This is a genomic window from Ilyomonas limi, assembly GCF_005233845.1.
Taxonomy (GTDB): domain Bacteria; phylum Bacteroidota; class Bacteroidia; order Chitinophagales; family Chitinophagaceae; genus Ilyomonas; species Ilyomonas limi.
Map to the genome: position 1 here is coordinate 640,158 of NZ_SZQL01000001.1, position 57,671 is coordinate 697,828.

The following is a 57,671-nucleotide window of genomic DNA, read 5'->3' on the forward strand; positions in this document are numbered from 1 at the left end:
TGAGCCTGCTTCACGAACATTAACAGGCATCGAAATAGTACGAATGATTAAGAAGGAACAAGTAGCCTCTCCTATGGCTACTTATTTCAAAATGTTCTGTTCTCTGGGTGTATAAAATGTAATAGTTAGAACTTAATACAATCTTTTGGGATCCATGCCAACAGATGCAGCAGTGCCATTTTCTATTAAGAGGATTTCTAATTTGTCTAAGATGCAGTCGCATGCTAACAGGAAGCGCGTCCAAAGGTGAATACAAGATCTATTACTATTATCACTGTATTTCATCTTGCGGTTGCAGATTCAGGGCTTCTGTAGCTAACGAAGCAATCGTATCGGAATTCAAAAAGTTTATTCCCAAGGAAGGCGCATTGGAGCTATATAAATTGGTAGTCAAAAACGTTTATAGTAACCGTTTTGCACAAAAGCGAAAAGAGACTAAAGAAATAAGTGAAGATATTAATAAGCTGAATATACGGCTTGGAAAAGCAAGAGAACTGCTAATGAGCAGTGCTATTGAACCTGATGATTACCGGATCATTAAATCAAAAACAGAAAATAGCCTTAAACGTTTAGAAGCAAAATTATTAGATACAAGTAGTGTGGGTTCTCAGGTAAGTATTGATCAACTACTTGATCAGGCTGCAAATACAATTATGCATTTAGATGACATATATACCAACGCAGATATTGAAAGCAAACGGGCAATTATTAGTTCGATATATCCGGAAAAATTGAGTTTTGACGGTAACCAATATCGAACTACTCGAATAAATGAAGCTTTATTATTAATTTTTCAGATTGACAATGAATTATCCATAACTAAAAACCGGAAAGCAGAAGATGCATTCTGTTTTTCCGGTAAGGTAGCCCCGACAAGAATCGAACTTGTATCTAAAGTTTAGGAAACTTCTATTCTATCCATTGAACTACGGGGCCTTGTTTTTCAACAGGCGCAAATGTAATATTTCTTATCTTTCACACTTAAACATTTCTTGTCATGAACAAAATTTGCTCCTTCTTTTGCCTGCTCCTCTGCATTGCATTTACCACTGTTTCTCTTGCCCAGTCGCAAACAACGCCACGTTTCAATCATACTACTATATATGTGGTGGACCTGCAAAAAAGTGCCGATTTTTACCGGAAGGTAATGCAGTTGCAGGAGATTCCCGAACCTTTTCATGACAACCGGCATGTGTGGTTTAAGATAGGCGAACATGCTGAACTGCACGTGGTACAAGGCGCCAAAGCAGTAACGCCGCACGATATCAATATTCACCTCGCTTTTAGTGTGCCATCAGTAGAAGCATTTGCCAAACACCTTGACGTAATGAACGTAAAATATGGCAATTGGGCGCAGAACACCAAAGAACCGCAGCTACGTCCCGATGGTATAAAACAAATCTATTTTCAGGATCCCGAAGGTTATTGGATAGAAGTGAATGATGATAAATTTTAAAATTGAAAGACGCCTATCTTTGCCGCTCTTTAAAAGAAAAGCATGAAGTTTTATAACCTGATTATCAAGTATCGTTTTGTACTGAGTTTAGTGGCGCTGGCGCTTGCTATTCTGGTAAATATCCAAAGTAGTTTTTGGCCGGCGTTTGTTTTATATCTTTTAGCCCTTATCGGGTTGTTCAGTCACTTTTTTATTGGTCCGTTGCGCCTTATACAAGAGCCGATGGAGAAGGGCAATATGGAAGAGGTGGAAAAAATTATCAATTCTATCTGGTTTCCCAACCTGTTGTTCAAGCCCATCCGTTCTACCTATTACACACTCAAGGGCAATATTGCCATGATGAAGCAGGACTTCGACAGTGCCGAAAAACACCTCAAAAAAAGCTCGGAGATTGGTGTCCCCATGCCCGAAGCTGAAGGCGCTAACAAGCTGCAACTCGGTATGATGGCATTGCAAAAAGGTGACTTTAAAAATGGTGAAAGCTACATTCGTGCTGCCATCCGCGCTGGTGTTCCCGACAAGGAAAGCGAAGCTGTGGCTTACCTCAGTATGTGTCAGATATTTATGAACAAACGCGAGTTTCGCGCTGCTAAAGATTTCTTTCGCAAAGCTAAAGCCTGCAAGCCCAAGACCAAGCAGGTAGTAGATCAGATAAAAGAGTTAGAATCTTATATTTCCCGCATTCCGGGGTAGTCTTCACCGCGGAGAAAAGAGATAAGGGAGGTTTCGCAGAGTGTAGTATATCAGTCTCTGCGAAACCTCTTTTTTGTTGCCTGTCTGGGCGAGCGATTGAAAACTTTGAATGATAGTATTATTACTTTAATGCAAGTTGTTGAATGCGGTAAAATAGAAAACTGCTAAGGCGCGAAGGCACAAAGATTCACACTTTTATTTTTCTCTTCGTGCAACTTCGCGTCTTTGTGCCTTCGGGTTCAAAAAGGTTAAAAAACTCACTTCCGCATACCCGCCGTTTTATCCCGCATCGCTTTAAACTCCGAACCTGTTTTCCATTGTGGCCACGTATGCGAAAAAGCTAATTGTTTTCCTACTTCAAACAGCAGTTTCAAATCTGCTATCGCACCTTCCAAATTCATATTTGCATTGTATTCATCCGATGGGCGATGGTAATGCAGATTGGTATATGCTTCTCCCATTTGTTCTCCATACGCCTTTCCTTTGCCTATCACATCCGTTCCGGCGCCTGCATCCAATGCAGGCACGCCCACTTTGGCAAAGTTGAAATGGTCGGAACGGTAATAATATCCCGCTTCGGGATGTGTATCAAAGGAAATATATCTGCTACTTTTTTGGGCAACTTCCTTTAAGACATCTTCCAGCTCATTTTGTCCTGCACCTGTTACGGTAATATCTGCCGTTTTTCCTATAGAGTTTAACACATCCATATTGATGGATGCAACTGTTTGAGCCAGTGGATATACCGGGTTTTGCGCATAATATGCCGAGCCCCACAAGCCTTGCTCTTCGGCAGTTACAGCCAGGAAAACAACGGTCCTTGCCGGCTTTGGTTGCAGGTTTTTATAGGCGCGGACTATCTCCAGCAAGCCCGCCGTACCACTGGCGTTATCCAACGCGCCATTGTAAATAGAGTCGCCTCTTTCATCCGGCGTACCAATGCCGAGGTGATCCCAATGGGCAGTGTAAATAATGTATTCATCCGGATATTTAGAACCTGTAATTTTTGCAATTACATTGTGCGATTGTTTATAAGTAGCCGTTACTTTTATGCTGGTAGATAGCTGTTCGTTCAGTGGCACAGGCTTAAAGCCGCGCTGATTTGCCTGCGCCAATAAAGTAGTGTCTTTGCCTGCAGCATTTAGTAAACGCTTTGCCGCATCTCCTGTTATCCAGCCAATTACATCACAATAGGGTATGTTCTTGCCTCTGGTATCCAGGTGCAGCCTGGCAGTATTCCAACTGTTTTGTACTACACTGAAAGGATAGCTGGCAGCTTTGGTATTATGCACTATCAGGCACCCTTTAGCACCTTGCCTTGCGGCCTCTTCAAACTTGTATGTCCAGCGACCATAATAAGTCATCGTATCACCTTTAAATAAAGTGCTATCCACACCAAAGCCGGGATCGTTTACCAGCACCATTACCACTTTGCCTTTTACATCCAGTCCGGCATAATCATTCCAGTTGTACTCGGGCGCTACTACGCCATAGCCTGCAAAAACCAATTCGTTTTTATCCAGGGTAATCACCGGTTTATCATCCTGGTCTGTCCATATTGCATAGTCATCAAAACCCTTCAACTCAAAGCTGCCTTGCGGCGATTGTACCTGCATGGTTGGGGCGGCTTCGGTAACAATATTCACCATTGGCACATCCTGAAAATAACTCATGCCATTGCCCGGTTCTAAGCCTATGGATTGAAATTTATTTTTTAAATAGTCAATGGTTTTTGTTTCGCCTGCAGTGAATGGCTTGCGCCCCAGAAAGGAATCTGCAGCCAGTACACTTATTTCTTTTCTTAAACTGTCCTGATTAAAAATAGTATTATTATTTGTTTGACTGTTTGCTGTTAAGGATAGAAAGAAAAGAGCCAGTGCGGTAATTAAAAAGGAATGCTTCATAAGTTATGAAATTGAATAAGGTATAAAAGGTAAAGAATAATTGGGTGGTGAAAATAGATCTGAATATTTGAACAGTTATAATACAAACGTTTGATAAAAAGTTTATACAGGTTGATTCCATAGTCATACTCAGCATAACAAAAGTAGCCTGTGATTATTTATGACAGATGCACTAAGCGCTTAGTGAAATAATCTTTTAAGCACTTGAAGTAAAATATTCAGTTATAGATGTAATTACCTCTTGTTTGTTGCATCTTGCTGCTTACAACTTAAAGCTCATAGCGCACGGCTCAAAGCTCGCAGCACTACAACATACTCCTTGCATGTTCCCTTCTATACACACTTGGTTTTTGTTGCTTTACTTTTAAAAACTGGCGGTTAAAATTGGCTACATTATTAAAACCCGAATCAAAGCAGATAGACAGAATATTCATTTCGGTGGTAAGCAATAATTTGCACGCGTAGCCAATGCGTATTTCATTCAAAAAATCAACATACGTTTTGCGCGTGCGCTTTTTAAAATAACTGCAAAATGCATGTGGACTCATGCACGCCACCGCCGCGATTGTTTCCAGGCGTATATCCTCCTTAAAGTTATCCATCGTATATTGAACAATGCGCTCAATACGTTCTTTATCCGAATGGTTCATTACTTTTATTTCCTGAGTGGATACCGGTTTATAATCATCAGTATCTGCCAGCATCGCCAGGCATTCACACAACTTCACAATACGCCAGAAGCCTTTGCTTTCCTGCAACTCCATAACTATCGGACGCAGCCTTACTTTGGTTTGTCCGGTTACCTTCAGGCCATGTTTGGAGTTGTGCAGCAGGTTGTTGATGCGGCTACTTTCAGGTATTTCCAGCATACCATTGCCCCAAAAATTATCTTTAAACTGTATCACCACGGCGCTCGTAATAAGATCGCCGCTTTTTTGAAAGGTATGCGGTACATTGGAACCGATAAAAAATATATCGCCTACTTCAAATTCATCTACACTGTTGCCTATAAAGCTCAAGCCGGCACCCTCCAGAAAAAGGATCAACTCGTACTCTATATGCTGATGCCAGGGTACTTCAAAATGAGGTGTGCGGTGTATACGGCTTACAAAAGAAGCATCTTCACCGGGCGGCAGCTTTTCAATAAATGGCTTCATATACTATTTGAGAGATTATAAGGCTAAAGTATTATTATTCTAATTAAAAAAGTATTACTATTGATTAAAAACTTAGTGTTGCATCAATAGAAACATTTTATCTTGCTGCTTATTTGCAGTGTATTGCTTGTATTTGAGCCACAGTAGCACTGAGAACACAGGGAAGTGCAGAGAATAAAAAGAATACTTTGTACAGCTTATGTTCTTAATGTCTCGTTGATTCAACAGTTTATAATCTCTAAAATTATTCAACACGCCATGCTGTTATTAGGTATTGATGTAGGTACGTCTTCCATAAAAGTGTCGGTAGTAGATGCAGCCACACAGCAATGTATTGTATCGGCGCAATACCCCGATGAAGAAGCGGCGATCATCTCGCTGCAAAGCGGCTGGGCAGAGCAATCGCCCGATGTGTGGTGGCAATATGTAAAGCAGGCAATACAAAATGCCAACAACAGCAATAAGTATAACCCTAAAGATATTGCGGCAATTGGTATTGCTTACCAGATGCATGGGCTGGTAGTGGTAAATAAGCAACAGCAGGTAATTAGAAATTCCATTATCTGGTGCGATAGCCGTGCAGTGGAAGTGGGCAATGAAGCGTACGAAGCCATTGGCGCTGGCATTTGTAATACCTGCCTCCTTAATTCGCCCGGCAATTTCACCGCTTCTAAATTGGGATGGGTGAAGAAGAATGAGCCACAGGTGTACGGGCAGGTTGATAAAATGATGCTGCCGGGCGACTTCATTGCTATGAAACTCACCGGCGAGATCACTACTTCTTCTTCTGCCTTATCCGAAGGGGTGCTATGGGATTTTAGCAAAGATGAGTTGAGCCAGCAGGTAATGAATTATTTTGGCTTCAATAATGAATTAATTCCTGTTATTCAACCACTCTTTTCAACACATGGAACGGTACAGCAAAGTGTAGCAGATGAATTAGGATTAAAAGCGGGCATACCCGTAAGTTATAAAGCCGGCGACCAGCCCAACAATGCTTTATCACTAAATGTGTTGCAGCCCGGCGAAGTAGCAGCAACAGCAGGTACTTCAGGTGTTATTTACGCAGTTACAAATACTTTGCTGGCAGATAAATATTCGAGGGTAAATACTTTCGCGCACGTTAATCATACGACTGATGAAAAACGCCTCGGCGTTTTGTTGTGTATTAATGGAACCGGTATTGCCAATAAGTGGATAAAAATGGTTGCCGGTGAAAACATAGGCTATAGCGAAATGAATAAGCAGGCTGCGCAAGTTGCGCCAGGCAGCGATAGCTTGATGATGCTGCCTTTTGGCAATGGCGCAGAACGTATGCTGCAAAACCAGCAGATAGGCGCGCGCATTTCCAACATAGATTTTAACCGGCATACCAAAGCGCATCTGTATCGCGCGGCACAGGAAGGAATTGCATTTGCATTTCGTTATGGACTGGATATTATGCGCGAAAATGGTTTGGAGCCATCCGTTATTCGTGCGGGCAAAGCCAATATGTTTTTGAGCGAAGTATTTACCAAGGCATTTGTAAACGTAACGAATGTACCTGTGGAGTTGTACAGCAACGATGGCAGCGTAGGTGCCGCATTAGGTGCAGGTATTGGTGCAAACATTTATACAACCTATTGCGAAGCATTCCTAAATTTGAAACCTTTACAGCGTGTGGAGCCGGATAATGCAGCGCAGTATAACCAGTTGTATATGCAATGGAAAGAATGGCTGATGCAGCTTGTAAAATAATAAGTTGCAGCTATCGAAGCCTGGAGAATTCCACAGCTACAAAGCAACATCATTGCGGGCAACAGCGGGATAATCTGTAGGTAGGAGTAAAGTTAAAATAATTCTTCTGTATTGATTAGTTGATTAATGATATGCCTTTATGAGGTTCGATGCAAGTCATTAATTATGATTTACCGCAACTCACAGATTGCTTCGCTGTAGCTCGTGATGAAGATAGGTTCACTTTTAAGGAAAGTATATATTAATAATTACATTATAAATTTTGCACATTATAATCAAAATAATTAAACAACAAAAACCACTTTAACATGGGAGTTTTAACAGGCAATACTGAATTTTTTAAAGGTATTGGTAAAATTAAATACGAAGGGCCAGATACCGACAATCCGCTTGCTTACCGTTGGTACGATGAAAATAAAGTAATAGGCGGCAAAACCATGAAAGAGTACCTGCGCTTTGCAGTAGCTTACTGGCACTCTTTTGTAAATGACGGGTCCGACCCATTTGGTGGAGCTACGCATATTCATCCCTGGAATGAAAAGAGCGATGTAGTAGAAAGAGCAAAGGATAAAATGGATGCTGCATTTGAATTCATTACCAAACTGGGTGTGCCCTACTATTGTTTTCATGATGTGGATGTGGTGGATTACACCAATGATGTAGCAGATAACGAAAGAAGATTGCAGGCTTTGGTAGAGTATGCTAAGCAAAAGCAACAGCAAAGCGGCGTAAAATTGCTGTGGGGCACTGCCAATGTATTCTCTCACAGAAGATACATGAATGGTGCCTCTACCAACCCCGATTTTCATGTGCTGGCACATGCCGCCGGACAAGTGAAAGCAGCTATGGATGCTACCATCGCACTCGGTGGCGAAAATTATGTATTCTGGGGTGGGAGAGAAGGATATATGACTTTGCTCAACACCAATATGAAACGGGAGCAGGAGCACCTTGCACGTTTTTTACATACAGCAAAAGACTATGCACGTAAGCAGGGCTTTAAAGGCACGTTCTTTATTGAGCCAAAGCCAATGGAGCCAACGAAACATCAATACGATTATGATTGTGCAACTGTAATTGGTTTTTTGAATAAATATGGTTTGCAGGATGATTTTAAAATTAATATAGAAGTCAATCATGCTACCCTTGCTGGTCATACCTTCCAGCACGAGCTGCAGGTAGCGGCCGATGCGGGCATGTTAGGCTCTATAGATGCTAACCGCGGTGATTATCAGAATGGCTGGGATACTGATCAGTTTCCAAACAACATTAACGAGCTGGCCGAAGCGATGCTGGTGATCCTGGAGGCAGGTGGCTTTGGCGGGGGTGGTATCAACTTCGATGCAAAAATCCGTCGCAATTCTACCGATCCTGCCGACCTGTTTTATGCACACATCGGTGGCATGGATACCTTTGCAAGAGCACTCATTGTTGCAGATAAAATTTTGCAGCATGGCGAATATAGTAAAATCCGCAATGAACGGTATGCCTCTTACGACAGCGGTAAAGGAAAGGAGTTTGAAGAAGGTAAACTTACCCTCGAAGATCTGCGCAACTACGCTGCCCAAAATGGCGAGCCGGCTGTTACCAGTGGCAGACAGGAATATCTGGAAAATCTCGTTAACCGTTTTATATAGTATAGCATACTTTGTGAATGGAAGACAAACGATGATATTATCAACTACCTGATGTAGTATTTCGGCGGGTGAGCGCACCTGCCGAAATACCAAAAATGTAATTAAAGTTGCCCCCACAATATTACCTATAGGAAAAATAATTTGTTATATATTGCGCCATAGTTAATCCCGGTTATTCCATAACGATTGCTTAAACTTAAAAACTTAATTTAATGAACGAAAACGTTAACAAAAGTGCTCTGTTTAACGGGAGTTGCTTTGCACTCATCACTACCGCTTTTACTTTTTCTATCCGTGCAGGAATTCTCCCTCAGTTAGGTGAGGCATTTCATATTTCTGCCGAACAACTCGGATTTATCAACTCCATGTGGTTTTTAGGATTTCCTATTTCCATGATTCTTGGAGGCTTATTTTATCATACGATTGGCCCCAAAACAATTATGTCAGTTGCCTTTGTGTGCCATACCATAGGTATCTTATTAACCATTTTTGCGGGCGGATATACCACTTTACTCATCTCCACCCTCCTGATAGGTGTTGGTAATGGATGTACAGAAGCTGCCTGTAACCCAATGATTGCAGATATGTATTCAGGGGTGAAAATGCAAAAAATGCTTGGCAGGTTCCATATGTGGTTTCCTGGTGGAATCCTCGTTGGGTCTCTTATTTCTTACTTCATGACCAGCATGGGTTTTGGCTGGCAGGCACAAATGTGGGTAACGATAATACCAACTATCACTTATGCTATTTTATTTTTCGGTAAAACTTTTCCAAAAGCACATGTGGCCGAGGCTACCTCCTTCAAGGAGAATTTTAAAGCCATGCTGAGCCCTGTGTATATATTTCTGTTCTGCTGCATGGCGCTCACTGCTATTACTGAGTTTGGTCCCAGCCAGTGGGTAAGTATTGTGTTGGGTGCCAGCGGGGCAAATGCAATGCTTATTTTAGCATTGACGAATGGTATATCTGCTACCGGTAGGTTTTTCGCTGGTCCGGTGGTTGGGCGCCTGGGACAAACCGGTGTTTTGCTTGCCGGAGCCATCTTAGCAACGATCGGTATTTATTTGTTCAGTAGCGTAACTGGCCCTATGGCTTATGTGGCGGCAATCGTTTATGCACTTGGCATCTGTTACTTCTGGCCGGTAATGATTGGTTCAGTGGCGCATAGAGTACCTCGCAGCAGCGCGCTGGGTATGTCTATCGTAGGTGGGGTAGGCATGTTTTCTACCTCTATCTTCCAACCCATTATTGGTGGGTGGATTGATAGTGCCCGTGCAGAAAACGCAGCTAAGGGACTTACAGGAAATGCATTGGAATTAGCCACCGGTCAAGAGTCTTTGATGAAAATGATGACCTTCCCTGCGATATTGATAGTGCTGTTTATCATATTCTTTGTTTGGCAAAAGAATGCAAAGAGGACTACAGAAAGTGAAATGACGATGGCGGTGCATTAATGATCGTAAGAACTGGCAGTACCACCCGACATAACTGTTTTGTGATATGCTGAAAAGCAATATACAGCATGCTCTTGCTATGGTGTGGAATTGTTAATGACAGTTGTGTAGTTTGGTGTTTATGTCCATACCTGTTCTATAAGAAATAATGATAAATAACAGAAGATAAGCCTGTATTTTTTAGTACATATTTTAAGTAACTGTTCCAAAAGCTGATGTATCTGCATCAGCTTTTGCATTTTATGGTTTCAAAGCCGTGCTTATACATAAGTTGGAATAAAATAATCACATAAACTTCCTGCTCTTCACTTGAAGGCCTAAGCTGACAAGTGTACTTCTCCATCTATCTTCTAAGTTGCTTATCTCATTTTGCAACTGTTATTTCCAACAATAAAACATTTAATGTAATAAGAAAGGCTATAACTTATTGACATTCAGCAGTTTTGCATTTGGCACTCCCATTGAAACCTGTTGGATTAATTAAGGATTTCAAAACAAAGTATTCTGATACTATCCTTAATTATAATTATTTGAAGCAACCAAAATTTACCTTATGAAGTTTACTTTTCCAATTGCAGTGCTGTTTGCCTTAGTACTGCTTATCTGTCTTTTCTTATTTTCAACGCTGCTGTCCATAGTAGCACGAGGGATGCTAAGATTAAAGCTACTTAAGAAAACAGCCCGTCAAAACCGGCTTACGTTTTCAGAATCTTATTAGAGAGCGCTTACGCTAACTGCTGAGGATAAGTATATTAAGCCTTATGCAAAATGTTACTTAAATGCTGAAGCACTTTTATAAGTGAGTTCGCTTACAGATAATACTATCATACGCGCACTCTTATTTACCTTCAATTCCCCATCTAAAGCTGCTAATATCCAGTCCTGCCAAATCCAGTATTCTGTCAACAACGGTAACTGCAACCGCTTCAATAGTTGCGGGTTTGCTATAAAAAGAAGGCGTTGCAGGGCAAATGATACCACCAGCCAATGTTACTTTCTCCATGTTTTGTATATGAATCAGGTTGTAAGGTGTATCGCGCAGCATGAGTATAAGTTTGCGACGCTCTTTTAATATTACATCGGCAGCGCGGGTTATCAGGTCATCACTCACACCAGCCGCAATGCGTCCCAGCGTTCCCATGCTGCAGGGCGCCACTACCATAATATTGTACTTAGCCGAGCCGGAAGCAAACGGAGCATTAAAATCGTATTTATCAAAATACCTTGCGGGATAGCTGTTATAGCTTTCATTACCTAATTCTGTTTTCCAGATTTCTTTGGCATTATTGCTCATTACGATGCTTAATTCCTGCCATTGATGTTGCAATGTTGTTAATTTATCCAATAATAATTTGGCATACAATGCACCGCTGGCACCGGTAATAGCAAGAAGAATTTTGTTGGGCATACGTCAAAGATAGTTGACAGATGTTGGATGACAGTTGATAGACGACAGGTGAGCATAGAAAGTATCTTGCCCTTTTCAGCTAATGCAAAGCCAACTTTAACCTTTTTATTTATTAATAACCGCTCAATCCATAGTTGTCAATCGCCATCCATCATCTGTCAATTCTTAACTATTCTTCCCAATCCCTACCTTTGCCGCTCAATTTTACTATCTACTATAATGAAAGCGGATAAAAATACGATTATTGGTTTTGTGTTATTGGGTATCCTGTTCTTTGTTTATTTCTGGTACACCAACAAACAGCAGGCAGCCCTGCAAGCTGCCGAACAGCGGGCAAAAGATTCCATTGCTGCTGTAAATGCTGCTAAAGTAAAACCTATAGACCCTGCTGTTGCCCGCCTTGATTCTTTGCGCAGGGATTCGCTAAACCGCTTGTCACAAGCCGGCAATTTCGACAGTGCTGCAACCGGCACAGAACAAACCATGGTGGTTGAAAACAACCTCTTGCGCGTGACTTTCAGCAACAAAGGCGGGGAGATAAAGAGCGTATTGCTTAAGAATTTTAAATCGATAGACAGCACACCGGTAGTACTTTCCGGTGGAAAAACCGATGCGCTTGGCTATACTATTAATACCGGTTCCAACAAAAGCACCGAAACAAGCAATTTGTTCTTTTCGCCGGGTACCGTAGTAAAAAATGCCGATGGCAGCCAGACCATTACTTATACATTGAATGCTGCCAGCGGGCAAAGCATTACACACCAATATACCATCAAGCCAGACAATTACATGATTGACTGGAATATTGCTATGAATGGTGCCAACGAATTGCTTACCGGCAATGCGCTTAACCTGCATTGGAATATTTCCATCAATCAGCAACAATACTCCGGCTCGTACGAAAAGGAACAGTCGCGCCTTTGCTTTTACGAAGTAGGAGACGGTTTTGATTACGAACGTGCAATGTCCGATGTGAACCAGAAGTTTGATATTCCTATCGAATGGATGTCTTTTAAGCAGCAGTTTTTTAATACTGCCATTATTGCTAAAGACCAGTTTAAAAGTGGCGAAGCGCGCATGAATACGCAGCCCGACAGCTCGAGGACGCTGTACATGGCTAATGCCAGTCTGCAGCTAAAAGTGCCGGCTGCTACTACTGTAAATGTGCCGCTGCAACTATATTATGGCCCCAATGATTTTTATACGCTTAAAAGCTACGATGAGCACTTAGAGGAAATTGTAGATTTGGGTTCTGGTATTTACTCTTTTGTAAAATACATCAATCGCTGGCTTATTATGCCGGTATTCAATTTCCTCGCAGGTTTCATTCACAATTTCGGTTGGGTGATTGCGTTGCTCACGCTGTTTATCCGCTTAATTACATCGCCACTAACCTACACCAGCTATCTCAGCGGTGCCAAAATGAAAGTGCTGCGTCCCGAACTGGCGGAACTGAAAAAGAAACATGGCGCCGATCAGCAGGCGTATGCTATGGACCAGATGAAAATCTTCCGCGAAGCAGGCGTTAATCCGTTAGGCGGATGTATTCCCGCACTGTTGCAAATCCCTATTTTCTTTGCTTTATACAGTTATTTCAGCAGCAGTATTTTGCTGCGCGGGCAAAGTTTCTTGTGGGCGCACGACCTTTCTACTTACGATGTCATAGCCAAATTGCCTTTCAGCATACCATTTAATTATGGCGACCATGTGAGTCTCTTTACGCTTACCGCCGTTATCACCAATTTTATCATTGCATTTTACAACATGAGCATGACGCCCGACCAGAGCAACCCTGCCATGAAGTATATGCCGTACATCTTCCCGTTTGTGCTCTTGTTTGTTTTCAACCGATTGCCGGCAGCGCTCACCTGGTATTATACCGTATCCAATCTTATTACCTTGGGTATCCAGTTTGTGATTCAAAACTATATAATTAATCACGATAAGATATTAGCCGAAATACAGGAGAAGCGTAAAGCGCCGAAGAAGCAAAGCAAATGGCAGGAGCGTTTTGCACAAACAGTGGAAGCGCAAAAAAAGCTGCAGGAAATGCGTGATAAACAGAACAAAAAATAAGAGCATTCCCAAACTCCTCCCGGAGGAGGGGCTTTGAGGCTGACACCTGTATTTTTAACTCATAAAAATTAATCGAACTTCAAAAATCCTCCCTTTAGGGAGGATTCAGGAGGGTTTTCTTATGCTTATCCAACTCCACAACGCAGGAAAACGCTTTAACAGAGATTGGATATTTCGTAAAGTAAATACTGCTTTTGTAAGTGGGAATGCTTATGCCATCACCGGCCCCAATGGCAGTGGCAAAAGTACTTTGCTACAGGTGATTGCTGCTGCCTTGCAAATCAATGAAGGCGGCATTGAATGGCAGCTACAGAAGCAAAAGGGATTGAAAGGAATCGACGAAGAAGAAGTGCATAGTCACATTGCTATTTGTGCACCTTACCTCGAGGTAATTGAGGAAATGACTGCCACTGAGTTTTTGCAATTTCATGCTTCGTTCAAGCCATTGTTGCCACAGATGCGTATTGCAGAAATCATCAATATTGTTGGCTTGCAAAAAGCCGCCAACAAGCAAATCCGTTTTTATAGCAGCGGCATGAAGCAGCGCATTAAGCTGGCGCAAGCCATTTTTGCCGATGTGCCCATACTGTTATTAGATGAACCTTGTACTAATTTAGATGCTTCGGGTTATGAATTGTATCATCAATTAATAGAAAAATATTGCCGGCACAAACTGATCGTGGTGAGCAGTAATGATATAAATGAATATGATTTTTGCGGAGAAAGATTAAGTATTTTAGATTATAAATAGTAGCTTATTTGCGGAAATAAAACCAATAACGGCAAGCATTAAGGCCGAGAAAAAGCTGAATATCCGTTTAATAATATATGCCTTACGCTCTGCTATTTTAATGTCGAGCCGCGTAATATCTTCATTTTTGAGCAGATGACCATCTCGTTTAGTTGCCAATATTTTAAGCTGTTTTCATTCTTCCCCCGACTCTTGCTGTCCACAAAACTAACCACGCTTTTGCTTCTTTTCCGCCCGGCTTTTGGGCAGTATTTGAAAGAGTTGCATATGGGGTGCAGTAATCACCATATATAAAGTATTCTCTTTTACAAAAAGAACCATTATTTTCAAAGCCCTTGTCTCCCTCAACTTATAAAAAACCCTTCAATAATTGCAGCTAATTGATTTTACTGTAATTTCACGGCTCGTTTTTAGCGGCTGAAAATAACCGATACATTCATTTTGCTAAAACACCCATTCACACAAAAACACGCGAAAAAATACCGATATGGCTGAAGAGATTTTAATGCCCCGCCTGAGCGATACTATGACCGAAGGTGTAATTGCCAGTTGGCACAAAAAAGTAGGCGACCCTGTAAAAAAAGGAGATGTGCTTGCCGAAATAGAAACCGATAAAGCGACTATGGAACTGGAAAGCTATAAAGATGGCACCCTATTGCACATTGGCGCAGGCGATGGCGGCAAACTGCAAGTGAACGATTTGTTGGCAGTGATAGGCAACCCGGGCGAAGATGTAAGTGGTATTGTAGCAAAGCATAGCGGCGGCAACCAGCCCGCACCAGCCAGTGCACAGCCGCCACAGGAAAAGAAAGAAGAAGCAGCACCTGCACCTGCTCCACAACCAGCCCCTGCTGCTAACCAGGCACCTGCAAAAGATTATTCTAAAATGGAAGAAGTTGTGCTGATGCCTCGCCTGAGCGATACAATGACGGAAGGGGTAATAGCAAGCTGGCAAAAAAATGTGGGTGATGACGTAAAGAAGGGCGATATACTTGCCGAAATAGAAACCGATAAAGCCACAATGGAGCTGGAAAGCTATAAAGATGGCAAGCTGTTGTACCAGGGTGCAAAGCAAGGAGAAAAGATTCAGGTAAATGACCTGCTCGCCATTATTGGTAAAGAAGGATTGAATGTACAGGAAATTGTAAACGGCATTAAAGGGGGTACACCGGCTGCTGGTGCAGAAATTGATCCGCAGCGTGCCGGCGCATTCGATAGTTCGCCTAAAACAGAAGCTGATACGAGAAAAGGCGAAGGTGATGTAGCGCCCGCCAATGCACAAGTACAAAATCAGCCTGCACCTGCCTTGCAGGAAACAGGCACGCAGCAACCGGCATCCGGCAGCAACGGTCGCATCTTTGCTTCGCCATTGGCTAAAAAAATGGCACAGGAAAAAGGCATTGATTTAAAGAGTGTAAAAGGCAGTGGCGATAATGGCAGAATCATTAAAAGTGATATTGAAAATTACCAGCCGCAGGCACAACCGGCCGCTCAGTCGCAGCCTGCTGCAGCACAGCCTGCTACTACCGACTTTGAAGAAATACCTGTATCGCAGATGCGCAAAACCATTGCGCGCCGTCTTGCCGAAAGCAAGTTTACAGCACCGCATTTCTACCTTACCATGACTATTGATATGGATGCCGCTATCACCGCACGTACCCGTATCAATGAATTGAGCAAGATAAAAATATCCTTTAATGATATTGTATTGAAAGCAGTAGCGGTGGCGCTCACACAACACCCTAAAGTAAACAGTAGCTGGATGGGCGATAAAATACGTATTAACCATCATGTAAATATTGGCGTAGCTGTAGCTGTAGAAGAAGGCTTACTGGTGCCGGTAGTACGTAATGCAGACGCCAAGCCATTGAGCCAGATATCTAAAGAAGTAAAAGACTTTGCACAAAGGGCAAAAGATAAAAAACTGCAGCCCGCCGACTGGGAGGGCAGTACGTTTACCATCTCCAACTTAGGCATGTTTGGTATAGATGAGTTTACGGCAATTATCAATCCGCCTGACTCCTGTATTTTGGCAATCGGCGGTATCAGTCAGGTGCCGGTGGTAAAGAATGGTGCGGTAGTACCTGGCAACGTTATGAAAGTAACCCTTAGTTGCGACCACCGCGTAGTGGATGGTGCTACCGGCGCCGCCTTCCTGCAAACTGTAAAGAGTTTACTGGAAGAGCCATTGCGGATGCTGGTGTAACATTGAACTGTAGATATATATGATATATATTAAAAAGGGTTGCCGCTCAGAAAGTGGCAACCCTTTTTAATATTTGCTCTTTAGTAAGTACACGAGTTAGGTATTATCTTCTTATACCATTTCAACGTAGATAGTTCGGTTAATCAGTAGTGATAAATTAGCTGCGTAATCTTACTAATCCGCACAACTTCATTTGAAAATGATATTAAAAGCCCTCACATCTCCACCCAGCCTACCACCTCCTTATACTTCACAAAGTAAAAACGATTATAACTGCCTAATACGTTCCCTACTGTATCGCGGGCAATAGTGAGTTTGGCGGCAGCAGCCGTGTCGGGCTGCTCATAGAGTTTATTGCCTTGTGGCAAGGCAACCTTGCGGTAAGAGGTAGTAGCTACATTATCACTACTTACAAAACCTTCGGTGCTATCGGCTGTAATTACTTTGTACCAGTTGGCAGCCGCTGCAGCTATGTGTAGCAGGGAGAAGGCAGGCAGGCTGGTTTTCTCCGCCGAGCGGCTGGTGCCTGCGTACAGGTTTGTTGTTCTGGTGGTATGCGCGTAGCTGTTGACAGCATCTAACGGTGCTGTTGTATTGTAAGGCATTTGCACCGTCGCTTCTACAAAAGGCAGTGGATTAATAGCGCCACCGCTGGTATAAATACCAAAATGCAAGTGCGAAGGTGTAGTGCGGGCGTTACCGGTATTGCCTATCAGCCCAAGCGTGTCGCCCACTTTTACTACCTGCCCTTCGTAGGCTAACTGCGAGTCTAAGTGTGCATAATACAGCACATAATCTTTACCTGAAGGGCGCATAAATACCACTTTTCCACCCAGCTTATTTTCGTTTACACCTGTTATATAGCCATCGGCTGCAGCTATCACCGGCGTACGAAATTTAGCAAATATATCTATGCCTTCGTGGCGGCGTGCGCCTGCATCACGGTTGTCGCCCCATACACTCTCAACTTTGGGGTTTGCCGATTGAGGTACCGGAAAGGCAAGTGTGGGCGTAGTGGTAAGTGTAAATGTATATTCGACACTGCACAAGAGTTCTGGTTGTACGCGCAACAGGTAGCTGCCATCCTGCTCTATTTCGTGAGAAAGCCTGCTGCCGGTTGTATCGGCAGATTGTAAGTATTTGATAGTTTTATTGCTGTTGTATTGCCATAAATCAATGAATATTTTGCAACGTTCTGCTGGCTTTTGCGATAGGGTAATAATAAGTTTTTCGCCACGGCGGCACGTAAATACATAGCCCGCCGCATCGGGGCGCTCGGCTGCAAAATAGCCGGTTTCCTTGTAAGGCAAATTAATACTAAGCGGTGTGCGAATGCCTTTTTCGGCAGCCGTAAACCATTGCATTCCAAGAGCGGTTTCTTTTAATCCGGCGTTGATAAGATTATCTTCATAACGCTCGTGCGGCGTGCGCGTGGCAAAGAAGCCACGGTGGGCAGAAGTGCAGGAGTAAAGACATACAGCAATGATATATATAATAATTGCGAAAGAGCATACACGGCGCATCATAGGTTCACGGCATTTTCATCCCGCATAAAAGCAAATGATAAGCCGAAAAGAAATTGTCTGAACCAGGATTCATGCGATTTCCGGGATTACCCGGATGAAAAGAAATACTATTCCATGTTTCTTCGCGTCTCCATAGTTGTCATTCAAACTCGTATCCAATATCCTTACGGTAATACATACCATCAAACTGAATTGTTTCCAATACCTTTTTTGATTTTTCTACGGCTTCGCTAATGGTATTTCCAAAAGAAGTAATGGCTAATACACGTCCACCATTGGTTATCACTTCATCGCCTTTTTGCTGTGTGCCTGCATGAAATATAATAGTTTCCTTATTGTTATACCTTTCACCAAAATAAATTGGCTTGCCCTTTTTATAATCGCCAGGATAACCACCGCTTACTGCTACTACCGTACAGCAGGCACGCTCATCCGTTTTAATAGTTATATTTTGTAACCGGGAGTAATACATTGCTTCAAATAATTCTACTATATCGTTCTTCAGCCTTGGCATTACTACTTCGGTTTCGGGGTCGCCCATGCGGCAGTTATACTCAATTACAAACGGCTCATCGTTCACATTGATTAAGCCAAAAAAGATAAACCCTTTATACGTCAAACTTTCTTCCTTAATGCCCTTAATAGTAGGCTGAATAATGTGCTGCTCTACTTTTTGCATAAATTCTTCCGTCACAAATGGCACCGGACTTACGCAGCCCATTCCGCCCGTGTTTAATCCCGTATCACCTTCGCCAATGCGCTTGTAATCTTTAGCATGACCAATAATTTTATATTCGCTGCCATCGGTTATTACAAACACGCTTACCTCAACACCGCTCAAAAATTGCTCTATTACTACTTTGGCAGAAGCTTCACCGAATTGCTTATGCACAATCATTTCTTCAAACACCTGTTGTGCTTCTTCCACGGTGTTGCAGATAACTACGCCTTTACCGGCTGCCAAACCATCGGCTTTTAACACAATTGGCAAGCTGTGTCGTTGAATATATTTTTTGCCTAATTCAAAATTGCTTTCATCAAACTCTGCATATGCTGCTGTAGGAATGTGGTGCCGCTGCATAAATTTTTTGGAGAAAGCTTTGCTGCCTTCCAGTTGTGCGGCAGCAGCCGATGGGCCAATTACCATTCCCTTCCATGTATCAGGTTGCTGAAAAAAATCGTAAATACCTTTTACCAGCGGCTCTTCTGGACCAACTACCAGCAGGTCTATTTTTTCATTAATACAAAAAGTACTAATAGCATTAAAATCGTTGCTGTTGATAGAAACATTAATGCCACATTGTGCCGTGCCTGCATTGCCGGGCGCTATAAAAAGTTTGGTGCAACGGGAGCTTTGCACCATTTTCCAGGCTAAAGCATGCTCGCGACCGCCGGAGCCAAGTAAGAGAATATTCATGTAAAAATGGTTTGTATTGGTGGGCGAAAATAGTTATGGATTTACAAAACCATTTATATAAACTTTACAGATACAAATTTCTGCTTATTTTGAGGCACTATTTTAGTAAAATCTTCGATTGCATGATAAAACGCTCTCACCACATACCTGCCTGCCGGCAAGTGCGGGAAACAGAAGTTAATGGAGGTTTACAACGTTTGCCTGTTGCTGCAAGGCCGCTCACCACTTTGCTTTCTGCAAAAAAGAAAACAACATTATACAGTTAAAATCATCACCTTTTTACTCAATAGAAAACAAGTTATTTATGTCTAATATAACAGTGGCTGATGAAGCCATCCTGCAAAGTGCAGCAAAACAAAAAGGACATCCAAAAGGTTTAGGTGTATTGTTTACCACCGAAATGTGGGAGCGGTTCAACTTTTATGGCATGCGCACATTGCTCACGCTGTTTTTGGTGGAAGCACTCACCATGGGCGAGCGGCAGGCATCCTTCATTTACGGCGGTTATTTAGGCTTGTGTTATCTCACGCCGATGCTCGGCGGCTATATCGCTGATAAGTTTTTGGGCAATCGCACTTGTATTTTACTCGGTGGCACTACAATGGGTATAGGCCAGTTATTGCTGTTTTTCAGTGCCTCTGTTTTTTCAACCAATCTTAGTCTTGCCACCACATTAATGTGGCTTGCTTTAGGGCTGATTATCCTGGGCAATGGGTTTTTTAAACCTAATATTTCTTCGATGGTTGGGCAGTTGTATCCCGCTACAGAAAGAAGCAAATTAGACTCGGCTTATACTATTTTTTACATGGGCATCAATGTAGGCGCTTTTCTTGGCCAATTCATTTGTCCATACCTCGGCGATGTAAAGCATGAAGTAATTGCGGCTAATGGAGATGTTTCTTTTATAAGGAACTTGTTTGCTTTTAAATGGGGCTTCCTGGCGGCAGGTATTGCCATGTTTTTGGGTGTTATTTCTTTTTATTTTTTAAAGAATAAATATGTGGTAACGCCCGAGGGAAAAGCAATTGGAGCAAGGCCGGCGCGGCGCGCCAAAACAGCAACTGATGAACCGGATGAAGTACAGGCGCATTTTTCCAAACAATCCGTTTATATTTTAGTAGGCTTGCTGGTAGTGCTTTACTTTCTTATTCAATACTTATCATGGGATAGCGAAATGATGCCGCTGGCAGCGGGCACCGGCATTGGTGGTTATTTTGCCGCGTTGGCAGCATCGCCTATAGAAACCTATATCTATCCATTTATTTATGCATCAGGTATCAGCCTTGCCGTGTTCATTCTTAGTGATAAATCGCTTACCAAGGTAGAAACTCAGCGTATTCTCGTGCTGTATATTGTTTCGTTTTTTGTTATCTTTTTCTGGGCTGCTTTTGAGCAGTCCGGCTCTTCGCTCACCTTTATTGCCGATAAGCAAACCGATACCAATATTTTAGGCTGGAATATGCCGCCAAGTATGGTGCAGATTTTTAATGGTTTGTTTGTGGTGATACTCGCGGTGCCTTTCAGTTTGTTGTGGAGTTATTTAAATAAGAAAGGAATGGAACCTATTTCCACTGTAAAGCAGGCAATAGGCTTGGTGCTGATTGGCTTAGGTTACTTATTAATTGCTTTCCAGGTAAAAGACCTGGGCACTGCCGGTAAAATAAGTGTAATATGGCTGGTATTGCTGTATTTAATGCATACCTGCGGCGAGTTGTGTTTATCGCCTATTGGTTTATCGCTCGTGGCAAAATTATCGCCGAAGCGCTTTGCTTCGCTGCTGATGGGTGTATGGTTTTTAGGCAATGCGGCTGGTTATGCACTCACCGGCACCTTAGGTGCTTTGCTTCCACCTACCGGTGATAAATATGCCGAAGCATCAGCGCATGGCATTGACCTTGGTGCGGTGCTGAATGGCACTGTACAGCCCACAGCCAACCAATTGGCTTTTCTGAAAAGCAGTAAAATAGCTACTACTTATCCCGAGTTTGCCGGTTTTGCCATTCATAATTTGTACGAATTTTTTATGATGTTTGTAGTGTTGTGCTGTGGGGCAGGTATTTTATTATATGCCTTAACGCCTTTGCTCAAAAAACTGATGCATGGCGTGCGATAACATTTTTGCAGTACAGGCAAGCTGTTTAAAAATAATCATTTGGACCATAAGGCACAAAGAGCAAACCGTTTCATAAAGAGAAACAAAAATTACTTTGTGTGACTTACCACCATTGAATCTTCGCGGTGCCTTTAGCTTACCCTATTATTTTTTGTTAAAAGCCAATCACTGCACGCTGCGGCGGCAGTGATTGGCTATTTTTGACGGTATTTATTGTATTTATGAAGAAAATAATAATAGCCTTACCCGCTTTTTGCCTTGTAATGACCGCTGCTCACGCACAGCAACAAAAAGTGGTGGCCGATAAAATAATAGCACAGGTAGGCGATAAAATCATTTTACAAAGTGATATAACGAATGCCATTGCCGATTATAAAAGGCAAGGGCAGGATGCGCAGTTGCCGCCCAACCCCGAGTGCGCTTTTCTGGAAGGTCAGTTGATACAAAAAGCATTGGTGTTGCAGGCAGAAAGAGATTCGCTGCCAATATCGGACGAAGATCTGGATGCCCGCTTAGACAATCAGATCCGTGGCTTTATACAGTCGTATGGCAGTAAAGAAGCGTTGGAAGAAATTGCCGGTAAAACCATTTACCAAATTAAAGAAGACAACCGCGAACCATTTAAAGAGCGCCTGATGGCCGACCAGATGCGCAGCAAAATACTGGAAAGTGTAAAGATTACGCCAACTGAGGTAAAAGCTTATTTTGACAAAATACCTAAAGACAGTCTGCCTTATTTTGAGAGCAAAGTGGAAGTAAGTCAGGTAGTGTTGAACCCAAAGGCAAATAAAGATGTGGAGGAATATGTAAGCAACCAGTTGCTCGATCTGAAACGGCAGGTAGAAACCGGCGGTAAAAAGTTTGCCGATTTAGCACGTATATACACGCAGGACCCCGGCAGCAAAGAGAATGGCGGTCAATACAGCATCAACCGCAACGATAAACAATGGGATCCGGCATTTATGGCAGCAGTATGGCGCCTGAAAGAAGGACAAATATCGCCGGTAGTAAAAAGCAGGTTTGGGTTACACATCATCCAGATGGTGAGTCGCGCGGGTGATGATGCGATCATCCGGCACATTTTGATTATTCCGCCGGTAACGGATGCGGAGGTGAATATAGCTAAAGCTAGGCTGGACAGTATTCGTACGGATATTGTAAATAATAAAATAGCTTTTGCACAAGCCGTAAATAAATACAGCGATGATGAGAACGGCAAATTTACCGGCGGTGCCATTACCGATCCGCAAACGGGTTCTACTTTGGTAACTATTGACCAGCTAGATAAGGACCTCGTTGTGGAATTGAAAGATATGAAGCCCGGAGATGTATCTCAACCAATTGCCTATACCGATGAACGCGGAATGCAGCACGTGCGCATCGTTTATTTTAAAACCCGCACCGAGCCACATGTGGAAAATATGAAAGATGATTACAGCGTGATTTCTAACAAAGCGCTGGAAGAAAAGAAAATGCAGGTATTGGAGCAATGGTTTAAAACCCATATTCCTACTTACTACATTCATATTGATAACGACTATTCCGGTTGCAGCAGCATCAGGGATTGGTGGAATGCATCGAATATGGCGAGTAACCAACAGTAGCAAAGATGACAAATGACTGATGATAGTAGATGGCAGAAGGAGATTTTGAACAGCAAAGAAACTAAGTACAGATAAAATAAAAAGGCGCTGAGCTTGTAAAAAGTTCGGCGCCTTTTTAATATGCTTATCTATTATATACTTATTCTCATCATGCGCCTTCGCGCCTGAGCCGTTAAAGAACTATTTATTACTCATCCTTACCACCGGCACAATCATCTCTTCCAAACTAATGCCGCCGTGTTGAAAGGTATTTTTGTAATAATTTACGAAGTAATTGTAATTGTTAGGGTAACATAAAAAGCCATCTTCCTTTGCAAAGATGAATGAGGAGTTGACATTAGGCACGGGCAAGCCTACCTCGCGTGGATCACGAAAAGCGAGTACATCTTTAGGATCGTAATTCAAATTGCGACCATGTTTATAACGTAGATTGGTAGTGGTTTGTTTATCTCCAATTACCTTATAAGGCGTTTTTACGCGCACGCTGCCGTGGTCGGTAGCTAGTACAATGTTTATCTTTTTATCGGCAATTTTTTTTAATGCCTGGTGCAAGGCGCTGTGCTCAAACCAGCTGCGCGTAATACTCCTGTAGCTTACCTCATCACTTGCTAATTCTTTCAGCACTTCCATTTCGGTACGCGCATGACTTAGCATATCCACAAAGTTGTAAATAATAATATTCAGGTCATTATTCAACATATTATGAATGTTATTTACCAATTGCTGGCTATCGTTGTAATGAACAACTTTAGTATAGCTGTATTTTATATCTTCGCGCCGCAACCTGCGTAACTGCCCTTTAAAAAACTCTTCTTCATACATGTTTTTACCACCTTCTTCATCATCGTTTTTCCATTGCAGCGGAAATTGTTTTTCAATCTCCAGCGGCATAGCGCCGGCGAGTATCGCATTGCGGCTGTATTGTGTAGCAGTGGGTAAAATACTGTAAAAAGTATCTTCTTCCAATATGCGAAAACTCTCGGCAAAAATGGGCTGAATGGCTTTCCATTGGTCAAGCCGCAGGTTGTCTATAACAATGAAAAAAGTAGGCGTGCCCTTCTCAATTACCGGCAATACCTTTTGTTTAAACAAGGTATTGCTCATTACCGGCACATTGCCGTTACGGCTGTTGATCCACGAAGTATAATTTTTACTGATAAATTTGTAAAATTCGGTATTAGCCTCTCCTTTTTGTGTTTGAAAAACTTCCTGCATTTCGGGGCTGTCGCTCTTTTCCATTTCCAGCTCCCAGTAGATGAGTTTTTTATAAATGTCCATCCACTCATTATAGTCAGGGTTGCTGTTGAGCGCCATGAACAAATTGCGAAACTGCTGCTGGTATTGCTGTGTTGTTTTCTCTGCAACGAGTCTGCGGTTGTCTATAATTTTTTTAAGCGAAAGCAACACCTGGTTTGGGTTTACAGGCTTGATCAAATAGTCGGTTATCTGGCTGCCAATGGCATCGTCCATCAGGTTTTCCGTTTCATTTTTAGTAATCATTACTACCGGAACGGTTGGGTTTACTTCTTTTATTTTCGCCAGGGTTTCTAAGCCGGTAATACCGGGCATACTTTCATCTAAAAGTACTACATCCACTGCATTGTCTCTTACGTAATCAATTGCCTCAAAGCCGTTGGTAAAGGTCTGCACTTCGTAGCCTTTACTTTCCAAAAAGAGGCGTTGCGATTGCAGGTTTTCAATCTCATCATCTGCCCATAATATTTTTGCTATAGCCATAATCGTTATTTAGTCAAATGCTTAAAAGTAACAAAGGCTGTGAATAGTAGAAGAAAATGTTTTGATAAAGTGCAGGTAAACCATACAATAAAAACTAAGCAGGCAGGTTTACACCGTTATACAATTCTTCCAGTGGCAAAGAAAGACCAATAGTAGTAATCGTTAGTATAGCTGTTCTTTCCTTCCATTCCTGCAACAGCCATGTGTTATCTTTATTACGCTTATAATGCTCAACAGCAATACTTTCCGAATCAATTAAAATATATTCCTGTAAAGAAGTAATGGAACGATGCAACATAAAATTATTACCACGATCATAGGATTATGTTGATGGGGATAATATTTATGCAATAACGGAAGGATTGAGTACCGTATCAAATTCATCATCCGGCAGTTGAGGCTTACCACAAATAATGATTGCATCCGGATAAGTATAGAGCGTATTGGAAGGAATATGAATGCGTAAGTCGCTGCCAAACACATCGCAGGGTCTCCCTTTTAAAAAGGCTCTTACTTCACCAACAAAGTTTGTTTGAATCTGATTATGTTTGAAGCTCGCGCCATCCGTATCGAATATCTCGCCTTTATAAAATTCATGCTTGGTTTGCGATGTTTTTTCAAAAGCCAGGTATTCTGCTGCCGTATGACATTTTAAAACTGGTTCACCCATAATAAAAATTAGTAATCGTTTCAAAGTTCTGTAATTTCCATCAACTTATGCCATTGTACATTCGGTGCAAGAGCTGGTTTTTATATTTATATTAATAACACGCAATACCGCATTGCAATAATTTTACCCATTAAAACATTTCCATTGATACAACGCTTGGTGTGCGCATCTGTTGCGCTGATGATAATTGTAAATGCAACGGCACAAACTACCCAAAAAACAACGGCTGCTACTACTCCGGGTTATGATATTACTGCTACGGTAGCGCCTTTCAAAAATACCTGGCTGTATTTGGGTACGTATTATGGCAAGTACAAGACATTAGCCGACTCTGCCATGGCCGATGCCAACGGAACTGCCGTATTTAAAGGAAATAAAAAGCTGGACAAAGGCATTTATTTTCTCGTAAGTCCCGATAAAGCTATCCTCTTTGAAATACTAATGGATGACAAGCAGCATTTTACTGTAAAAGCCGATACTGCACATAGCGAAAACATTAGCTTTACCGGTTCGGAAGAGAATACAAATTTTCAAAATTATACCCGGTTTTTAGCGCAACACGTACCTACGCTTACCAAACTGCAGGCGCAATTAAAAGATGCAAAAAATGCGTTAGATTCAGCGCAAATTATGGGCGATATTGCCAGAGAAAATAAAGTATTGGATGATTATCGCGAAGGAATAATCAAAAATAATCCAACATCCATGTTGGCGTTGTTCTTTAAGAGTGTGAAGCGCCCTGAAGTACCTGCTGGCATGGACCGCAACAGCAAGGAAGCATTTTATTTTGTAAAAGAGCACTTTTGGGATGATCTTGCTTTTGATGATGCCCGTCTGCTGCACACACCATTTTTTGATCCTAAGATTGATGAATATTTCAAATACTACGTATCGCCCGAGCCGGATAGTGTAAAGGAAGAAGTGAATTATATACTGCTCTCGGCACGCACCAATAAGGATATGTTTCAGTATTTATTGGGAAAGTTTACCGATAAATACATCAATCCCGAAATAATGGGGCAGGACAAAGTGTTCCTGTTTTTGTTTGATAATTTCTATTCCAAAGGCGATACGGCATGGCTTAAACCCGACCAGCGCAAGTATATTTTTAATCGGGCGTACAGCCTGATGGCTAACCAACTGGGCGAGGCTGCACCTGCACTCAACCTTACCGATACCAGCGGCAAAATTCATTCGCTATACGACCTGCAGGCGCCGTTTACGTTTGTGGTTTTTTGGGATCCTAATTGTAGTCATTGCAAAACGGAGGTGCCGCGTGTGGATAGTATTTATGAAGCCAAATGGAAGGCAGCCGGTGTAAAGGTGTATGCTGTAAACACCTCGGATGCAGCAGTGCAGGAGTGGAAAAACTTTATCAACGAACACCACCTGGATACATGGACGCATGTATATCAAACCAAAGAAGCCAAAACAGCAGATGAACAAGCCAACCGCCCTAACTACCGCCAATTATACGATGTATTTCAAACGCCTACGATGTACCTGTTGGATAAAGATAAGCGCATTATTGCCAAAGGCTTAAGTATATTGCAGTTTGATGAGGTGATGAATCATCAAACAAAAGCCGGGACTAAATAACGGATTGTATGAGAAAAATACTATTGCTGGTAATACTTTCAGCAATGATAATGGCGGCACGCGCACAAACCTTGTTTACGTATGGCGGCAAGCCGGTAAGCAAAGGAGAATTTCTGGAGGCGTTCAATAAAAATCCTGTTGCCGATACGGTGAACCGGAAAACCGCTCTGCAAAACTATCTGGATTTATACATTAACTACAAACTGAAGGTGCAGGCGGCGTACGATGAAAAGCTGAATAACAGCGATGAATACCGCAATGAATCGGACAACTTTAAAAAGCAGTTAGCTGATGCTGCAGTGAACAAGGAGGCTAACCTCAACAGCCTTGTGGAAGAAGCCTACCAGCGAAGCCAAAAGGATTTGTTGTTAGATCAAATTTTTATACCTGCTAAAGAAGACACCGCAGCAGCTTACAAAAAAATCAATGAAGTATATGCAGCACTGAAAGCTGGTAAAACATTGCCAGCTACTGATACCATCAAAGAAACATCCATTGGTTACATTACCGCTTTTACTTTACCTTATGAGGTAGAGAATATGGTGTATGCATTGAAGCCCGACGGTTTTACGGCACCTTATCACAGCATTGCAGGCTATCATATTTTTATACTTAAAAAAGAAAGACCTGCATTAGGCCGAAGAAGAATACAACAAATTTTATTTGCAGTGCCCAACACATTCTCTGATGCAGAAAAAGCAGCCGTTGCACGCACCGCCGATTCGGTTTATCTGTTAATACAAAATGGTGCTTCTTTTACGGCTATGCAAAGCCAGTACAGCAGCCAGCAGCAATTTGGTAAAACAGATATAGAAGTAAGTGTAGGACAATACAATCCGGAGTTTGAAAAAGAAGTATTTGCCCTGCAAAAAGAAGGGGATGTATCCAAGCCTTTCTTAACCGATTATGGATACAATATTATCAAACTGGTTCAAAAAATTCCGCCGGCTATTAATGCGAACGATCTGGCTTCAAAAGGTATATTGCAACAACAAGTAGAAGAAGGTGACCGGCTGCAACTGGCAAAGCAAAAACTGGTGCAGCATTGGCAAACATTGACCGGCTACAAACCGGCAGCCTACAACACTACTGCGCTGTGGCAATACACTGATAGTGCACTCAATAACGGCTCATTAGCTACATTCAAAAACATACATAAAAACACGGTTTTATTTTCTTTCACCAAACAAAAAATTACGGTTACCGATTGGCTGCAATACCTGCAACAGCAAACAATAAAAGCATCATACCCGGAGATGATGAAAGGATTTGTGAACTACGCAACAACTGACTATTACAAAAAACATATAGAGGATTTTGATGCCGGTATAAAGCCGCAGTTGGATGAGTTTAATAATGCCAACCTCTTGTTTGCAGCAATGGATAAACACGTATGGACAAAGGCTTCTCAGGATAGTGCAGGGCTGTTGCAATATTATAATGCACATAAAGAAAAATACCTATGGGCACCCGGTGCCGATGCAGTGGTAATAAGTGCAGGCAGCAAAGCAATAGCAGATGAAGTGGCAGATAAAATAAAATCGGCTCCTGCAAACTGGCGTTTAATAGTGGATAGTTATGGCAGTCTCGTGCAGGCAGACAGCAGCCGTTTTGAGAGAGACCAGTTGCCCCTGAAAAATACTACCGGTTTGCAGCAGAGTTATATTTCCGCACCGCAGCAAAACGATTCGCAGGATGGATACACGTTTATATATATCACTAAAGTACATACACAACCAGAGCCGCGTAGTTTTGATGACGCGCGCGGGTTGGTAATAAACGATTACCAGCAGGAGGTAGAAGCTAAGTGGATTGATGAATTGAAAAAGAAATATCCGGTAGTGGTTAATAAGCAGGTGTTAAATAGTCTTTTTTAATCGTGATTTTTCCTGATAAAAGGGACTGATTGAACTGATGAAGAAATTTTTAAAATTCAATTCTTATATCGGGAAACATATAGAGGCTATTAGCAAATTTGAACCGCGAAGGCGCGAAGACGCAAAGAATAAAAAGGCTCCATACTTGAGAAAGTTTAGAGCCTTTTGTTTATGAAAGTGTTTATATATTTTATAAAAACCTTTGTACTCCTTTGTGGCTAAACCAAGCTACAAGACACCTTTAGTGCTTGGCAAATAATTACTCAACGGATCGCGCTTTACAGCCATGCGGATGGCTTTTGCAAAGGCTTTAAATATGGCTTCAATTTTATGGTGTTCATTCGCGCCTTTACACTCAATATTCAGGTTGCATTTTGCCGCATCGGAGAATGATTTGAAGAAATGAAAAAACATTTCGGTGGGCATTTCACCTACCTTTTCCCTTTTAAAGTCGGCATTCCATACGATCCAGTTGCGCCCGCCAAAATCAATCAACACTTTAGCTTCCGCCTCGTCCATTGGCAGGGCGAAACCGTAGCGCTCCATGCCTACTTTATTAGCTAATGCTTTTGCAAAAGCTTCGCCCAAAGCAATACCGGTATCTTCAATAGTGTGGTGTTCGTCTATGTGCAAATCACCGCTGGTGTGTACAGATACATCCATCTTGCCATGCCTTGCAATTTGCTCCAGCATGTGATCGAAAAAGCCCAAGCCGGTGTGTATATCTGCTTTGCCGGAGCCATCTATGTTAAGCCTGATGGTGATTTTAGTTTCATTGGTATTGCGTACATGCTCTACAGCACGATTGCCTAATTTTAAATACTCGTAAATAGCTTGCCATTGCTGCGTTTCTAATGCAATCACATTATCTAATTCCTTACGTGAATCCTGTATTTCTGCGCCGCCAAGGTCAGGATCATTGTTCAGCCAAATGGCTTTGCAACCTAAGTTTTTAGCCAGTTGCACATCGGTTATTCTATCGCCAATTACATAGCTATTGGCAATGTCATACGCTTCATTATTTAGATAAGGGGTAAGCATGCCGGTATTGGGCTTGCGGGTAGGTGCATTGTCTATTGCAAAGGTTCTGTCAAAGTAAAAATCCGCAAAACGTACCCCTTCATTTTCAAAGCTTTTTACTACAAAATGTTGCACCGGATAAAAAGTGTCTTCGGGGAAAGAAGATGTACCAAGTCCATCCTGGTTGCTGACCATCACCAGTTCATAATCAAACTCCGTAGCAATGCGGCGCATGTATTCAAACACATGCGGATAAAATTCCAGCTTGTTAAAACTATCTATCTGGTAAGTAGGCGGTGCTTCTTTTATCAGCGTGCCATCGCGATCTATAAATAATACTTTTTTCATACAATACAAGAGGCGATTGTGTGGTGTACAATCGCCTGCAAAATAAGAATGAATTATTTAAAGAAACTACTTAACTGTTTCCCGCGCTGCTTTTACCTCTGCAGTAGATACCGCGCTGGCTTTGTTGCCAAAATTGCTGCGTATGTATGTAAGTATTTTGGCTATTTCATCATCTTTCAGGGCACTTTGCGGCGGCATATTGTTGCTGTAGGTATTACCATCAATAGGCACTTTTTCGTTGCCAGAGCCTTTAAGCACCCAGGCTATCAGTTTCTTTTTATCACCCAGCACATAGGACGTTTGAGTAAGTGGCGGGTTCATATTAGGAACGCCTTCGCCATCTTCCTGGTGGCAGGTAAGGCAATATTGTGCATACAATTGCTTGCCGGTGGCCGTGGTTGTTTGTTTTGTTTGGGCAAATGCCGAAGTGCAGCCCAACAATAAAAGGATTAAAAAATGTTTAGACATGCGTATAAAACTTATTCAAAGCGCCGCAGTTTAAAACGGCGTTATTAATTTTATTGATGATAGGTTATTCTGTAAATGGTTCCGCCCGCATCATCGCTTACGTACAGCGAGCCATCAGGACCTTGTGCCAAACCACACGGACGATGCCTGGCTTTGCCGGGTTGCATAAATTCCTGCCCTCCGGTAAAACCATCAGCAAATATTTCCCAGTTGCCGCTTGGCTTGCCATTATTAAACGGCACAAATGCAACTAAATAACCTTTCTGCGGTTCGGGTGCTCTATTCCACGAGCCATGAAAAGCGATGAAAGCACCATTTTTATATTTCTCCGGAAACATATTGCCGGTATAAAACAGCAAGCCATCGGGCGCCATATGACCAGGAAAAGCAACTACCGGGTCTATATAGCTGGCGTCCGCTTCTTTTTTGCCATCACCCCCATATTCAGGATTTACCAATTTTTTATGCTGGTTTTGGTCGTAATACATATATGGCCATCCTGCATTAGCGCCTTGATGCAACTCGTACATGCACTCCGCAGGAAGCTCTGCGCTTTGCTGTTCTGTATAATTTTGCGGAGACGCATTGTGCAGGTTATCGCGCCCGTGCTGCATTACAAACAAACTGTTGGTTACATTATTCCAATCCATCCCAACCACATTGCGCAAGCCGGTAGCATAATGTACGCCATCATTCTGTTTTTGAGCCTGCTTATCAGCCTTAAACATCCAGATGCCTCCTGCCGTCTCCAAAATAGGGCAGGGTTGCATACCTTTTTTATCATTGCCTTGCTCGGCACACACGTTAGAAGGTGCACCAATATTTACATAGATATTTCCGGCATTGTCCAGCACAAGGGATTTGGAATTGTGCATGCCTTTGTTGGTTAATCCGGTTGCAATTTTCTCCGGCTGATTCTCATTTATTACCCTATTGTTGGCATCAAGCTTATAGCGATACACATCATCATTAGAAGAAGCGTATAAATAGCCGTTTTTGATGGTGATACCAGTACCGCCATAATCGCCAAAACCGCCCGTGGTTGTGGCCTTGCCATTACCATCTACATGCAGAATAACAATGCCTTTACCGTTTTTGGCGTCGCTCAGCTTTACATAAATGTCGTTTTGCGGTGTAACAACAAGATGTCTTGGGCCACTGAGGTTTTCTGCGACCGTTGCAGCCGAAAAGCCAGCGGGCAGCGTAAGTGTGGCACTGTCTCCGGCTTTGTTATTGGATGCTGATTGCTGAGCAGCAGAAGAAGTAGATTCTGTTTCAGGATTAGAAGAGGAGTTTTTGCAGGCAATGGTACCGATTGCCATTGCACAAAAACATACTGCTGTAGCTAATGATGTTTTCATAGTATATAAGCATTATTGTTTGTTCCTGTTCATCCATTCAATCAGGGCATCCACAAGGGCAGTATTTTCCTGTTCGGTACCAATGGTAATGCGCAGGCAATCATTGCACAGCAATACATTGCTCCTGTCGCGCACTACAATACTTTTAGAAAGCAGAAACTCATACACCTTCCTTGCTTCTTTTATTTTTACAAGAATAAAGTTAGCATCCGAAGGATATACTTTTTCTGCAACAGGCATTTGTGCCAGCACTTCACTTAGGGCATCGCGCATACTAACCAGCTCGGTAATCATATCATTTACCTGTTCTACTTCTTTCAGTGCCTGTAGTACCAGTTCCTGGGCTACCTGACTGATATTGTAAGGTGGTTTTACTTTATTCATTACCTGAATAATATCGGCAGCAGCAAATGCCAGCCCCAGCCGCAGTCCGGCCAACCCCCATGCTTTGCTAAATGTTTGCAGCACTACCAGGTTGGGATATTCGGGCAGTTCCTGCACGAAAGATTTTTGTCTTGAAAAGTTGATATAAGCTTCATCTATTACCACAATGCCATTGAAATTATTGAGCACCATTTCTATGTCCTGCCGGTTGATGGAATTGCCGGTTGGATTGTTGGGCGAGCAGATCCAGATGATTTTAGTATGCTCATCAATCAAGGTTTCGATATGTGCCAAATTCAATTGGAAATCATCCAGCAACGGTGCTTTGCGTATTTCTACATCGTTGATGTTGGCACTTACTTCGTACATGCCATAGGTAGGCGGACAAATAATCACGTTGTCTTTTGCAGGGTTGCAAAAGCAACGGTACAAAAGGTCAATACACTCATCGCTGCCGTTGCCTATAAATATGTTTTGGGCAGATACACCTTTTATATTGCTGATAGCTTCTTTTACGAGATGCTGATGCGGATCGGGGTAACGGTTATACCACTTAGTAAGTGGCGAGCCAAGACTATTTTCGTTAGCATCCAAATTAATCAATGCCTGACCTGTAAATTCATCGCGCGCCGAAGAATATGGGGTAAGCCGGCGGATATTATCGCGCAATAATTGCTGCACATCAAAATTCATGGCGTGAAGATAGGGCGCAAAAAGCTGTTGACTGCAAAATTGCAGCAACAAAAAATAATAGGGTAAATGAAACAGGGCTTTACGCCTGGTTATTACTACCTGCCATACTGGGATACATCAGCCTTTCAAGGGTTTTATCTATTATGTCGCGGGTAAAGGGTTTGCCAATAAAGAAATCCACACCTTCTTCGTACGCCTTACTCCTGTCTGAATAAGTATCAAATGCAGTAATCATTACCACTTTGGTGGCAGGATACAGCTTTTTGATGGTACCAATAAAATCAACACCTTTTCCGTCGGGGAGATTGTTATCCAAAAAGATAATAAAGGGTGTTTCTTCTTTTAAAACACTGTGCGCATCTGCAAGATTGTTTACATATGAAGTGCGCAATTTTTTTTGTCTTAAAATACCGCTGAGCAAATAACAAATATCAATTTCGTCATCCACAATCAATACCTTCTCCCCACTTATTTTATTTAAATCCACGCTTTTCGATTTTGTTCATGATTACTGTTAGCTCAATTTTTTTGCCATTTTACTTGCAAAATGTTAATATGTTCATAACCAAATTCTTTAATAGGGGTATGCGAGGTGGAACCAGAAAAATTTTTGTATTAATTTGTATAAAAATTTCCTCAAATGTGCCTTAGTTCTATACTTTTGTGCCGTAAGAGTTTCTGCTTAGTCTTATTGCTTTCCCTGCTTGATAATTCCGTTATTGTGTAGTATTAAAAAAATTAAGTTCTGATATTAGATAATTTATCTGCTTTTGCTTAATATTGAGTTTCAATGTTAAAAAAGCGCAAATAGAGCGAGGTTGTATGAAGAAAAGAATTTTAATAATTGATGATGATATAGACATTTGCACCTTATTAAGCCGGTTTCTTAATAAAGAAGGGTACGAAACCGAGGTGGCTTATACGGGCAGCAAAGGTATTGCTAAGTTTAAAGAGTCGAACTTTGATGTTGTGCTGTGCGATTATCGCCTGGGCGACAAAGATGGCCGCGATGTGCTGGGCGAGCTCAAAACTATTAATCCGCAGGCCGTGGTACTCATTATTACCGGCTATTCCGACATCAAAACGGCTGTTGAAGTAATTAAGTTGGGTGCTTACGATTATATTACCAAGCCACTGATACCAGCTGAAGTACTGAATGTTATTTCCTCTGCTTTAAAAAGTGCTCAGGCTCCTGTTAAGTCATCGGTTGTTGCACCGTCAGCAGCCAGTGCCGGCAGTACAGCCTCTGGTACATCTGCTAAAAAAACTACTTTTAAATCGAACGGCGAATATTTGATAGGTGAATCGGAATCTACCAAAGAACTATACCGCCAGATAGAAATTATTGCACCCACCAATTATAGTATTATCCTGTATGGCGAAAGCGGTACAGGTAAAGAAGTAATTGCCAAAACCATTCACCACTACAGCGATCGCCGGAACAAGCCGTTTATTGCTATGGACTGCGGCACGCTGAGTAAAGAACTGGCCGGCAGCGAAATGTTCGGACATGTAAAAGGTGCTTTTACCGGCGCCCTTGCCGATAAAGAAGGTCATTTTGAAATGGCAAACGGCGGTACTTTATTTTTGGATGAAGTGGCCAATCTCGGACTGGATATACAGGCTACCTTATTGCGCGTAATACAGGAGCGTAAATTTAAGCGCGTGGGCGGCACCAAAGAAATGGATCTGGACATCCGTATTATTGTAGCCAGCAACGAAAACCTGCAGGAGGCATACCATAAAGGCAAGTTCCGCGAAGATTTGTATCATCGCTTCAATGAGTTTTCCATCAATCTGCCCCCATTGCGCCAGCGCAGGCAGGATATTCCCTTGTTTGCTCAATTCTTTTTGGATAAAACCAATGAGGAACTGCACAAAAATATAGAGGGTTTTGATGAGGATGTAATGAATATGTTCCTTAATTACTCTTGGCCGGGCAATCTGCGCGAGTTTAGAAATGTAGTGCGCCGTGCAGTGTTACTTACTACGGGCAATAGAATTACCGCGAAAACCTTGCCCTGGGAGATTACCAACACCAATATTTTTGCAAAGCATACCGACAACCCCACAACGGCCGTGCAACCTAACACCATTTCCAACGCTGCTGCTTCGGGCAAAGAAATAGATTTGAAAGATGCGGCAGCCAAAGCAGAATATGAAACCATTATGAACCTGCTGAAGGAAGTAAACAACAACAAATCGAAAGCAGCAGAAATTTTAAAAATAGACCGTAAAACCTTGTATAATAAAATAAAGAGTTACGAAGAGTCTAAAGAATTGAATTCGTAGTTAGTTTCTTTATACAACTTATAATATAAAGTCTCGCGCGCAAGCGCTGAGACTTTTGTTTTTTGGACCGCGAAGGTGCGAAGTAGCCGGAGAATTTTATAAGAGGATAAATTAAAAGGTTCCGGATTAAAAGTTTCGAAATCTTTGAGTTTAATTTAGAATTTATTATTGGCTAAGCATCAACGTAATCCCCACCTCACTAATGCAGTTGACAAAAGAAAATCATACAAAATCCCGGTTCAGAAACTTAGCGTCTTTTGCCTTTGCGGTTTTAAATAGAATCTATATCCAGCTTTAACCGTTCTTTCAATTCGCGCACTAACGGGTACTGCGAAGCAATGTACTCAAAGCGCTCGCGGCTGTTCATAGTAAGGAAAGGTGAAATTTCTTGATTGGTATCAACATCATCCGATACTACAATCTGAAACTGAATAGCGCGATTGTTAAACGACTGCTGAATACAATCTGCCAACATCATACGCTCCTGCTCTATAAACCTTTGCTGGGTAATAGCATTCACTGTAATAATAAATTTTGTTTCATGCTCAATCTCCAGCCTGGCAATTTTAAAAGTATTGGCAGCAGAGTGCTTTTGTTGTTCTTCCAGCTTTTTGGCAAAGCTGTTCCAGCATTCCTGCAGCTTTTGCATTTCCAGCGGTTCGGCTTCCTTTACTTCTTCTATATTATATTGGTCGCCATATTTATCACGCAGTGCTTCCAATAAGCTCCGCTTTGTTTTGGGATGTGTGGCAATAGCGGTAGTGGTGCTGTAAGCAACAGCAGCTTTTTTTACAGCAGTTACAACTGTTGACGGCTTTGGTGCAACATCCTGTTGTATAAACAATTTGGAAGTAGCCTGGAGCTCAGCCGTTTCCTGCACCGGCATATTTACCTGCTTACCATTTACGGATGGTTGCATCGGCTTTGCCGTGTGCCCATTCGCAGTAACTTGTTCGCCATTATTAGTATTATTAACTGCTTTTGGTTTTGCAGCAGGTGCTGCTTTGGGCTGAAAAGGTTGTATAGGTTGTACTTTTAGTGCTACCGGCGCATCAACCCGCTTTTTTTTTACTATTTCATTATTTTCTATCGAAAGATCTAAGGCCTGTTGTAAAAAATTAAGTTTAATGATCGCCATTTCTACATGCAGACGCTTGTTGCGCGCCATTTTGTAGTTTATTTCGGCTTCATTCAAAATATTCAATGCACTCACCAAAAAAGAAGCACTAACGCTGTTGGCAGCCTCTATATACCGCTGTTGCATACCTTCCACCACATCGAGCAAAGGCGCCGCTTTAGCATCTTTGCACACGAGTACATTACGCAAAAACATCGCAAAGCCATTTAACACCATATCACCTTCAAAACCTTTACGGTTTATTTCATCATACAACAGCATTGCCGTTGCGAGGTCTTGTTGTAACAGGCTGTTCAGCAGTTTGAAATAGTAGTCTTCATCTAAAATATTCAGGTGCTCCAGCGTGTTTTGGTAGGTTACTTCGCCATTGGTAAAAGAGACAATTTTATCCAGAATGCTCAGCGCATCACGCATACAACCTTCACTTTTCTGGGCTATCAGCTGCAATGCAGCTTTTTCGGTATCAATACGTTCTTTACCTGCAATTTCTTCTAAATGTTCAACGGTATCGTTAATGGTAATCCGTTTAAAATCAAATATCTGGCAGCGCGATAAAATGGTGGGAAGTATCTTATGCTTTTCTGTTGTTGCCAAAATAAAAATGGCATACGGCGGTGGCTCTTCCAGTGTTTTAAGAAAGGCATTGAACGCGCTTGCACTCAGCATGTGCACTTCATCTACGATATATACTTTGTATTTGCCCGCTTGTGGTGCAAAACGCACCTGCTCCACCAAGGCGCGTATGTCATCTACCGAGTTGTTGCTCGCAGCATCCAGCTCGTGAATGTTGAGTGAAGTGCCTTCGTTGAAGCTGCGGCAGGATTGGCATTGATTACACGCTTCACCATCGGGCTGCAGATTTTCGCAGTTGATGGTTTTGGCAAGAATACGCGCGCAGGTAGTTTTGCCTACACCACGCGGTCCGCAAAAAAGAAATGCATGTGCTAACTGGTGATTGTTAATTGCATTCTTAAGCGTAGTAGTGATGTGCTGCTGCCCTACAACGGTGCTAAACGTTTGCGGGCGATACTTGCGTGCCGATACGATAAACTTCTCCATAATCCGCCTGCAATTTAGCGATATACCGGGCAAATCGGGTAAGATGTTTTGCACAAAAGTGCTTTTAATAATGGGTATTTATTGTGAAAAAGAAGATATTTTTTTTATCACTTTTTTGCTGTAAAATATGTATAAATAAGTGGCAAATTGATAGCGCGTTGAAGCTAAAAATATTCTTTGGCTGTAAAGTGTAAGGATGTTTAGAGATGATTAGGGTTAACCCATTGATATTCTAATCTATTGGCTTTATCATAGACAATTACTCTTTGCATTTGTTATGCTGACGAAGGAAACATATGTGGATTAAAGGAAAATAACTCTTTACATAAGCAATAAGTAATCAACCATTCGCACGTGTTTCGTGCCTCAGCATAGCAAAACAGCCTTTGATAAAATTAAGTTGTATGGGATCAAAAGGGCATTTTTAAACACAATAATGTATGGAATAATAAAATACCATCTGCTTTTACAAATTTATTTGGCAGAATAAATCGGGATGATTTACTTTGTAATTCAAAGTGCTTTTTATGGATGAACAATTGCAGCATTTAGATACGCTGAAAGATATAAAAAGAATGATGGAACGCAGCAGCCGTTTTATTAGCCTGAGTGGGTTAAGCGGTATTGCAGCAGGCGTTTGCGCGTTGGTGGGCGCCTGGCTTGCCAATGGTGTAATAGAGAGCAGCGCGCGATATAGCAATACGCATGAAGTGCGGGAGTTGCGGCGTACCAGTTTAGATAGCGGTGCTGATTTACAAACGTACCTGGGCAATACATTAATTCAGATAGCACTTGGTGTTTTGATCGCAGCTTTGGTGCTTGGATTTCTATTTACTTATTTGCGCAGCCGAAAGACCAACACGCCTATCTGGGGTACTACTGCCAAGCGGTTGCTCATTAATGTAAGCATCCCCATGATTGTAGGTGGTATTTTTTTGTTGAAACTAATTGATATTGGCAACTATGGACTGGTGGCGCCGGGCTGTCTTATTTTTTACGGCTTAGGTTTGCTAAATGCCAGTAAGTACACGCTTGCCGAAGTAAGATATTTGGGATATGCACAAATATTATTAGGCATCATTAGCCTCCAGGTGATGGGAAATGGCTTGTTGTTTTGGGCATTGGGCTTTGGCGTATTGCATATAGTATATGGTGCTTTTATGTGGTGGAAGTACGAAAGAAGCTGAAGCAGTTAATACAAGAACGCATGAAGAATCCTATTGAGAAATTAAATAAAGTGTTTGACAGCCGTATTCGCCTGGGCATTATGAGTGCCTTAATGGTGAATGAGGAGGTGAATTATAATGCTTTAAAAGAATTGATGGAAGTAACCGATGGCAACCTGGCCAGTCATTTAAAAACACTGGAGGAAAACGGATATATCAAGACGAGTAAAAACTTTATCGGACGTAAGACTAATACAACTTATACCGTAACGAAAGCTGGTGAAAAAGCTTTCAAAGAGCACATCAGTGCGCTTGAAAAAATGATCAAATTGTTAGGATAATTTTTTTGTACTTATACTTTGTAATACAAAGCACTTTTTAAAATTATGAATACAACAAAATACACCGACTCGAATATTGCTACAAGACTGTGGCTGAGTACAGCAGCAGTATTTGCAGCAGGCGCTTTCATTTACTCTTTATTCAACGGCGAGCTACAGGTAGCAGTGATATTTATCACACTTGGGTTTGTAGTTGCTTGTGCAGGCAGTTTACCGGCTTATCTCGTTTTATACAAGGTTGTAAAACCTATCATGCAGAGAACGATAAGCTTGCAGCAAAAGTTTACACTGCTGGCTGTTACCTGTTTTCTCATCACACTTGGATATGCATTTTTGCCGGCTTGCTCCGAACTAAACGCTTATAACAATAGCTATAACTGGCAGCAATTCTTTGAAGCACTTGGCGCTATCTCCGGAGTGCTATTCGCCGCCTCTATTGCAGCCATTTACCTAAACCGCAAAGCAATCAGCAGTTATTTCTCGCAAGATATTTATACATCACCGCCAACTTATTCATCTATTCAACCAAATACAATCAACATGGAACAGTACGGACAAACAGTTCTGGAAACTAAACCTACAGCACAAAGTGTGCAGAACAAAATTCTTATTAAAGCCGGCGTTACAGCAGCACTGATATTGCTGATGCTGATACCCGTTTCTTTTATTCAAAACCTTATAACCGAACGGCAGAAAAGACAAGAAACAATTGTAAAAGAAGTAAGCAGCAAATGGGCTTCGGCACAAACAATTACTACACCTTATATAGTAATACCTTATTATACAGATTCAATATCCGAAAACAGTAAACGCAACTTAATACTATTGCCTGATAACCTGAATGTAAAGAGTAATGTACTGCCTGTGGAAAGAGCCCGCTCCATTTATAATGTATTATTATACAGAAGCGGGATTGATATAAGTGGTAATTTTCATTTTTCGCTGCCTAAAGAGATAGATGCAGCTAAACTTTTGCTAAGTGAAGCGCAGTTGTGTGTAGGTATCAGTGATTTTAAAGGTATTGAGCAGCAGGTAACTGCCCGCGTAGGCAATACAGATGTGGTGATGACACCAGGTTTGCCCGTAAGTCTTGATACGAATGGACTGGCAGCACCGCTTGCACTTAATGCAGGAGACCTTGCCAGCAACACTCCTTTCAGCATGTCTTTACACATAAAAGGCAGCAAACAACTTCATTTTATACCACTTAGTACCAACAGCAATTTTGAAGTAGCCTCACCATGGCAAAATCCTTCTTTTGATGGCAGTGTAATACCGGTAGATAAAAATGCCGGAAACAATAATACAGGGTTCAATGCCCGCTGGAGCTTCAACAGCGCCAACCTTCCGTTTACCAATGTACTGCTGGGTAAAGCTATTAAACCGTATGATGACCTTGCTTTTGGCGTGAGCCTTGTGCAGCCTGCCGACCAGTATGCCAAGACCATGCGGAGTGTGAAATATGCTATCCTTATTATCGGGCTTACGTTTGCCTTATTCTTTATTATTGAACTGCTGCAGCGCCAGCCGGTGCACCCGGTGCAATATGTTTTGGTGGGACTTGCCCTGGTGATTTTTTATTCCTTATTAGTTTCTATCAGCGAGTTCATCCTGTTTAGCCATGCGTATTTCATAGCGGCATCTGCTACTGTAGTACTCATTGCGCTTTATACAAAAAGCCATTTCAAAAGTTGGAAAACAGCGGGTATTTTCTTTGGCATTCTTGCAGGATTATATGCCTTCATTTATGTATTAATCAGTTTGGAAGATACTGCACTGCTGGTAGGTAGCATTGCCCTGTTTGTAGTGTTAGCCATTGTAATGTATGCCAGCCGGAAAATCAACTGGTACAGACCTGCTCTTGTACAAGACAGTAATCAGCTTACAGCGCCAGCCGTGTAAACAAAAAGGCATGTTTTATTGTTCGTTTTACCGGAGTTTAAATCAGCCATTATATGAAATCATATATCATCACCCATCTTGCTACAGCAGTGCTGTTTGGATTAATTGTATTGCTGATATATGCTGCTGTGCAGCAAACATACCGCACTGCTGCCCGTAACCCGCAAACAGAGCTGGCGCGAAATACTCCTAATGGCATTAAGTATAGCCGTACTTACTATTTTATTTCGGACAGTGGTGTGGATGCACAACAAAGTTCTGGCACTTTCAGGCAGTTGTATAACCAGAATGGCCAGCTTATTTATTCCGGCGGCACTATTAAGGGCAAAGCACCACACAGCACAGAACATGTTTTGAATAATGCAAAGTATTGTACTGAAAGTGCAGTGACCGGGAAGCGCCCAACTGATACAGAATCAACTGATATAGCAGCATACACTACTATGCCTGATATCGCTTTTGTAGTAGTTACCCGCTCGTTGCATGTGGCAGAAAACTTCGAAATCCGGTTAATTACAATGATTATCCTCTTCTGGGCGGTTGGATGTGGAATCATAGCAATGCACTGGCTTGTTCAAAAGAATATAAAATAAACAATTATGACGTATAGTTTCAGCAGGCATTTTTATCATACTTCAAATCATCAATCCATACCATCTACCATGAACACAAGTTACAAGTGGGTATTGCATTTTACCCAAAATAGTACAAAGCAGCGCATCAACTGGAGCACTGCTCCATGTATCACTGCAGCAGAAAAAAAAGCTATTCTTCATTCATTGCAAGCCTGGCAATTAGGTGAAACATCTGATGGCAGCCAGTTGCTTTGTGCCGCCACAAAATATGCAACCGCTATTGGTGAACCTTCTTATATAGATGCTATTGCTTTATTTATAAAAGAAGAACAAAAGCATGGTAATAATCTGGGTAAATATTTAGATATTATTGGTGAGCAGCGGATAGCGCGCAACTGGGGTGATACTTTGTTTAGAACAATTCGTCATATTAATCTTAGTATGGAATGGTGGACGCTGGCAGTAATAACAGTAGAGAGCGTTGCGCAAGTGTTTTATCAGTGCCTGAAGGATGCTGCTAACTGTCCGCTGCTAAGGCAAGTATGCACCGATATATTGATTGATGAAGCCTTTCATATAGACTTTCAGGTGGAGCGTATGAATATTATTTATAACAGCAAATCAATTGGTATGAAATGGTTGCGCAGGCAGTTTTATAAGTTATTTTATTTCGCTACGATTTTTATTGTATGGATGGCGCATAAAAAGGTATTTAAAGCTGGTGGAAATAACTTTAACCAATACCTACGCAAAATGAAACTGAAGTATAAGAAAACATTGGGTAAGTTAGGCATGAAGCCAGTTATTAATACTGCTAAACCTGCGGGTATAAAACGGATCGGTAACCTTTCCACTTACTTAAAATCGGTTATGAATTAAGTTGTTGTTGACAATCTTATGTTATTTTAATCATGTACAAAAGACAAACAATTTTTAGTGCATTCAAACATGCATTTAATGGCTTGTGGTATTTCTTCCTGCACGAGCGGAATGGCAAAGTTCAATGTTTAGCTGCTGCAATGGCTATTGGCGGTGGCTGGCTGCTAACGATTAGCCCTGCACAATGGATTTGTATTTTATTGTGTATAGGCGCTGTGCTCTCGCTGGAGATGATGAACAGTGCTTTGGAAAAACTGTGTGATGTAGTGCATGGAGACTATCATCCTGCCATAAAAATAGTAAAAGATATAGCTGCAGGTGCAGTGCTGTGGGTATCGGTAATGAGTATAGCTATTGGCTGTTTTATTTATATTCCTAAAATCATTGTATTATGTTCAGGCAATTAACACCATTAGAAAGAATATTACTTATTTCTATTGGTTTTACCTTAGGCTTATTAGTTGCAAGATTCCTGTTTACAGGCGATTTTACTTATTTCTTTTATCCGTGGAATTTATTTTTAGCCATCCTGCCTTACTTGTTTTCGCGCAGGCTTAAACATGCTCAGAACAATATTAAAGGCTGGCTGCTAATAGCCGGCTGGCTCTTGTTTTTTCCAAATGCACCTTACTTAATCACCGATGTTTTTCACTTTCAGGAAAGACAGCCGGTGCCACAATGGTACGATCTGATATTGGTAGTCTCCGGGGCATGGAACGGGTTGATGCTCGGTATTATATCTCTGATGCAGGTTGAACAGTTCTTGCGCTTGTATATCCGGCCAAAGATAGTGCAGCTTTCGTGTGTGTTGTTTGCATTGCTATGCGGGTATGGCGTATATGTTGGCAGGTACTGGCGGTTTAATAGCTGGGATGTTGTAGCACAGCCTCAAACACTTTTTAAAGCATCGGCACGCAGCATCATCAATCCGCATCACAATATACAGTTATGAGCTTTTACCATTGTTTTTGCAACATTATTTTATACTGTTTATCTTACGTTAAAGCAGTTAATGTTTTTGAATAATGAGTTAAATGTAAAAAAACAGTAAACGAGAACAATTAGGTAAATGTTAAGGGTTGAAGTGTATAATTAACAATTAAAAATAAAAAAGCAGGAGTTAATTACTCCTGCTTTTTAACGATTAATCCAGTACAACAACTATAAATGAGCTGCAATTTTTTTGTCCAATACCGATTTAGGTACAGCGCCTATTTGCTTATCTACTACTTTTCCGCCTTTTATAAATAAAATAGCCGGTATAGAAGTAATGCCATAGTTAACGCTGAGGTCGGGGTTTTGATCTACATTTACCTTACCCACGTTTATGCGACCGTCATATTCTTTTGAGAGTTCTTCGATAACGGGACCAATTGCGCGGCAGGGACCACACCATTCTGCCCAAAAATCCACCACTGTTAATTTATCGCTTTCCAGCACCTGTGTCTGAAAATTGGAATCAGTTAATTCTAAAGCCATAATTGAAATTATTTAATAGTTAATGAGTTTGCAAAGATAATTCCAAAGCTTCTGCAGTGCAGAAATGGCTGGTTATGCCGACAATATATGATGAATTTATGACAGTAATGCCTGTCTTGCCAAAAATTCCAGCTTGTGATTGGCATCTATTAACCTGCCGGTAAGGTCGCGGTTTTCTTTGCGCAACATATATACTTCGTATGCCTTTTCTATGAAAATGCGTATTTCTTCTTCGTGCCAGGGCTTGGTAAGGTATTTGTACACCTGGCCTCGGTTGATAGCATCCACTACCGCAGAAATATCGGTATAGCCGGTTATTAATATACGTATTGGATCGGGGAATTCTTCTATAATGGATTCAAAGAATTCTATGCCGGTCATCCTGGGCATGCGCTGATCACTAAGAATAACATGAATAGTTTCCCGTTCAATAATTTGTCTGCCTTCTTCGGCCGACTCGCAAACGTATACATTAAATAGCCTGCGAAAAGATGCTTTGAAGGCAATAAGATTATGCCGCTCATCATCTATGTACAATACATTAATCATAAGAAAATGTGTTTTGAAAGAATATTGGATAATTAAAATTTGATTAAGCTCTGTTGTTGTTAGAGGTCTTTTTTTGTTTTAATATTTACTGCTGAACTAATATTGCATTTTGTTGCTTAAGACTTACAAATTTAGTTGTTACACTATTGTTTTGTAAGCCTGTAGAGGCAATAAGTTGAATTTTAAGCTAAATTTATTCTGCGATTTAATCCTACAAATGGAAACTGTAACAGATATACGCATCAGAGCCTTTAGGGCAACAGAAGAACCCGAGACATGCAGGAGGTATATACAAGGCCATAGAAAAGTATTATCTATTTATGGTATAGAAAACATTACATCTAATACGGATGATTGGTTATATAATCCTTCCATATTTGTAATTGTTGTTGAATCGGCAGATGGAGAAAAGCTGTATGGGGGAGCAAGAGTTCAGGCAGTTGATGGCATCACTCCCCTGCCATTGGAAGATGCTACCGGCGATATGGACAGCAGAATTTATGAAGTTGTAAGTAAGTATGCCCGCAATGGTGTTGCCGAAGCTTCGGGGCTATGGAACTCAAGAGAAGTTGCCGGATTAGGTATTGGAAGTTTATTTCCCTCGAGGTGTGCAATAGTTATTTTAGAGCAACTTGGACTATCGGCTTTGCTTACTTTATCCTCGCCTGCAACAGTAAGATTTAACCAATGGCTGGGTTTAAGACCATTGGTAGAAGTGGGAAACCAGGGTACATTTTACTATCCAAAGCTCGACCTGATTGCCACTGCCTGTGTTATGGAAAATGCTGCCACCTTAGAAGATGCACATCCCCGGGAGCGCGAAAAGCTGCTTTATTTAAGGTCTAACTTACAGTGTAATATTACTGAGAAATCGCCGTTCAAGAACTTATTTGTGAATGTACACTACGATCTCACTATAGCTTCAGCAGATAAGAATGAATTCAAAATCCAGTACGATTTCGAAGATCTGAAGAGCAGGCACATTAAAGATAAGGCTAAACCTTAAAATCTTATTTAGATTAACATACATGGATCTTTATAGCCTTAATAAATAGTTATTTTGACAAATAATTTGCACTAAATGTGCGGCCGGGGTAGAAGCAATAAGATAAATGGAATTAACAACTTAACAAAAAACTGAATAGTTTTCAGGCACTTCCTTTATTGGTGTTATACAACTCTGCACAACTATATACCTGTTAAGGCACTTATATATTAAGTTACTACTATAAAGTTTTTTATTATGAATTTTCAAATAATGATTGATGAGTTTATAAATGCGATAGGAAGAGATTATGTAATAGAAGATAAATCATATATACATGAGGCTGAACTTACTAATTATAAAACATCAGCATCAATTGCACTGGTGCTGATGCCCGGTAATACAGAAGAGCTAAGGCAGTGTATCTTAATTGCAAAAAAGTATAAACAACCTGTTTATACAGTGAGCAGAGGAAAAAACTGGGGATATGGCTCCCGCGTGCCTGTAACCGATAATAATGTTTTAATCGAATTAAAACGATTGAACAGGATAGTTGATTTTGATGAAAAACATGCTTATATAACGGTAGAGCCGGGCGTAACTTTCGACCAGGTTTTTGACTTCTTAAGAGAAAAAAATTCAGAGCTCATCATTAGCTCAACTGGCGGTAATCGCAACTCAAGCATGCTGGCAAATGCTTTGGAAAGAGGGATTGGTACAGGACTATATGCAGAAAGGTTTAGTAATGTATGTGGTTTAGAAGTATTGTTGCCTAATGGAGATATAATAGCTACGAGCTTTGAAAGGTATGGTAACTATAAAACCGGTAAGTTGTTTCGGTGGGGATTAGGACCTACTTTAGACGGGCTTTTTTCACAATCGAACATGGGTATTGTTACAAAAATGACTTTGTGGCTGATGAAAACTCCACCCCATTTAAGCCTTATTTTTTATAAGGTAAATGATATTACAAAATTAAAACTGGTAATAGATGAGTTGCAGCTAATGGCAATGGAAGGACTCGTGCGTCCTACCATTACACTATACAATGATATACGTATCATTACAAGTCTTGTTCAGTATCCGTTTAATCAGTATAGCCCCGAAAAAACAGATGCCGACGAACTGATGAGGCAAATAAAACAATCTATACCTACGCTTGGGCAAATGGTAGGCGATTGGAACGGCGAAATAAGCATCAGAGCGGAGAATGAAGAACATGCTGCTATTCAGTACAAGATTGTGCAGGAAAGATTAAAAAATTATGTAGAAGACTTTACTATTACTCATACAACTAAAGAGGAGATACTAAAGTCTTTTCAGGAGCACTATAATGCTAAAGAAAAAAATCTTGCACAGCCCACGCTTACCTCTTTTTTGATTAAAAAATATACCGGCATACCCGATAATGCTGCTATACGGCAAACTTATTGGCGCAAGCGTTCGCCCATGCCAGCAGATTTAAATCCTGACAGGGATAAATGTGGTCTTATTTGGATATGTCCGGTTGTTCCGTTCAGCGGCGAAGATGTTTTAAGTGCAATTGCTATTATAAAAGAGGTAATAAAAAAGTATGCTTTTGAGCCTGCTGTTTCTTTGCAGTGCACTACAGAGCGGTGTATCAATGTTATTGCTTCTTTTTGCTGGGATAGGGAGGTTGCGGGCGAAGATGAAATGGCAGAAAAATGCTATTTTGAAGTTTCCAGCTTGTTGAATGAAAAGGGCTACTTCAGCTACCGGGGCAGTACGCTGGCAATGAGTAAATATAGCAGTGATAATAATGCTTATGATACCTTTGTAGAAACTTTAAAAAATACAATAGATCCTGATGGTATTTTATCACCAGGAAGATATGTTGCTGTATAATTATCAATATCCAATAAGTTCAATGTCAAATACTGTTCAATGAAGTTCATAACCATCATTCTTTTTTGTTTTTGTTCTCTTTTTTTAAAAGCGCAGGTCAGCACATTTGCGTACAATCAGAATAAAAACTTGCAGATCGGTAAGGGCGTGCTTGTATTGGAGGATAAAACAAATGCTTTAACACTATCCGATGTTATAAAAAGTAAGGACTTCAGGCAATATAACAAACAGGTAATTAACCTGGGAGTATCATCTTCAACTTTTTGGATACAATTCTCCATTTTAAATAATTCCAGCGAGAGCAATCTATTACTCGACATTGCACAACCCATAATCAATTTAGCTGAACTCTATACAATTAATGAAAATGGAGAATTTGTAGTGCAAAAGGCTGGTACTTCTATGTCACTAGATAAGAGGTATTACAAACATCAGAACCTGGTTTATAACTTGAGGGTACCTCCGCATGAATCGAGGATGCTCTTTTTAAAAGTTAAGTCTTCTACCCAAATTATTTTGCCCATGACTGTAGGCAAGATGCAATCTGTTTTCCAGTCGTTAGCCAATAAGGATATGCTATTCGGTATTTTCTTTGGGGTAGTCTTTTGTATGTTTTTTTACAATATTTTCATCTTTTTTACTGTACGGGATAATATCTATATTTATTATGTAATTTATATTTTGCTCGTGGCATTATCGCAATGTTCGCTAACTGGTTACTCCTTTAGGTACTTATGGCCAAATTCAACATGGCTTGCACAAAATAGCGTGATGATGCTAACCAACCTCGGAGGCATTGCTGCCTGTGTATTTACAAAGAAATTCTTGCATACAAAATCGTACTTACCAAAGCTTGATAAGCTATTTAATGTAATCATATCCATATTTGCCTTATCGCTTGTATTATTCTTTATAAACTTAAAGCAGCAAAGCTTTATTATCATGCAAAATTGTACGTTGCTTGCTGCCGTGTACATTATAGTGCTTGCGCTGCTTACGCTTAAAAAGGGCTATCGTCCGGCTAAATATTTTCTATTTGCCTGGATATGTATATGCATGGGAGCTGCAATTGTAGTTTTAAAAGATTATGGGGTTATACCTATCAATGCTTTTACCTCCGATGCATTAGAGGCAGGATTTGCGGCAGAGGTAATTTTACTGGCTTTCGCTTTGGCTGATAAAATAAATGTTTATAAGCTGGAAAAAGAACAATCGCAGGCAGAGTCATTGCGCATTTCAAAAGAAAATGAATGGCTGATACAGCAGCAAAACATTATTCTGGAACAAAAAATTACCGAACGCACAAAGGCACTGGAGCAAACGTTGAATGAACTTAAAGATGCCCAGATACAACTGGTAGAATCGGAGAAAATGGCTTCCTTAGGTCAGCTTACGGCAGGCATTGCACACGAGATAAACAATCCCATTAACTTTGTAAAAAGTAATGTAAAGCCATTGCAAATGGATGTGCGCGATTTATTTGAATTAATAAGTCGTTATCAGAAGTTACATACGGCGGCAGAGAAGAAGGAGTTGCCGATGCTAAACGAAATAAAATCGTTTGAGGAAGCAATTGACCCTGATTTTATAAAAGAAGAAATTCAAAGCCTGATTGGCGGTATAGAAGAGGGCGCAGAACGTACTGCAGAAATAGTGCGCAGCCTGCGCAATTTTAGCCGTTTGGATGAAAGTGAGCTAAAAGTAGCCAACGTGCACGAAGGCATAGACAGTACACTGGTACTGCTAAAAAACACGATACCTGATTACATAAAAATTAGTAAATGTTTTGATGCCGATGGCGATATTGAGTGTTATCCCAGCAAGCTCAACCAGGTGTTTATGAATATTCTTACCAATGCTATCCAGGCAATAAAAGCAAAAGAGAACATTGGGAATGAAGATATTGTTATAAGTACGCGTACTGTTGACAGGCACATGGAAATAAGTATAAAAGACTCGGGCCTAGGCATGACAGAAGAAGTAAGGCATAAAATATTCGATCCTTTCTTTACTACCAAAGAAGTAGGCGAAGGCACCGGACTTGGTATGTCCATTACCTTTAAAATTATTGAAAAACACCAAGGAAAAATTACTGTTGTTTCAGCGCCCGGATGTGGTACTGAAATTGTTATTAGCATACCCTACCAGCAACCCAATATTACAAACGAATGACGCCCAACAAAGAACGAATCCAAATATTATATGTAGATGACGAAAGCAGGAATCTTACTGCCTTTAAAGCCAGCTTTAGAAGAAGTTACGATATTTTAACTGCTACATCTGCTGCCGAAGGTGCACAGTTGCTCAAAGAAAATCCGGTGCACATCATTATTGCCGACCAACGTATGCCGCAGATGACAGGCGTAGAATTTTTTCAGTCTATCCGTAAAACGTACCCTAACGCAGTTCGCATATTACTTACCGGTTATACTGATGTAAACATTATTGTGGATGCTATAAATAAAGGCGAGATATTCCGCTTTATTAACAAGCCCTGGAATGAGTTTGAAATGCACAACGCCATTAAAAATGCGTATGAGCTATACACAGTGCGCACACAGTTGTACCAGAAGGTAGAAGAGCTGGAAAAATCAAACCATGAGCTCAACCGCCTTGTGTATAGCACCTCGCACGACTTACGCTCGCCGCTGGCTTCTATTATCAGCATTATTAATCTTGCCAAGATAGATTCATCGCCCGAAGATTACGTTAACTACTTCAATATGATAGAATCCTGTGCTACCCGCATGGATACTTTCATTCTCAAGATTATTGAATATTACAAAAGTGTACGCGTAAATGATGAATTATCATTCATAGATTTTAAGCAACTGGTGCAGGAGTGTGTTGACCTTTGCAGCATACAAAATATTAAAATTAATTTCAAACAGAACATATCGCAGCCGGTGCCTTTTCGTTCCGATGGTTTCAGGCTATCTGTAGTGCTCAACAATTTGCTGTCCAATGCAGTTAAGTACCAGAAGCCATCGGAGCCTAATCCGCTTGTCAATATTAAGGTAAACGTAAACACCAGCTATGCCACTATTATTATTGAAGATAATGGCATAGGCATACAAGCGCAGAACTTAGAGAACGTCTTCCAGATGTTCTTCCGCAGCACCAAAAATGCTACAGGTTTAGGCATTGGGTTGTATATTGTACAAGAAGCTATATCGCGCCTTGGTGGAAAAATAGATGTAAAGTCGGAGTATGGTGTAGGCACTGCTTTTCATTTGCAAATACCCAACCGTTTTGAAGAAAATGGTAATAACTAAGTAGTAGTTGTAAGTGAATTAAGCCAGTTAAAATTTTACCTGCTAAAGTTATAGCCTGTTTTAATTTTTGCAGCTAACAAATACAGGAATTATCACTCCGATCATGATAATTGCACAGCAATAAATCTTCAAAAGCAATTATTCCAGCACTGCATCCGCTTCTATCTCTACCAATAGCTTTTTATCAATCAAAGCCGTTACTTCTACAATAGTTGCTGCCGGACGAATGTTTGCAAAAAATTCTCCCTGTGCTTTCAGTACTTCTTCATAACGGCTCATGTCGGTAATAAAGATGCGTAGCCTTACTATATCATTCAAGGTTGCGCCGGCTTGCTGCAATGCTTTTTCTATTTTTTGGTAAATAAAAACCGTTTGCGCATACAAATCATTTTCACCAACTATATTGCTTGCTTCATCTACTGCTGTTGTACCCGATACAGCTATCACATTGCCTACTTTTACAGCACGGCTGTAGCCATATAAAGTTTCCCATTTAGTACCTGAGGAGATGAGTTGTTTATTCATGTTAATGCTTAAGGTTAAAATATTTAAGTACCTGTCTTTTACTGCAATGCATCATTTATTGCTAACTCATTTACCGTTCCTCATTCACAAACTTACCACTCACAAAGTAATATTATACACTCTATCCAAATTTGCTTTCACCGATATTTTACCGCCTTCTTTGGTGGTTACAGAGCGTACAATCTCCGGTTGCTTTTTTTCATTGTAACTACCCGGGTCCCATACCCCATTTCTGTTGGTATCGTATAGCATACGCAGATCGTACTCGCCTGGTCTGAAAAACTTGCGGTACCACTCATACGAGGTTAAAGATATAGCTTCTATTATCTCATCGTTTTGCAATATCTGTAACACCGGGTGCAATGCTGTATCCAAATTTTGAAAGCGCAGGCGTATGCTGCCGTAGTCGCTTTCTTTCATCGTAGTAAACTGAAGCGTATCATTCGTCTCCAATATTCTGCCGCTTGAATCGGCTACAGCATTGCTATCGATTGTAAGGGCATATGCTGTATTGGGCTTCCAGGGGTACGATACTATAAGCCTGGTGGCAGTAGAGTCCAGCGTTAAACGCATACCCGGCAACCCTACATAATTGGTATCTGTGAAACGAATTTTTGTACTATCAACCGTTTTTAGTGTATCACTAAAAGTAAGCACTAAATTGCCTAAGAAATCCTGTCGCTCGCTCTCCAGGCTGTTAGTCATTTTTAGCGTACTGTCCTCTATTTTTTTTGCACCTTTCCTGGGCACATTATCATTGGTATTGGGCAGTGTTGTTTTCTTTTCTTCAGCTTTAAACTCGGCATACGCATACAGGGTTACTGCAGAAGTAGTATCGTTGAGATAAACAGGGTGGTTTAAAAAAGCAAATAATTTAGTGCTGTCATCATAGCGTTTGGTGTAATCGTTGGGCAAGGCAAATACATTAAAGCTATCAGTTGGCAGGTTGTAAAAATAAAAGTTGCCTTTGCTATCCAGCTTTGTATAGTAGCGCGGCGGCAGCTTTTTAATAGCTGTGTCATTTAAATTACGTTGCAATACTACTATCAGTGTACTATCTACTTTACCGCTCTGCGCCAGCAAAACCTTGCCATTCAGCTTATTATCATCCAGCCTGGTGCCGGTGGAAAACACGTATCTGAATGCAGAATCTGCATTGCCTTCGTTAATGTCTTTCAGTGATTTGCCAAAGTTGATCGTATAAGTCATGTTGGGTTCCAGCGTGTCTTTCAATTTAATAGTTACAGTGCGCAGCTTGCTGGTAATCTCCGGCTGAACAACTGGGTTAGGCCATATCACTACATTCTCAGTTGGATTATCTGCCGTTACATATTCATCAAAGTTGAGTGTAATTTTTTTAACGTTAAAATGTAGCGATGAGTCTGCCGGTGTAGCTACTATCAGCACGGGCGGTAACGTATCCTTAGGCCCGCCGGTGGGTGGAATAATATTGGCGCACGAAGTGCCCAACAAAGCTATGCAAAGCAACAGGCAGGCAGGCAGGAGTGCAGCAACTATTGTATTTTTATTCATGTATGTCCCTCAATAGTTGCAAACATAAGCTGTTTAAAAGCGCTGCATGGCAGGCTGTTGTTTTTTTGCAATATTTTTGAGTAGGGAAAATTTAAAGTTTAAGGTTTAATGTTCTGTGCTGCAACTTGCGCGGTCAAAAGTAATTTGCTGCCCAGACAAATGCTGTTTATCTCACTCTAAAAATCCACCAATAATTAAGTATTAAATATTCGTTCCTCAATATCCAATTGATCATTACCAAATCCCGTCTAACCTTAAGTTTCCCTTTCCATCTTTGGAAGAGAAGATATGGGTGAGGTCATTTCCCTTTTCCCCTTTACATTCGCACAAAAAGAGGTGTTATGCAATTGCTGCCTGTAACAAATGCTGCTATCGCTAAGGATTTTTTGAAAATAAATGTGCTGATGAATGCCGGCAATCCCAATTATATACGTCCGCTGGATAATGAAATCAATGAGGTTTTTGATAAAGTAAAAAACAAAAACTTTAAATATGGTGAGGCGGCACGTTGGATTTTAAAAGACGATGATGGCAAGCTCATTGGTCGCATTGCTGCCTTTACCAATAGTAAATACATCAATAAAGGCACCGATTTCCCTACCGGCGGCGTTGGCTTTTTCGATTGCATTAACGATCAGCAGGCTGCTAATGCGCTTTTTGATGGTGCTAAAAAATGGCTGCAGGAGAAAGATATGGAAGCAATGGACGGACCTATCAACTTTGGCGATCGCGATAAGTGGTGGGGGCTAATGGTGGAAGGTTTTGACCGGGCGCCTATCTATGGCATGGCTTACAATCCGCCCTACTACGAGCAGTTATTTGAAGGGTATGGATTTAAAAACTATTACGACCAATACTATTACGCTATGGGTGTGGATGATCCGCTGCCACCCAAGTTTGCAGAGCGCCATGCTAAGTTTAAAGCCAAGCCTGGCTACGAGGCAAAACACATCAGCATTAACAATCTTGAAGAGTATGCTCAGGATTTTGCTACCGTATATAATGCCGCCTGGGCACAGCACGGTGAGGCAAAAGAAATAACCAAAGAGCAGGTAATGAAACTCTTCAATAAGATGAAGCCGATCATGGATGAGCGCATTATCTGGTTTGCTTATTATAAAGATGAGCCAATTGCTATGTGGATAAACATTCCTGACCTTAACCAATATTTTAAACACTTTAATGGCAGGTTTGGCTGGCTTGAAAAATTACGTCTCTTATGGATGAAACGGCAGGGGGAATGTAAGGTGTTTACTGGTGTAGCCTTTGGTATTGTTCCAAAATTTCAGGCGCTGGGTATAGATAGTTTTATGATTCAGGAGGGCGGTTATCTCATTCAGCACAAAGGCTGGTATCATACGTATGAGATGGGCTGGGCCGGCGACTGGAACCCGAAGATGATTAATATTTATAAAAGTCTGGGCGCACACCAAAGCCGCCGTATGATAACGTACCGCTATATTTTTAACGAACAACAACATCCGTTTGAAAGGCATCCGGTGATGGAATATAAGTAAGAGGAGAAAGGTACAAGGAGTGGGAAACAAGGTTCAAGATACAAGCTGCAAGCTTAACTTTAGATATTGAACTTTAAACCTTCAACTGCAATTATTCTTCTCCTGCAATAAACTTCACGTTGCGCTGGATGCCTTTGTACTTGCTGCGCTTGAGTGGGGAATGTTTGAAAATTTGCCGGAAACTTTCTTCGCTCAATGCCTGCCATTCTCTGGTAGAGAGATTAAGTATTTCGGGGATAGGTGTAAAAGCAACTTCATTGTGCGGTTTGCTAAAACGGTTCCATGGGCATACATCCTGGCACACATCACATCCAAACATCCAGTCTTGAAACTTGTCTCTCATCTCAGCCGGCAATAACATGTCTTTCAGTTCAATGGTATAATAACTGATACATTTATTGCCCTGCACCTCTTTGTTTGGAAGGATAGCGCCGGTAGGACATGCATCTATGCAGCGCGAGCAACTGCCGCAATAGTCCCTGGCAAAAGGATCATCGGGCTGCAATGCGAGATCAACAATCAGGGTAGCAATAAAGAAAAAAGAGCCTTGCTGTTTGGTAATAAAATTGCCGTTTTTACCAATCCAGCCAAGTCCGCTCTTGGTAGCCCAGGCGCGTTCCAGCACTGGTGCCGAATCTATAAAGCCACGGCCATGTACGGCACCGATTTCTTCTTGTATGCGATATAAAAATTCGTTGAGCTTCGCTTTAATTACTTCGTGATAATCTTTGCCATAGGCATATTTGGAAATGCGTGGTGCATGGGGCTGTTGTTTTTCTGCAGGAAAATAATTACACAATAAAGTAATGACTGATTGTGCACCGGGAACAAGCAGGGAAGGGTTGATGCGCATATCAAAATAACGCTCCATGTATTGCATGTTGCCATGTCTGCCTTGACTCAGCCATTGCTCCAGCCGCCGTGCATCTTCGGTCAGCTCTTCAGCTTTAGCAATGCCGCATAAGCTAAAATTAAGCTCCTGCGCTGTTTTTTTAATGAAATTTGAATATACTATTCGGCTGTTCAATTGTAATCTTGTAATATTAAAATTCTTTTGTAAAGTTACAGTTATGAGCCTTAAATCCCTACTGATCGTGGTGCCATGCGCCTTATTTAGCATTTGTTTATTTGCCCAAAAAAAGAAAAAAGGAGAGCTGCCCAACCGGGTAGTGTGCAACTATGGTGATGTAAAACCCGAAGATTTTGCACCTGCTGTTTACCCTATAGATTCATCGGCCGATGCCGTGTACCTGTTTGATGGCGGGCACACCAAGTTTGAAGGCAATAATAAGGGCTTTTTTAGTGTAGTGTATAAAGTGCATGAGCGCCTGCGATTGATGAAGAAAAATGCATTTGACAACCTGGGCAATGTAAAGATAACGTTGCATGTGCCATCTGTGGGCGACCAGCAAAAGCTGGAGGACCTGGAGGCGGCTACTTATAACATAGAAAACGGTAAAATAGTAGCAACTAAACTGGATAAAGGTTCTATTTTTAAAGATAAACAGGGTGATTTTATAACGACCAAGTTTACTTTTCCCAACCTCAAAGAAGGTTCTATTGTAGAATATACTTATACTATCAGCACACCTGGCCTGCGTTTACCAAGCTGGACTTTTCAGGGAACATATCCCATACTCTGGAGCGAATACGAAATAGAAGTGCCCCAGTTTTACGAGTATGTATTATTAAAGCAGGGCTATCAGCCGTATGCTATAGATACGGTGCGCATTTCGCATGATACTTATAACATCAGCGATCCGGGTGAAAATGCAATGTCGAGCATTCAGACTTTTACGGCATCTACCAATACTATGAATAATATTTGGGCAATGAAGGATGTGCCGGCATTAAAAAAGGAAAACTTCACTACCACAATGGATAATCATGTGGCACGTATAGAGTTTCAGCTATCGGCTATCCGTTATCCTGATGTGCCCCCTAAAATGATTTTGCGCAACTGGACAGATGTAAGTACCGAATTATTGAAAGACGAAGATTTTGGTGCCGCACTCGATAAGTCCAATAACTTCTTTAACGATGATGTAAAAGCTGCTATTGCAGGCGCTACTAGCGGAGCAGAAAAGGCCCAAAAAATATATGAGTATGTGCGGGACAATTTTACCTGCACCGACGAAGATGCTTTTTATACTTCGCAACCACTTAAAAAAACATATCAGGGTAAAAAAGGAAATGTGGCAGACATTAACCTGCTGCTAACAGCTATGCTGCTGAGCCAAAATATAGAAGCGCACCCGGTATTGCTGAGTACTACCGATAACGGTAAAGCACAGGCTATGTATCCCATTCTTTCCAAATTCAATTATGTGATTTGTGAAGCAAAAACCGATGGCAAGACATACCTGTTGGATGCTGCCAACAGCAAACTGGGCTTCAACCATTTAGGTGCCAATTGTTACAACGGATATGCAAGAGTGATAGACCCTGTGCTGCCCGAATTGATACCTTTATTTGCCGATTCTTTAAAGGAAAGTAAAGTAACCACTGTTTTTATAATTAATGAGAAAGGTCATAAACTGTCTGCCTCCATAAACAGTACCAAGGGCTATCAGGAATCTGTGTCGCTGCGTGAAGAGTTGAGCAAAACAAGCCAGGAAGATTTCTTCAAAACCATAAAGAAGTCCTATACCGGCGAAGTGAGTTTGAATAATGCGAATGTAGATAGTGTAAAGCTCCTGAATGAGCCTGTAAAAGTAAGATATGATATGAGCATAGATATGGGCGATGAAGATATTATATACTTCAATCCAATGCAGGCTGAGCAGCAAAAAGAAAATCCGTTTGCTGCTGCTGAGCGCTTCTATCCTGTAGAGATGCCGTATTGCTGGGATGAAACATATATTTTAAACATGGAAATACCTGAAGGCTATGCGGTGGATGAACTACCCAAATCGGCGCGTGTAATGCTGAACGAAAACGAAGGTATGTTTGAATATCTCCTTGCTAAAAACGGCAATAACATCCAGATGCGTACACGCGTGAAGCTGAATAAAGCATTGTACGAGCCGGAAGATTATCAGACCCTAAGAGACTTTTTTGCTTATGTAGTAAAAAAAGAAGCAGAGCAAATTGTGTTTAAAAAAGTGAAGTAATGCTGTTTTTTTGCCGTTGATTATATGAGAAGGATTAAGCTACTATTCTTGTTAATTTACTGTCAGCTAACGTTACAGGCACAAACAGTCCGGCCCTTTGTAGTGTTTGGAGATGTTAAGCCCGAAGATTTTGCACCGACTGTTTATTCCATTGATTCTGCTGCACCAGCGATTTATCTTT

General features: G+C 41.3%; 44 protein-coding genes, 1 tRNA gene and 1 pseudogene. 27 read left to right on the forward strand and 19 right to left on the reverse strand.

The window, feature by feature from the left end:
• Positions 1–864: 864 nt before the first annotated feature.
• Positions 865–936: transfer RNA gene (locus tag FC093_RS02525), tRNA-Arg, on the reverse strand.
• A gap of 61 nt (positions 937–997) precedes the next feature.
• Between FC093_RS02525 and FC093_RS02530 the strand changes: the two genes are divergently transcribed.
• Together FC093_RS02530 and FC093_RS02535 are read left to right on the forward strand one after the other, a co-directional pair.
• A complete protein-coding gene (locus FC093_RS02530; RefSeq protein ID WP_137260149.1) occupies positions 998–1,456 on the forward strand; it encodes a VOC family protein in 459 nt (152 codons plus the stop codon).
• Positions 1,457–1,498: 42 nt separating this feature from the next.
• Complete coding sequence (locus FC093_RS02535) at positions 1,499–2,149, forward strand: tetratricopeptide repeat protein (protein WP_137260150.1); 651 nt, start codon at positions 1,499–1,501, stop codon at positions 2,147–2,149.
• Between the two features lie 257 nt (positions 2,150–2,406).
• Here FC093_RS02535 and FC093_RS02540 read toward each other — a convergent pair whose 3' ends face one another.
• Entirely contained in the window at positions 2,407–4,053 is a 1,647-nt protein-coding gene (locus FC093_RS02540; RefSeq protein ID WP_137260151.1) for a M28 family metallopeptidase, read from the reverse strand.
• A gap of 305 nt (positions 4,054–4,358) precedes the next feature.
• A complete protein-coding gene (locus tag FC093_RS02545) occupies positions 4,359–5,210 on the reverse strand; it encodes an AraC family transcriptional regulator (RefSeq protein WP_137260152.1) in 852 nt (283 codons plus the stop codon).
• A gap of 258 nt (positions 5,211–5,468) precedes the next feature.
• On the opposite strand from FC093_RS02545, the gene FC093_RS02550 reads away from it, so the two are divergent.
• From FC093_RS02550 to FC093_RS02560, 3 genes are all read left to right on the forward strand, one after another.
• Complete coding sequence (locus tag FC093_RS02550) at positions 5,469–6,947, forward strand: xylulokinase (RefSeq protein ID WP_137260153.1); 1,479 nt, start codon at positions 5,469–5,471, stop codon at positions 6,945–6,947.
• A gap of 308 nt (positions 6,948–7,255) precedes the next feature.
• Positions 7,256–8,584, forward strand: coding sequence for a xylose isomerase (xylA, locus tag FC093_RS02555; RefSeq protein WP_137260154.1), 1,329 nt, complete (start codon positions 7,256–7,258; stop codon positions 8,582–8,584).
• 212 nt (positions 8,585–8,796) lie between these two features.
• The gene (locus tag FC093_RS02560) at positions 8,797–10,038 is read left to right on the forward strand and encodes an MFS transporter (RefSeq protein ID WP_137260155.1); all 1,242 of its coding nucleotides are present in this window, start codon (positions 8,797–8,799) and stop codon (positions 10,036–10,038) included.
• 838 nt (positions 10,039–10,876) lie between these two features.
• On the opposite strand, the gene FC093_RS02565 is transcribed toward FC093_RS02560, so the two are convergent.
• Complete coding sequence (locus FC093_RS02565; protein WP_137260156.1) at positions 10,877–11,446, reverse strand: UbiX family flavin prenyltransferase; 570 nt, start codon at positions 11,444–11,446, stop codon at positions 10,877–10,879.
• A 219-nt stretch (positions 11,447–11,665) separates the two neighbouring features.
• Between FC093_RS02565 and yidC the strand changes: the two genes are divergently transcribed.
• The 3 genes from yidC (at position 11,666) to FC093_RS02580 (ending at position 16,479) form a co-directional block, all read left to right on the forward strand.
• On the forward strand, positions 11,666–13,522 hold the full coding sequence (gene yidC, locus FC093_RS02570) for a membrane protein insertase YidC (RefSeq protein ID WP_137260157.1): 1,857 nt from the start codon (positions 11,666–11,668) through the stop codon (positions 13,520–13,522).
• Positions 13,523–13,643: 121 nt separating this feature from the next.
• Positions 13,644–14,273 (forward strand): ABC transporter ATP-binding protein, encoded by a 630-nt coding sequence (locus FC093_RS02575; RefSeq protein ID WP_137260158.1) that lies wholly within the window; start codon positions 13,644–13,646, stop codon positions 14,271–14,273.
• 487 nt (positions 14,274–14,760) lie between these two features.
• Positions 14,761–16,479 carry a pyruvate dehydrogenase complex dihydrolipoamide acetyltransferase gene (locus FC093_RS02580; protein ID WP_137260159.1) on the forward strand — a complete coding sequence of 573 codons (1,719 nt, stop codon included), beginning with the start codon at positions 14,761–14,763 and terminating at the stop codon, positions 16,477–16,479.
• Between the two features lie 215 nt (positions 16,480–16,694).
• Here FC093_RS02580 and FC093_RS02585 read toward each other — a convergent pair whose 3' ends face one another.
• Positions 16,695–18,005, reverse strand: coding sequence for a M23 family metallopeptidase (locus tag FC093_RS02585; protein WP_137260160.1), 1,311 nt, complete (start codon positions 18,003–18,005; stop codon positions 16,695–16,697).
• A gap of 139 nt (positions 18,006–18,144) precedes the next feature.
• Positions 18,145–19,422, reverse strand: coding sequence for a phosphoribosylamine--glycine ligase (gene purD, locus FC093_RS02590; RefSeq protein ID WP_137260161.1), 1,278 nt, complete (start codon positions 19,420–19,422; stop codon positions 18,145–18,147).
• A gap of 122 nt (positions 19,423–19,544) precedes the next feature.
• Between purD and FC093_RS23655 the strand changes: the two genes are divergently transcribed.
• The 3 genes from FC093_RS23655 to FC093_RS02600 all read left to right on the forward strand — a co-directional run bounded on the left by FC093_RS23655 (position 19,545) and on the right by FC093_RS02600 (position 23,139).
• Entirely contained in the window at positions 19,545–19,688 is a 144-nt protein-coding gene (locus FC093_RS23655) for a hypothetical protein (protein ID WP_170970971.1), read from the forward strand.
• A 38-nt stretch (positions 19,689–19,726) separates the two neighbouring features.
• Complete coding sequence (locus tag FC093_RS02595; RefSeq protein ID WP_137260162.1) at positions 19,727–21,535, forward strand: peptide MFS transporter; 1,809 nt, start codon at positions 19,727–19,729, stop codon at positions 21,533–21,535.
• Positions 21,536–21,756: 221 nt separating this feature from the next.
• On the forward strand, positions 21,757–23,139 hold the full coding sequence (locus FC093_RS02600) for a peptidylprolyl isomerase (RefSeq protein WP_240743153.1): 1,383 nt from the start codon (positions 21,757–21,759) through the stop codon (positions 23,137–23,139).
• A 180-nt stretch (positions 23,140–23,319) separates the two neighbouring features.
• Here the strand turns inward: FC093_RS02600 and porX are convergent, their stop codons facing one another.
• Together porX and FC093_RS24535 are read right to left on the reverse strand one after the other, a co-directional pair.
• Positions 23,320–24,876, reverse strand: coding sequence for a T9SS response regulator signal transducer PorX (porX, locus tag FC093_RS02605; protein WP_137260163.1), 1,557 nt, complete (start codon positions 24,874–24,876; stop codon positions 23,320–23,322).
• A gap of 94 nt (positions 24,877–24,970) precedes the next feature.
• Positions 24,971–25,546 (reverse strand): annotated as a pseudogene (locus tag FC093_RS24535) (Uma2 family endonuclease).
• Positions 25,547–25,690: 144 nt separating this feature from the next.
• On the opposite strand from FC093_RS24535, the gene FC093_RS02620 reads away from it, so the two are divergent.
• Together FC093_RS02620 and FC093_RS02625 are read left to right on the forward strand one after the other, a co-directional pair.
• A complete protein-coding gene (locus tag FC093_RS02620; protein ID WP_137260166.1) occupies positions 25,691–27,145 on the forward strand; it encodes a TlpA family protein disulfide reductase in 1,455 nt (484 codons plus the stop codon).
• Positions 27,146–27,153: 8 nt separating this feature from the next.
• The gene (locus FC093_RS02625; protein WP_137260167.1) at positions 27,154–29,022 is read left to right on the forward strand and encodes a peptidylprolyl isomerase; all 1,869 of its coding nucleotides are present in this window, start codon (positions 27,154–27,156) and stop codon (positions 29,020–29,022) included.
• Between the two features lie 228 nt (positions 29,023–29,250).
• Here FC093_RS02625 and hisB read toward each other — a convergent pair whose 3' ends face one another.
• From hisB to FC093_RS02650, 5 genes are all read right to left on the reverse strand, one after another.
• Positions 29,251–30,390: a bifunctional histidinol-phosphatase/imidazoleglycerol-phosphate dehydratase HisB gene (gene hisB, locus FC093_RS02630; protein ID WP_137260168.1), complete on the reverse strand. Its 1,140-nt coding sequence runs from the start codon at positions 30,388–30,390 to the stop codon at positions 29,251–29,253.
• A 66-nt stretch (positions 30,391–30,456) separates the two neighbouring features.
• Positions 30,457–30,858 (reverse strand): c-type cytochrome, encoded by a 402-nt coding sequence (locus FC093_RS02635; RefSeq protein ID WP_137260169.1) that lies wholly within the window; start codon positions 30,856–30,858, stop codon positions 30,457–30,459.
• 50 nt (positions 30,859–30,908) lie between these two features.
• A complete protein-coding gene (locus FC093_RS02640; RefSeq protein WP_240743154.1) occupies positions 30,909–32,219 on the reverse strand; it encodes a PQQ-dependent sugar dehydrogenase in 1,311 nt (436 codons plus the stop codon).
• A gap of 12 nt (positions 32,220–32,231) precedes the next feature.
• Complete coding sequence (gene hisC / locus FC093_RS02645; protein WP_137260170.1) at positions 32,232–33,296, reverse strand: histidinol-phosphate transaminase; 1,065 nt, start codon at positions 33,294–33,296, stop codon at positions 32,232–32,234.
• A 79-nt stretch (positions 33,297–33,375) separates the two neighbouring features.
• Positions 33,376–33,783 carry a response regulator gene (locus FC093_RS02650; protein ID WP_137260171.1) on the reverse strand — a complete coding sequence of 136 codons (408 nt, stop codon included), beginning with the start codon at positions 33,781–33,783 and terminating at the stop codon, positions 33,376–33,378.
• A 335-nt stretch (positions 33,784–34,118) separates the two neighbouring features.
• On the opposite strand from FC093_RS02650, the gene FC093_RS02655 reads away from it, so the two are divergent.
• Positions 34,119–35,588, forward strand: coding sequence for a sigma-54-dependent transcriptional regulator (locus FC093_RS02655; RefSeq protein WP_137260172.1), 1,470 nt, complete (start codon positions 34,119–34,121; stop codon positions 35,586–35,588).
• A gap of 271 nt (positions 35,589–35,859) precedes the next feature.
• On the opposite strand, the gene FC093_RS02660 is transcribed toward FC093_RS02655, so the two are convergent.
• The gene (locus tag FC093_RS02660; protein WP_240743155.1) at positions 35,860–37,839 is read right to left on the reverse strand and encodes a DNA polymerase III subunit gamma/tau; all 1,980 of its coding nucleotides are present in this window, start codon (positions 37,837–37,839) and stop codon (positions 35,860–35,862) included.
• A gap of 473 nt (positions 37,840–38,312) precedes the next feature.
• Between FC093_RS02660 and FC093_RS02665 the strand changes: the two genes are divergently transcribed.
• The 7 genes from FC093_RS02665 to FC093_RS02695 are packed head-to-tail and all read left to right on the forward strand — an operon-like array spanning position 38,313 to position 43,600.
• On the forward strand, positions 38,313–38,972 hold the full coding sequence (locus tag FC093_RS02665; RefSeq protein ID WP_137260173.1) for a hypothetical protein: 660 nt from the start codon (positions 38,313–38,315) through the stop codon (positions 38,970–38,972).
• A gap of 20 nt (positions 38,973–38,992) precedes the next feature.
• Positions 38,993–39,292 (forward strand): winged helix-turn-helix domain-containing protein, encoded by a 300-nt coding sequence (locus tag FC093_RS02670; protein WP_137260174.1) that lies wholly within the window; start codon positions 38,993–38,995, stop codon positions 39,290–39,292.
• A 45-nt stretch (positions 39,293–39,337) separates the two neighbouring features.
• Positions 39,338–41,194 carry a cell envelope integrity protein CreD gene (gene creD / locus FC093_RS02675; RefSeq protein ID WP_137260175.1) on the forward strand — a complete coding sequence of 619 codons (1,857 nt, stop codon included), beginning with the start codon at positions 39,338–39,340 and terminating at the stop codon, positions 41,192–41,194.
• A 53-nt stretch (positions 41,195–41,247) separates the two neighbouring features.
• Positions 41,248–41,787: a hypothetical protein gene (locus tag FC093_RS02680; RefSeq protein ID WP_137260176.1), complete on the forward strand. Its 540-nt coding sequence runs from the start codon at positions 41,248–41,250 to the stop codon at positions 41,785–41,787.
• A gap of 6 nt (positions 41,788–41,793) precedes the next feature.
• Positions 41,794–42,648, forward strand: a complete 855-nt coding sequence (locus tag FC093_RS02685) for a ferritin-like domain-containing protein (protein ID WP_206106491.1) — start codon at positions 41,794–41,796, stop codon at positions 42,646–42,648.
• Between the two features lie 32 nt (positions 42,649–42,680).
• Positions 42,681–43,055 carry a diacylglycerol kinase family protein gene (locus tag FC093_RS02690; protein WP_137260177.1) on the forward strand — a complete coding sequence of 125 codons (375 nt, stop codon included), beginning with the start codon at positions 42,681–42,683 and terminating at the stop codon, positions 43,053–43,055.
• On the forward strand, positions 43,040–43,600 hold the full coding sequence (locus tag FC093_RS02695) for a DUF1361 domain-containing protein (RefSeq protein ID WP_137260178.1): 561 nt from the start codon (positions 43,040–43,042) through the stop codon (positions 43,598–43,600). Before FC093_RS02690 ends, FC093_RS02695 begins: the two co-directional genes overlap by 16 nt.
• Before the next feature lie 209 nt (positions 43,601–43,809).
• On the opposite strand, the gene trxA is transcribed toward FC093_RS02695, so the two are convergent.
• Entirely contained in the window at positions 43,810–44,127 is a 318-nt protein-coding gene (gene trxA, locus FC093_RS02700; protein WP_137260179.1) for a thioredoxin, read from the reverse strand.
• 96 nt (positions 44,128–44,223) lie between these two features.
• On the reverse strand, positions 44,224–44,676 hold the full coding sequence (locus tag FC093_RS02705) for a response regulator (RefSeq protein WP_137260180.1): 453 nt from the start codon (positions 44,674–44,676) through the stop codon (positions 44,224–44,226).
• Positions 44,677–44,893: 217 nt separating this feature from the next.
• On the opposite strand from FC093_RS02705, the gene FC093_RS02710 reads away from it, so the two are divergent.
• The 4 genes from FC093_RS02710 to FC093_RS02725 all read left to right on the forward strand — a co-directional run bounded on the left by FC093_RS02710 (position 44,894) and on the right by FC093_RS02725 (position 50,802).
• Complete coding sequence (locus FC093_RS02710; protein WP_137260181.1) at positions 44,894–45,682, forward strand: hypothetical protein; 789 nt, start codon at positions 44,894–44,896, stop codon at positions 45,680–45,682.
• A 237-nt stretch (positions 45,683–45,919) separates the two neighbouring features.
• Complete coding sequence (locus FC093_RS02715) at positions 45,920–47,527, forward strand: FAD-binding oxidoreductase (RefSeq protein ID WP_137260182.1); 1,608 nt, start codon at positions 45,920–45,922, stop codon at positions 47,525–47,527.
• A 39-nt stretch (positions 47,528–47,566) separates the two neighbouring features.
• Positions 47,567–49,699, forward strand: coding sequence for a sensor histidine kinase (locus FC093_RS02720; protein WP_137260183.1), 2,133 nt, complete (start codon positions 47,567–47,569; stop codon positions 49,697–49,699).
• Entirely contained in the window at positions 49,696–50,802 is a 1,107-nt protein-coding gene (locus tag FC093_RS02725) for a hybrid sensor histidine kinase/response regulator (protein WP_137260184.1), read from the forward strand. The genes FC093_RS02720 and FC093_RS02725 overlap by 4 nt, the downstream gene beginning before the upstream one ends.
• A 138-nt stretch (positions 50,803–50,940) precedes the next feature.
• On the opposite strand, the gene FC093_RS02730 is transcribed toward FC093_RS02725, so the two are convergent.
• Both FC093_RS02730 and FC093_RS02735 read right to left on the reverse strand, forming a co-directional pair.
• The gene (locus tag FC093_RS02730; protein ID WP_137260185.1) at positions 50,941–51,327 is read right to left on the reverse strand and encodes a RidA family protein; all 387 of its coding nucleotides are present in this window, start codon (positions 51,325–51,327) and stop codon (positions 50,941–50,943) included.
• Between the two features lie 99 nt (positions 51,328–51,426).
• A complete protein-coding gene (locus FC093_RS02735; RefSeq protein WP_137260186.1) occupies positions 51,427–52,860 on the reverse strand; it encodes an Ig-like domain-containing protein in 1,434 nt (477 codons plus the stop codon).
• Positions 52,861–53,201: 341 nt separating this feature from the next.
• Between FC093_RS02735 and FC093_RS02740 the strand changes: the two genes are divergently transcribed.
• Entirely contained in the window at positions 53,202–54,377 is a 1,176-nt protein-coding gene (locus tag FC093_RS02740) for a hypothetical protein (protein ID WP_137260187.1), read from the forward strand.
• Between the two features lie 91 nt (positions 54,378–54,468).
• Here FC093_RS02740 and queG read toward each other — a convergent pair whose 3' ends face one another.
• Positions 54,469–55,404 (reverse strand): tRNA epoxyqueuosine(34) reductase QueG, encoded by a 936-nt coding sequence (gene queG / locus FC093_RS02745; protein ID WP_240743156.1) that lies wholly within the window; start codon positions 55,402–55,404, stop codon positions 54,469–54,471.
• Positions 55,405–55,447: 43 nt separating this feature from the next.
• Here queG and FC093_RS02750 point away from each other — a divergent pair, with 43 nt between their 5' ends.
• A complete protein-coding gene (locus FC093_RS02750) occupies positions 55,448–57,490 on the forward strand; it encodes a transglutaminase domain-containing protein (protein WP_170970972.1) in 2,043 nt (680 codons plus the stop codon).
• The last annotated feature ends 181 nt before the right edge of the window (positions 57,491–57,671 follow it).

Coding starts and splice junctions, on each gene's coding strand:
- FC093_RS02730 (WP_137260185.1), bottom strand. CDS start 51,327: ATGAATAAACAACTCATCTCCTCAGGTACTAAATGGGAAACTTTATAT.
- FC093_RS02665 (WP_137260173.1), top strand. CDS start 38,313: ATGGATGAACAATTGCAGCATTTAGATACGCTGAAAGATATAAAAAGA.
- FC093_RS02655 (WP_137260172.1), top strand. CDS start 34,119: ATGAAGAAAAGAATTTTAATAATTGATGATGATATAGACATTTGCACC.
- hisC (WP_137260170.1), bottom strand. CDS start 33,296: ATGAATTTTGATGTGCAGCAATTATTGCGCGATAATATCCGCCGGCTT.
- FC093_RS02550 (WP_137260153.1), top strand. CDS start 5,469: ATGCTGTTATTAGGTATTGATGTAGGTACGTCTTCCATAAAAGTGTCG.
- FC093_RS02710 (WP_137260181.1), top strand. CDS start 44,894: ATGGAAACTGTAACAGATATACGCATCAGAGCCTTTAGGGCAACAGAA.
- FC093_RS02740 (WP_137260187.1), top strand. CDS start 53,202: ATGCAATTGCTGCCTGTAACAAATGCTGCTATCGCTAAGGATTTTTTG.
- FC093_RS02750 (WP_170970972.1), top strand. CDS start 55,448: ATGAGCCTTAAATCCCTACTGATCGTGGTGCCATGCGCCTTATTTAGC.
- hisB (WP_137260168.1), bottom strand. CDS start 30,390: ATGAAAAAAGTATTATTTATAGATCGCGATGGCACGCTGATAAAAGAA.
- xylA (WP_137260154.1), top strand. CDS start 7,256: ATGGGAGTTTTAACAGGCAATACTGAATTTTTTAAAGGTATTGGTAAA.
- FC093_RS02670 (WP_137260174.1), top strand. CDS start 38,993: ATGAAGAATCCTATTGAGAAATTAAATAAAGTGTTTGACAGCCGTATT.
- porX (WP_137260163.1), bottom strand. CDS start 24,876: ATGGCTATAGCAAAAATATTATGGGCAGATGATGAGATTGAAAACCTG.
- FC093_RS02530 (WP_137260149.1), top strand. CDS start 998: ATGAACAAAATTTGCTCCTTCTTTTGCCTGCTCCTCTGCATTGCATTT.
- FC093_RS02680 (WP_137260176.1), top strand. CDS start 41,248: ATGAAATCATATATCATCACCCATCTTGCTACAGCAGTGCTGTTTGGA.
- FC093_RS02685 (WP_206106491.1), top strand. CDS start 41,794: ATGACGTATAGTTTCAGCAGGCATTTTTATCATACTTCAAATCATCAA.
- FC093_RS02580 (WP_137260159.1), top strand. CDS start 14,761: ATGGCTGAAGAGATTTTAATGCCCCGCCTGAGCGATACTATGACCGAA.
- FC093_RS02545 (WP_137260152.1), bottom strand. CDS start 5,210: ATGAAGCCATTTATTGAAAAGCTGCCGCCCGGTGAAGATGCTTCTTTT.
- FC093_RS02575 (WP_137260158.1), top strand. CDS start 13,644: ATGCTTATCCAACTCCACAACGCAGGAAAACGCTTTAACAGAGATTGG.
- FC093_RS02565 (WP_137260156.1), bottom strand. CDS start 11,446: ATGCCCAACAAAATTCTTCTTGCTATTACCGGTGCCAGCGGTGCATTG.
- FC093_RS02705 (WP_137260180.1), bottom strand. CDS start 44,676: ATGATTAATGTATTGTACATAGATGATGAGCGGCATAATCTTATTGCC.
- yidC (WP_137260157.1), top strand. CDS start 11,666: ATGAAAGCGGATAAAAATACGATTATTGGTTTTGTGTTATTGGGTATC.
- FC093_RS02640 (WP_240743154.1), bottom strand. CDS start 32,219: ATGAAAACATCATTAGCTACAGCAGTATGTTTTTGTGCAATGGCAATC.
- FC093_RS02690 (WP_137260177.1), top strand. CDS start 42,681: ATGTACAAAAGACAAACAATTTTTAGTGCATTCAAACATGCATTTAAT.
- purD (WP_137260161.1), bottom strand. CDS start 19,422: ATGAATATTCTCTTACTTGGCTCCGGCGGTCGCGAGCATGCTTTAGCC.
- FC093_RS02735 (WP_137260186.1), bottom strand. CDS start 52,860: ATGAATAAAAATACAATAGTTGCTGCACTCCTGCCTGCCTGCCTGTTG.
- FC093_RS02715 (WP_137260182.1), top strand. CDS start 45,920: ATGAATTTTCAAATAATGATTGATGAGTTTATAAATGCGATAGGAAGA.
- trxA (WP_137260179.1), bottom strand. CDS start 44,127: ATGGCTTTAGAATTAACTGATTCCAATTTTCAGACACAGGTGCTGGAA.
- FC093_RS02585 (WP_137260160.1), bottom strand. CDS start 18,005: ATGATGCGCCGTGTATGCTCTTTCGCAATTATTATATATATCATTGCT.
- FC093_RS02695 (WP_137260178.1), top strand. CDS start 43,040: ATGTTCAGGCAATTAACACCATTAGAAAGAATATTACTTATTTCTATT.
- FC093_RS02600 (WP_240743153.1), top strand. CDS start 21,757: ATGAAGAAAATAATAATAGCCTTACCCGCTTTTTGCCTTGTAATGACC.
- FC093_RS02635 (WP_137260169.1), bottom strand. CDS start 30,858: ATGTCTAAACATTTTTTAATCCTTTTATTGTTGGGCTGCACTTCGGCA.
- FC093_RS23655 (WP_170970971.1), top strand. CDS start 19,545: ATGATAAAACGCTCTCACCACATACCTGCCTGCCGGCAAGTGCGGGAA.
- FC093_RS02535 (WP_137260150.1), top strand. CDS start 1,499: ATGAAGTTTTATAACCTGATTATCAAGTATCGTTTTGTACTGAGTTTA.
- creD (WP_137260175.1), top strand. CDS start 39,338: ATGAATACAACAAAATACACCGACTCGAATATTGCTACAAGACTGTGG.
- FC093_RS02560 (WP_137260155.1), top strand. CDS start 8,797: ATGAACGAAAACGTTAACAAAAGTGCTCTGTTTAACGGGAGTTGCTTT.
- FC093_RS02540 (WP_137260151.1), bottom strand. CDS start 4,053: ATGAAGCATTCCTTTTTAATTACCGCACTGGCTCTTTTCTTTCTATCC.
- FC093_RS02595 (WP_137260162.1), top strand. CDS start 19,727: ATGTCTAATATAACAGTGGCTGATGAAGCCATCCTGCAAAGTGCAGCA.
- FC093_RS02625 (WP_137260167.1), top strand. CDS start 27,154: ATGAGAAAAATACTATTGCTGGTAATACTTTCAGCAATGATAATGGCG.
- FC093_RS02720 (WP_137260183.1), top strand. CDS start 47,567: ATGAAGTTCATAACCATCATTCTTTTTTGTTTTTGTTCTCTTTTTTTA.
- FC093_RS02725 (WP_137260184.1), top strand. CDS start 49,696: ATGACGCCCAACAAAGAACGAATCCAAATATTATATGTAGATGACGAA.